The following is a 55055-nucleotide window of genomic DNA, read 5'->3' as shown; positions in this document are numbered from 1 at the left end:
TCTGGACGGCCTTCCTGGGTGTCCCTGTGGCGCTGGGGCTGCGGGGATGGCGACTGCGCGGGCTGACGGTGCGGGAGGAGCCGGAGCCGGGGCTGCCCGAGCCGTCTCCGCCGGAGGCACCGGGGCACGAGGCCCTGCCCGGGCGCTGGTGGCTCCCGCGCCGTGACCGCGAGGCGGCGGGGGCCGTGGCGGCGGGAGCGGGGGCTTCGCGTACGGAGGGGGTGACGGAGGGGGTGACGCAGGGGGTGACGGAGGCGCCGGAGGCGGCCGGCGGCCTGACGGAGCCGGGCAAGGGGCCGGACGCGGACGACGGGTCCGGCGCGGTCGACGGGTCCGGGGCGGGTGTGCGGGACGGGGGTACGGGCGAGGAGTTCGCCGCGGAGATCGAGGCTTTGCTGGAGGGGCCGGACCGGGCGAGGCCCCGGGGTGAGACGGACGACGGGGAGGGGCCGCCGGGGGCGGGGGCGCGCTGACGGGGGCAGGGCCTGCGGTTGGGGCAGGGGGGCGGGGGCGGTGGTCCGTTCTCGTGGCGCTCGCGCGGAGCGCCCGGAGCCTCCGGGGACGGGGCGGCGCTCCCGGCGGCCGCCGCCGCCCCGGCTCTCGGCCGCTGTTACTCGGCCAGGAGGGGGCGGAGTTCCTTCGGGAGGTGGCTCTCGCAGGCGTCGCGCGAGGTGTGGGTGGCCGCGTCGTCGACGCACGTGAAGTAGTCGCTGTAGACGAAGTGGAAGAGGAAGACGCTCGCCACGGCGGCGAGGCTCAGGGCCGAGGTCACGATGCCCGTGACCGCCGAGGGGACCTGCGGGCGGGTACGCGTGACGGGGCGGCCGTACGGCGTGGGGGGCGGGGCGGGTGCCGGATGCTTCGCCGCCTCCTCGCGCGCTCTCGTGGCCGCCTCCTCCGGGTCGTTGCCCTTCGCCACAGCCCGCAGCGCCGCCTCCGACTCCTGCGGCGTGCGGGCCCGGCCGCGCAGTGCCGAGATGCCCCAGTAGAGGCCGAGGGCGCCGAGGAGCAGGGCGAGGTAGGTCCAGCCGAGGAAGAGCCCCACGACGAGACCCCAGGTCCCGGCCATCAGCGCGTAACGGGCGTGCCGTTGCACCGGGTCGGTCGGGTCCCAGCGGGGGATACGGGGGAAGGGGCCGCCACCGGGGCCGCCGTTGCCGTCACTGTTGCCCGGGCCCTGTCCGGGGCCCTGCCACGGGCCGCCCTGGCCGGGACCCTGCTGAGGTCCCTGGCCCTGAGGCCCTTGCGGTCCCTGGCCCCACGGTCCCTGGCCCTGCGGTCCCTGCCCCTGCGGTCCCTGCTCCTGTGGGTCCTGGCCCTGCGGCGAGGTGCCCGGGTGGTTGCCCCAGCCGCCGCCGCGCCACGGCTCGGGCTGGCGGCCGCTCCACCGCGTGCCGCCGTTCTCGGGGGCGCGGGGGCGCCACGGCTGGTCGGGGCGGTCGGCGGGCGGCGGGGCGAAGGGGTTGTCCCGCTCGTCCTGCCCCTCGGGCCCGCCCTCGGCGCCACCCGGCTCCCGGTCACCCGTACGGGAGCCCGGCGTCGCGCCCGTACCGGAGCCCCCGTCCGTGCCCGTACCGGAGCCCCCGTCCGTGCCCGTACCGGGGCCCGTGCCTGACGTACTGGAGCCCGTGCCGGAGGCGTCCGTGCCCGGCCTCGTGCCGGAGGCGCCCGCGCCGGTCCCCTCGCCGGAGGAATCCCCCTCGCGCAGCGCGAACACGGGCGCCGTCGCGCCGGGCTCGGCGGGGCGGAAGGCCGTGGGGAGAACGCCGAGCGGGGCTCCGGCGGCGGCGCCGGCCGGGGCGAAGGGGCGGAGGCGGGGGCGGGCGGATCGGTCCGGCATCAGGAGGCGTCTTCCCCTTGCTGTGCGGCCGTCACGGGAGGGTGCGGGCGGCCTGGACTGACGAAAGGCGGCGGTGGGCGGGCGGCGGGCACCCGCGCGGACACCCTTGACGCTACCTGCCGGTCGCAAGCCCTTCCGGGCTGGGCCACCTCCCGGGACACCTCGGGGTCGTCCGAGTGCCCGTGCGGGGGCCGGTATCGTTGCTGACGGTCGGCGGCTTCGTAGAGTTCCCCGTATCGCGTGACGCGCCACCTTCGTGCGATGCCACAAAGCGGCGGACGCGTACGGCCCCGCCGGGGGTGAGTCGCGTCACACCGTGGTGACGTCCCGGTCCCCGCCGCCTGCCGCCCGCCCCGCGAAACACCGCGGTCCCGCGCCCCCGCGCCGTACCGCCCCCTTCCAGAAAGGGCCGCTCGTGGCCTCCGCACCACCTCCCGACCGCGCACCGCTCGACGACGCACCCGGCGTCAAGCGCCTCGTCGTCCTCGTCTCCGGCACCGGCAGCAACCTCCAGGCGCTCCTCGACACCATCGAGGAGCAGGGCCAGGAGCGCTACGGGGCGCGCGTCGTCGCCGTCGGCGCGGACCGCGAGGGCATCGCGGGCCTGGAGCGGGCCCGCGCCGCGGGGATTCCCACCTTCGTGTGCCGCGTCAAGGACCACCCCGACCGCGCCGCCTGGGACCTCGCGCTCGCCGAGGCGACCGCCGCGTACGCCCCGGACCTCGTGGTCTCGGCCGGGTTCATGAAGATCGTCGGCAAGGAGTTCCTGGACCGTTTCGGCGGGCGCTTCGTCAACACCCACCCCGCTCTGCTGCCCAGCTTCCCCGGCGCCCACGGCGTCAGGGACGCCCTCGCCTACGGCGCGAAGGTCACGGGCTGCACCGTCCACTTCGTCGACGACGGCGTCGACACCGGGCCGATCATCGCCCAGGGCGTGGTCGAGATCCGCGAGGACGACTCACCGGAGGGCGAGGCCGCCCTCCACGCACGTATCAAGGACGTCGAGCGCGCGCTGCTCGTCGATGTCGTGGGGCGCCTGGCCCGCCACGGCTACCGCATCGAGGGACGAAAGGTACTGGTTCCGTGACGACCTCCGAGTCCACGACCACCCCCACCGACACCGAGGGCCGCCGACCGCTGCGCCGCGCGCTCATCAGCGTCTACGACAAGACCGGGCTCGAAGACCTCGCGCGCGGCCTCCACGAGGCGGGCGTCCAGCTCGTCTCGACCGGCTCCACCGCGGGGAGGATCGCCGCCGCGGGCGTTCCCGTGACCAAGGTGGAGGAGCTGACCGGCTTCCCCGAGTGCCTCGACGGCCGTGTCAAGACCCTCCACCCCAAGGTCCACGCGGGCATCCTCGCCGACCTGCGGCTCGACACGCACCGCGCGCAGCTCGACGAGCTGGGCATCGAGCCCTTCGACGTCGTCGTCGTCAACCTCTACCCCTTCCGCGAGACCGTCGCCTCCGGCGCGACCCCGGACGAGTGCGTCGAGCAGATCGACATCGGCGGCCCTTCGATGGTCCGCGCCGCCGCCAAGAACCACCCCTCCGTCGCCATCGTGACGAGCCCCGCGCGGTACGGGGACGTGCTCGCCGCCGCGCGCGAGGGCGGCTTCGACCTGCGCACCCGCAAGCGCCTGGCCGCCGAGGCGTTCCAGCACACCGCCGCCTACGACGTCGCCGTCGCCTCTTGGTTCGCCGACGACTACGCGGCCGCCGACGACAGCGGCTTCCCCGACTTCACCGGCGCCACGTACACCCGCTCCCACGTGCTGCGCTACGGCGAGAACCCGCACCAGGGCGCCGCGCTGTACGTCGACGGCACGGGCGGGCTCGCGCAGGCCGAGCAGCTGCACGGCAAGGAGATGTCGTACAACAACTACACGGACACGGACGCCGCGCGCCGTGCCGCGTACGACCACAGCGAGCCGTGCGTCGCGATCATCAAGCACGCGAACCCCTGCGGTATCGCGATCGGCGCGGACGTCGCCGAAGCGCACCGCAAGGCGCACGCGTGCGACCCGCTCTCGGCCTTCGGCGGCGTCATCGCCGTCAACCGGCCCGTCTCGAAGGAGATGGCCGCGCAGGTCGCCGAGATCTTCACCGAGGTCATCGTCGCCCCCGCGTACGAGGACGGCGCGGTCGAACTCCTCGCCAAGAAGAAGAACATCCGCATCCTCGTCGCGCCCGGCGCCCCCGCCTCGCGCACCGAGACGAAGCAGATCGACGGCGGCGCGCTCGTCCAGGTCACCGACCGGCTCCAGGCCGAGGGCGACGACCCGGCCAACTGGACGCTCGCGACGGGCGAGGCGCTCGACGCGGCGGGTCTGCGCGAGCTGGAGTTCGCGTGGAAGGCGTGCCGGGCCGTCAAGTCCAACGCCATCCTGCTCGCCAAGGACGGCGCCTCGGTCGGCGTCGGCATGGGCCAGGTCAACCGCGTCGACTCCGCCAAGCTCGCCGTCGAGCGCGCGGGCGAGGAACGCGCGGCCGGTTCCTTCGCCGCGTCCGACGCCTTCTTCCCCTTCCCCGACGGCCTGGAGGTCCTCACGGCCGCCGGGGTCCGCGCGGTCGTGCAGCCGGGCGGTTCGGTACGGGACGAACTCGTCGTCGAGGCCGCGAAGAAGGCGGGCGTGACGATGTACTTCACGGGGACGCGGCACTTCTTCCACTGAGCCCGTTCCCCTGAGCGGGGACGTGCTGGAAGGCCCCCACCGGCGCGCGTGCGCGTGTCGGCGGGGGCCTTCGCCGTTGCGGTGGCCCGCCGCGAGTACGCGGCTCCGCGCGGCGGCCGCAGGCGGCCACAGTACGGGCGGCCCCTCAGTGCGGGCGGCCCCTCGGTACGGGCGGTCCCTCGGTACGGGCGGTCCTCAGTACGGGCGGCCGTCGAACCAGGCCGCCGCCTCGCGGCCCACCGTGAGGACGAAGGCGGCGAGGGCGAGGCACAGGCCCGTGCCGTACATCCACAGGAGCGCCGAGGACAGGGAGACGCTGAGCGCGGCCACGCCCGTCGTGTACAGGAGCGCCGACAGCCGGGTCCCCGGGCCGCCCCTGCCCCAGCGCGCGGCGGTCACGAGCCCCCAGCACGCGAATCCTGCGAACGGCAGGGCGGCCAGGGCGGAGACCCCTCCGAGGAACAGCAGGAGATCCCCCAGGTCGTCGGAGGCGGAGGAGGAACCCGTGCTCAGCCACAGCGCCAGAGCGAGCGTGTGCAGTGCGACGAGCGCCTGCGAGCCGCCGAGCGCGAAGAGCAGGACCTGGGCGGCGCGTACGCCGCTGGGCATGGGTCCCGGGTGCCGGGCGTTCGGGTACGGCGAGTAGACCCCGTACGCGGCGCCTCCCGGGGCGGGGGCGGCTCCCGCGTACGGTCCCGGGCCGCCGAACGCCGGTGGCACGGCCCCTCCCGGCGCGGGGGAGGGGCCGGGGATCGCCGGGGGCGGCTGCGAGGGCCGCCGCGGCACCCCCGCCTCGCGCATGTACGCCGGTACCCCGGGCACCGTGGGCAGGTCGGGCGGCGTGGATGCCGGGCCGCCGCCGCCCGGCTGGTGGGGACTCAAGGCGGGGTCTCCTCGCTGACGTCGGGGACGTCATGGTTCGCGCGAGCGGTGCCCTTTGTCCAATTTTGAGTGACCGCGGGTGACGCGTGCGTCAAGGAGGGAATCCCCCGCTACCCGTACGGGGGATTCCGCCCACGGAACCGCCGGGCGCGGTCAGTTGCTGCGGATCACGAGCGTGGAGCAGATCTTGTCGGCGAAGGTCTGCTTCTTGGCGTCCCACAGCGGCCACAGCCAGCCGATGTAGCAGGCGACGCCGTCGATGAAGTGCGCGATCCTGCGCACGAAGGCCATGCCGACGCCGAGGGGCTGTCCCGTGGTCTCCGAGACGAGGCGGATGCCGACGGCGCTCTTGCCGACCGTCTGCCCGGTCCTGCCCTCGCGGATGAGCTGCCAGATGCCTATCCCGGCGAAGACAAGGAAACCTATGATCGCGAGCACGGGAAGGTCCTGCGTGACGCCGACCAGCATGATGGCGTACGGCACGAGGAAGATCAGCCCGTCGATGAGGGTGCCGCCGACGCGGAGCCCCCAGTGCGCGTACGGCGGTTGACCCCCGTAGCCGGGGCCGCCCCCGTAGCCGTAGGGCTGGACGGGCGGCGCCTGCGGGTAGCCGTACGCCTGGCCCTGCGGGTACCCGTAACCGGGCTGGCCCGGCTGGGGACCGTGACCGGGCCCGCCCCCTCCGGGGTAGCCGTAGCCCGGCTGCGGGCCGCCGGGCGGCGGCCCGTAGGGGTTGTTCGGCTCGCCGTTGCTCATGGGTGTTCCTCCGTGATGGTGACGCTCGGGGACGGCGCGTTCCCGGCGAGGAGGAACTGAGCGCGTCGTGTTCCCCCTGCACCGTCCGCGCGTAGGGTGTCCATCCTTCGTGCGGGGGACGGACGGTGTCCAGGTGTTGACGAAGGGCGTTGCTCAAGTGAGACGCGCGAGGATGCCCTGGTCCGCGCGGTGGGCGGCGCCGTCGCGGCCCCCGCCGCCCGTACCGGTACCCGGATTCGTTCCCCGCCCCCCGCATCGGCGAAGATGTGCGGTATGAGCGCGCAGATTCTCGACGGCAAGGCCACCGCGGCACAGATCAAGTCCGAGCTGAAGGAGCGGGTCGCGGTGCTGCGCGAACGCGGCATCGTGCCGGGGCTCGGCACGCTCCTCGTCGGCGACGACCCGGGGAGCCAGAAGTACGTGGCGGGCAAGCACCGCGACTGCGCCCAGGTCGGCATCGCCTCGATCCAGCGCGAACTGCCCGCGAGCGCCACGCAGGAGGAGATCGAGGACGTCGTCCGCGAACTCAACGCCGACCCCGCCTGCACCGGTTACATCGTCCAGCTCCCGCTGCCCAGGGGCATCGACGAGAACCGCGTGCTCGAACTCATGGACCCGGACAAGGACGCCGACGGCCTCCACCCCATGAACCTCGGCCGCCTCGTCCTCAACGAGCCCGCCCCGCTGCCCTGCACCCCGTACGGCATCGTCCGCCTCCTGCGGCAGCACGGCGTCGAGATCAACGGAGCCGAGGTCGTCGTCGTGGGCCGCGGCGTCACGATCGGCCGCCCGATGCCGCTGCTGCTCACGCGCCGCTCCGAGAACGCCACCGTCACGCAGTGCCACACCGGCACCCGCGACCTCGCCGCTCACCTGCGCCGCGCCGACATCGTCGTGGCGGCCGCCGGGGTCCCGCACCTCATCAAGCCCGAGGACGTCAAGCCGGGCGCGGCCGTGCTCGACGTCGGCGTCTCGCGCGACGAGAACGGCAAGATCGTCGGGGACGTGCACCCCGGCGTCGCCGAGGTCGCGGGCTGGCTCTCGCCCAACCCGGGCGGCGTCGGCCCCATGACCCGCGCCCAGTTGCTCGTCAACGTCGTCGAGGCGGCCGAGCGCGCGGCCGTCTGAGCAGCCTCGCTCGCGCACGCGAGAGGCCGGAACGGCCCGTCCGGCGCGCACGCCCGGCCCGGATCGCACGGGCCGTCCGGCCCGGCTCGTACGGCCCGCCGGGCTCTCGTACGGTACGGGCGGGCTCGTACCGTACGGCCGGGCGGGCTCGTAACCGTACGGGCCGGGCGGGCCGCCGTACCGTGCCGTCCTCGCGCACTGCTGAACGCCCCCTGTACGTCCTTGAACGCCCCCCGTACGTCCTTGAACGCCGTCCCGCCGAATCCTGATCGCCGCCCCGCCGACGAAAGGCACCACCCGTGGCCGGAGAGCCGAACGAGAGCCGCACCCCCGCGTCCGCCACGGACCGCGCCGAGCACGGCGAGCCCGCGCGGCCGGAACCCGAGCGGGCGCCCGTGCGGGAGGCGCACGGCGCGACGGCCGTGACCGTGCCCGAGGTGCCGGAGGCGACGGGCGAGGCGGCGGGCGACGAGGAGACCCCCGTGGTGACCGAGGTGGTCAGCGCCCCCGGGCCCGACGGGCAGCCGATGCGGGCGACGCGCGAGGTCAGCGGCATCACGCGGGACACCGCGCGGCCCGAGGGCGGCGGGCGCGCCGCCCCCGCCGACGCCCCCGCGCCCGCACGTCAGTGGCCGATCCTCAGTGTCCTCGGGACGACGGGCCTCGGTCTGCTCGTCACAGGACTGGGCTTCTTCCGCGTCGGCACGCTGCTCGTGGGGCTCGCGCTGATGCTGGGCGCGGTGCTGCGCTGGACCGTGAGGTCGGTGGGGATGCTCGCGGTGCGGTCGCGCTTCACGGACATGCTCACGTACGGCATCCTCGGGCTGGTCGTCTTCTTCCTCGCGCTCATGGTGCAGCCGAAGCCGTGGCTCGTGATCCCCTTCCTCGACGAGATCCTGCACTTCACCGTCGACTGACGCGCCCTCGTGGGAACGGCGTGGCTCCTGGGATCACTTGTGTGCGAATGATGCCCGGAATATTGCGTTCACCGGCCTGTCCTGCAAATTCTTCCCCCTTCGCCCTTCGCGTCCTGTTCCTGCCTGATTGACTGGACGTGTCGGTGCCCGGCGTGCGACGGTGCGTCCTTCGGTTCCGAATGCTCCCGTGCGCCCCCTCTTCGGTGGAACTGTCGCTCTTGGCGGGGGCGTTCTGGTGGGTAGGCCAGGACGGGGCCCGGCAGGGCCGGTCCGGAGGGGTGGGACCGCCCTGCGGGCCGGGGGAGAGCAGGCACAGGGGGAAAGAGGGGGAGACGATGCCGCGTTGGAAGGCGCTGCCCGAAGGGCTCGATCCGCAGATCCGCGAGTTCACCGGGCAGTTGCGCCGGCTCGTGGACCGCGCCGGGCTCAGTGTCGCGGCGCTCGCGGACCGTACGGGCTACAGCAAGACATCCTGGGAACGTTATCTCGGCGGCAGGCTGCTCGCGCCGAAGGGCGCCGTCATCGCGCTCGCGGAGGTGACGGGGGCTCATCCGCAGCACCTGACGACGATGTGGGAGCTGGCCGAACGGGCGTGGAGCCGCGCCGAGTCGCGCCACGACCTGACGATGGAGGCCGTGCGCATCTCGCAGGCGCGCGCGGCGCTCGACGAGCAGCCCGCCCCGGCGCGCACCGCGACGGCCACGTACCCGCCGCGGGGGCCGGGCCGGGAGCGCCAGGAGCCGAGGCCGCCGATACGGGAGCGCGGCCCCGCGCGAGAGGGGGGCGCGCCGCCGGGGGACCGCCCGCCGGGGGAGCCCGCGGGCGCTCCCGTGCCGCGCGGACGGCGGCGCGCGACGATGTTCCTCGCCGGGGTGACGGGCGCGCTCGTCGTGCTCGGCGCGATCGTCTTCGTCCCGCGCCTGCTCGACGACAACGATACGAACCAGCGTGCCACGCCCAGGAGTTCGGCGTCGGTGCGGGCCGCCGAGCTGCCCGAAGGGGTGCGGTGCTCGGGGGCGGGGTGCGCGGGCAGGGACCCGGAGGCGATGGGGTGCAGCGGTGAACTGGCCCGCACGACGGACCGTGCCGCGGTCGGCACACGGCTCGTGGAGGTGCGGTACAGCGAGGTGTGCGGGGCCGCGTGGGCGCGGATCACGCAGGCGGGCCCGGGGGACACGGTGACGGCCCGCGCGGGCGGCCGTACGCAGCGGGTCACGGTGCGGGACTCGGGCGACGCCTACACGGGGATGCTCGCGGTGTCGAAGCCCGGTTCCGTCCGCGCCTGCGCGGAGGTCGGCGCGGGGGCGAAGGGGTGCACGCAGGGAGCGGGGGAGGGGTGAGCCCCGGGCGGAGGGGCGACCGCCCGGCGGGGCGGCCTCGGCGGCAGGGCGACCGCCCGACTCCGCCCGGCTCCGTGTGGCACCGCCCGACTCCGCCCGCTACGGCCAGGGTTCGCCCGCGCCGCCCGGCGCCGCCCGGCGGGCAGGCGGCTGTCGGCGGCCTCCTGCCCGCCGCCCGGAAAACTTTTCTCACCCCCGCACGCATACCCCGCCCCTCCCCGGGAACACGCGGTCATACCCCCCACGGGAGTCCCCCTCCCTGCGAAGGCCGCCGCAGCCCAGCGCTCGGCGGCCTTCGCCGTACCCGCCCGCCGCCGCCCACGCCCCCTGTGGGCCCCGCCACACCCGCCCTGCGGTCCCGCCCTCCACCGGCGCGATAGCCTGAGCGGCGGATCTCTCTTGACGCCAAGAGATCGATCATCCGGCGTCGGGGCCCAGATCCACCCCCTGGGGCAGGGAACCCCACCGCCAGTCGTCTGATGGAGATCGTCATGACCCGCACCCCCGTGAATGTCACCGTCACCGGCGCGGCCGGCCAGATCGGCTACGCGCTGCTCTTCCGCATCGCCTCCGGCCAGCTCCTGGGCCCGGACGTGCCGGTGAACCTGCGACTCCTGGAGATCACCCCGGCCCTCAAGGCCGCCGAGGGCACCGCGATGGAGCTGGACGACAGCGCGTTCCCGCTGCTCAAGGGCATCGAGATCAGCGATGACCCGAACGTCGCCTTCGACGGCGCCAACGTCGCCCTCCTCGTCGGCGCCCGCCCCCGCACCAAGGGCATGGAGCGCGGTGACCTCCTGGAGGCCAACGGCGGCATCTTCAAGCCGCAGGGCAAGGCGATCAACGACCACGCCGCCGACGACATCAAGGTCCTCGTCGTGGGCAACCCGGCGAACACCAACGCCCTCATCGCCCAGGCCGCCGCCCCTGACGTACCGGCCGAGCGCTTCACCGCGATGACCCGCCTCGACCACAACCGCGCGCTCACGCAGCTCGCGAAGAAGGCCGGGGTCACGGTCGACGCCATCAAGCGCCTGACCATCTGGGGCAACCACTCCGCGACGCAGTACCCCGACATCTTCCACGCGGAGATCAACGGCAAGAACGCCGCCGAGGTCGTCAACGACGAGAAGTGGCTGGCCGAGGACTTCATCCCGACCGTCGCCAAGCGCGGCGCCGCCATCATCGAGGCGCGCGGCGCCTCCTCCGCAGCCTCGGCCGCCAACGCCGCCATCGACCACGTCCACACGTGGGTCAACGGCACCGCCGAGGGCGACTGGGCCTCGATGGGCATCCCCTCGGACGGCTCCTACGGCGTCCCCGAGGGCCTCATCTCCTCCTTCCCCGTCACGGTCAAGGACGGCACGTACTCCATCGTCCAGGGCCTGGAGATCAACGACTTCTCCCGCGCCCGCATCGACGCCTCGGTCAAGGAGCTGGGCGAGGAGCGCGACGCGGTCCGCGCGCTCGGCCTCATCTGAGACGCTCGGTCCCCCTCGGCGGGACCTGTGCGAGCCGCTCGCGGCCGCTCTCGTAGGCGGGCCCGAACTCCCCTGGATCAGCAGGTGGGTTCGGGCCCGTTTTTTCCTGCGCCCGACGGGGGCGGGTGTCGTACAGTGTTGCCTCCTTCGCGCCCCGTGTCCGGGCGCACCCCTGTGCCCGCGCCTGTCGCGCCCGTACCGGAAGGCCCGAGGTGACCGAGCAGCCACCCCCGCAGCCCGAACCGATGCCCCAGCCGACGGGCCCCGCGACAGCGCCGCGGGCGCCGGCGACCGCGTCGTCACCCCCGTCGGCGCCCCCGCCCTTCCCCCCGCAGTCGGGCCCCCCGCCGCAGGAAGCCCTGGCCCCCCGCGCCCCCGTCCCGCCCGCCGTCAGCGAGGCGACCCGGCTCCTCTGCGTCGGCGTGCACCACGACCGCGCCTTTCGCGAGGCGGTTCTCGACGAGCTGTACGTGCACGAGGAGCGCTTTCCCGCGCCCTCCGTCGGCATCGACGCCGGCCGCGTCCTCTCGCACGCGGTCCGGGCCCGCAACCACGAGGTCGGGTGGGCGGGCGGCATCGTCGGCCTGTGGCTGCTCGGGCTCATCGTGAGCGGCGGGCTGCTGGCCCTGGCACTCCTCGGCAGCGTCGGTCTCGTCGTGGCCCGCTGGATCAGGGGCAGTGGCTCCGCGGACACCGGGGTGGGGCTCGTGCGCAGGGCCGTCGCCTTCTACGTGCGCTGGCTCTCGCGCCTCTACCTCGTGTACCTCTTCTTCGCCGTCGTCCTGGCCGCGCTCTTCCTCGGCGGCGGCACCTTCTCCGGAGGCTCGGGCTTCGGCCCCGGCCTCTCCGACCCGCTCGGCTTCGCGCGCCTGGCCGCCTTCCTCACCCTCCTCGTGCTCGCCGGCATCGTCGCCTGTGTCGCCCTGCGGCGCGGCCAGTTCGCGCGAGTCGTCAGCGAGGAACTCTCGCCCAGCCGCTTCCCGCACGCGCAGAGCGACCCCGCCGAGACCACTGCGGGCCCGCGCCTCTCGCACCTGCGCACGCGGCTGCGCGCCGAGCAGCACCAGCCACTCGTCATGTACGAGGAGGACTGGCCCTTCCGCGGCTTCGGCACCCCCTTCCACACGTGGTCGCTCGCCATCGAGCTGCGCCCGCGCGGCGAGGCGGCCCCCGTACCGCTCGACAACGGCGAGATCCTGCGCCGCATCGTCCCGCTCGTGGAGGCGCTGCGCGTGCCCTCGCCGCGCAAGGACCCCGCGGCGGCCGCCGCCGTCATCGACCGGCTGCGCGAACTGCGCCTCGACGAGTGCGTGTTCCTGCCCGCCGACGGACTGGAGTGGCGCAACGGGGCGCCGTACGCGCCGGACGCCTTCGCGGCACACCGCGCCGCCGCGCTCGAAGAGGGCGGCGAAGCGCGCCGCCACTTCCTGCGCATCCGCGTCGGCGGCTGGGACGAGGAACTCGTCGTGACCGTCTTCGTGCGGGTCCACACGCAGGGCGGCATGCTCATGGCCGAGTTCGCGCCGCACGTCCTCACGCCCGTGCGGCGCGGCTACCGGCTCGCCGAGCGCGAGGCGCGCCGCCACCGCGCCCTGTCCTGGCCCGGCCACATCGCCTGGGCGCTCGTGCACACGCCCTCGTCCTTCGGGGACTCGGTGCGGACGCTCGGCGGCTGGCTGTGGGGCGAACTGCGCCGTGCCTTCGCCGGATACGCGGGCGCCCCGGCCGAGGGGCCGTCGGCGGCGGTACGGGAACTCGGCACCGACGAGGACCTCTCGCTCTTCCAGGAAATGGACCTCGACCGCTACCTCAAGACGATCCAGGACCGCGTCGCCGGTGGCGTGCGGACGGCGCTGCGCGAAGCCGGCTGGGCCACGGACGAGTTCGACCAGAAGATCATCCACGTCGCGAACGGCGGGGTCTACATCGACTCCGCCAAGGACAGCGCCATCGGCATCGGCAACGACAACAAGATCAGCCACACGCCGGGTGGCAAGGGGGGCGGGAAGAAATGACAGGGACAGCGGACCAGGGCCGGGACAGGCCGGGCGTCCACATCGGCTCGGTCGAGGGCAGCGCCTTCGCGATCGGGGACGGGAACGAGGTCTCGTACGTACGGGGCGAGACCGCGCCCGCCGACGAGACGCAGGCCGCGCTCCTCGCCGCGGTCACCGCCCTGCGCGCGGACCTCGCACGCTTCACCCGGACCCCGGAGAACGCCGCCCTCGACACCGAACTCGCCGCCGTCGAGGGCGAGATCACCGCAGGGGGTGCCGCCTCGCGGGGCAGGCTCGGGCGCTTGCGCGACGCCGTCGACGTCGCGGGGCCGCTCGTCGGCGCGCTCGCGTCGGGGGCCGCGGTCGTCGAGTCGCTCGTCGCGCTCCTGGGGGGCTGAGATGACGTCCGGCATGCCGCGCTGGAACGCGTTCGCGCAGCGCTGGGAGCACGGCGGGTCCACCACCGTCTCCCCGCCGCCGGTCCCGGACGCGGCCCCGTACGTGGTCGCGCCCGCGGAAACGGCCGCTCCCGACCCGTACGGCACCGTGCTCCCGCCGGTCACCTGGGACCCCGGGCCGCCGCCGCAGCAGCCCTCCGGCCGCCCGCGGAACAAGCGCGCGCTCCTGCTCGCCGCCGCCGTCGTGGTCGCGGCCGGAGCGGTCGCGCTGACCTGGGTCCTCCTCGACACCGGCGACGAGGGACCCGCCGAGGCCCACAAGCCCGCCGGGGTCTCCGCGGCGCCCGACCCGACCCCGGGCGAGGAGGGCGACCTCTCCGCCCCCGACCCCTCGGCCGAGGAGCCCTCGGCCGAGGAGACCTCCGAGGAGACGCCGTCCGACGACCCCTCCGCGCTCCCCGAAGGCTTCGTCGCCACCGATGACCCCGCCGGGTACGGTCTCGCCGTGCCCGAGGACTGGGAGCGCAGCGAGAAGGACGGCAGCGTCTTCTACACCTCGCCCGATGAACTGAGCCTCCTTCAGCTCTTCGAGATCACCGACCACGGACTCAGCCCCGAGGACGCGGTCGCCCAGGCGTCGGAGGACCTGGGCCGCCGCACCGAGCAGTACGAACAGATCACGCTCGGGCCCACCAGGAGCGGCCCGGAGAACCCGAAGGGTGATGCGGCCGAACTCGTCTACTCCTACGAGAGCGACAAGGTCGGCGGCACCAGGCTCGGCATCGAGCGCGCCTTCACCGCCACCGACGGCAAGCGCTACGCCGTTCTCGCCGCCGCCCCCGACACCACGGAGACCAGCCAGCGCGAGGTCCTGGAGACAGCCCTCGCCCACTTCACCCCGCCGGGCGAGGACGACTGAGCGCTACCCGGCACCCGGCACCCAGGCGCGCGCGGTCGCGACGTACGCGGAGACCGGCCCCCCGCGAGCGGGCGCGGGGGCCCTTCCGGCTCCTCGCGGGCGCGGGCCCGGTCCAGGAGGTCCGCCTCCTTCCTCGCCCGCCGTCCCGCCGCCGCCAACTCCTCCGCTCCGGTGAGGAGTCCGGCACGGAACACGGCCTCCAGGGCTACCGCGCGCAGCCGGGGGCCTCCCGGCGCGGCCCGCCGTCCGGCTCCTCGTGCCGGCGCGCGAACCAGTGGCCGAGCTGCCCCTGCGGTGGCCGGCGAGCGCGCCCGCGAAGGAACTGAACGCGGTGACGCGCTCCTGCCGCAGGCGCTCCTCGCGGGCCACCGACCCGGCGCGCAGCGCGTTCCCGCGCGGGAGGGGGTGGGTGAGGGCGGCTCCGGGCGCCGTCCCGAAGACCGCCACGCCACTCGCCGCGAGAGGCTCCACCCACCCTGCGAACCACGCCGACCGGCGCGCACAGCCCCCGGGACGCGGGCCGGGCTTCCTGGCAAGGGTCCGCGCTTCCCGGGGGCGAGCCCGGGTCCTCCCGCCCGGCCGGAGGACCCGCCCAGGCCCGAACCCCGGTCCGCGCCCGAGCCCCGCCCGGGGCCGCCCCCTCTCCGTGAGGTTCAGCCCGCGTGGTCGCCCGGGGTGTAGTGGCCGGGGACGTTGCGGGAGGTCACGCTCAGGCGGTTCCAGGCGTTGATGACCGTGATCGCGCCGACCAGCTGGGCGAGTTCGCGTTCCTCGAAGACCGCCGCCGCCTTCTCCCAGACCTCGTCGGGCACGAAGCCGTCGGTGAGGACGGTGATCGCCTCGGTCAGCTCGATCGCGGCGATCTCGCGGGCCGTGTAGTAGTGCCGCGACTCCTCCCACGCGCTCAGCTGCACGATCCGTTCGACCGACTCGCCCGCGGCGAGCGCGTCCTTCGTGTGCATGTCGAGGCAGTACGCGCAGTGGTTGAGCTGCGAGGCGCGGATGCGGACCAGCTCGGTGAGCGGGGCCTCCAGGTCGCCGCGCGAGGCGGTGTCCAGGCGGATCATCGCGCGGTAGAACTCGGGCGCGAGCTTCGCGAAGTTCAGGCGGGGGGTGTGCTCGGGGAGCCGGGTGGTCGCCGCGGTGTTCTCGTTGTTCGTCATGCGTCCCACGGTAGGAGCCCGGCGGCCCAGGAGTATGGTCCATTCCCGTGGCGAACGAGTGGGCCAATACCGGCCTCGATCTGCACCTGGACACCGGCCCGGGCGCCCCGCGCGGCACCGTGCGGGCCCGGCTCATGGACGCGCTCCGCGAGGCCGTACGGAGCGGGCGCCTCGCGCCGGGGACCCGGCTGCCCTCCTCGCGCCAGCTCGCGGCCGATCTCGGCCTCGCGCGCAACACCGTCGCCGACGCCTACGCCGAGCTGACCGCCGAGGGCTGGCTCACCGCCCGGCAGGGCTCCGGCACCCGCGTGGCGGCCCGTACCTCGCCCGTACCCGAGAAGGTGTCCCGCCCGCCGCGTGCCGTCGAGCGCCCCCTGCACGACCTGCGCTCCGGCAGCCCCGACCTCACGGCCTTCCCGCGCGCCGCGTGGCTCAAGGCCGCCCGCCAGGCCGTCGAGCAGGCCCCCGCGAGCGCGTTCGGCTGGCCGGGCACGGGCCGCGAGGAGCTGCGGACCGCGCTCGCCGAGTACCTGCCGCGCGCTCGCGGCGTACGTGCCGCGCCGGACCGGATTCTCGTCACGGCCGGATTCACGCAGGGCCTGCGGCAGCTGCTCCTGCGGCTGCGCGAGCGCGGGGTCCGTACCGTCGCCGTCGAGTCGTACGGCCTGTGGGTGCACAGGGAGATCCTGCGCGAGGCCGGGATGCGGGTCGTCGTGCTCCCCTTCGACGGCGACGGCACCGTCCCCGTACCGCCCCCCGGCACCCACGCCGTCCTCCTCACGCCGAGCCACCAGTTCCCCACCGGGGGCGCGCTGCTGCCCGCGCGCAGGGCCGCGCTCGTGGACTGGGCGCGGGCGCACGACGGGCTGATCCTGGAGGACGACTACGACGGCGAGTTCCGTTACGACCGGCAGCCCGTGGGGGCCTTGCAGGGGCTCGACCCCGAGCGGGTCGTGCACCTCGGCACGACGAGCAAGTCCCTCGCGACCGGGCTGCGGCTCGGCTGGGCGGTGCTGCCCGCCGCGCTCGCGACCGGGCCCCTCGCGCCCGGCGGGGGCTGGGGCGGCACGACGTGGGGGCCCGGGGTCATGGACCAGCTGACCTTCGCGGCCTTCCTGCGCTCCGGCGCGTACGACCGGCACGTACGGGCCATGAGGCTGCGCTACCGGCGCCGCAGGGACGCGCTCGTCGCCGCGGTGACCGCCCGCGCCCCCGAGGTACGCGTCACCGGGATCGCGGCCGGGCTCCACGCGGTCCTGCGCCTCCCGCCCGGCAGCGAGCCCGTCGTCCTGCGCGCCGCCACCTGGGAACGCCTCGCTCTCACGGGCCTCGGCCAGTTCCGCCACCCCGACGCCGTCCTGCCCCCGGCCGACGGCCTGGTCGTCGGCTACGCGACCCCACCGGAGCACGGCTGGCCCTCGGCCCTGGAGGCACTGTTCAGAGTGCTGCCGTGACGGGGACCCGGGGCGTAGCCTTTCGCCTTCCCGAGGGTGGGGGGGAACTCCCCGCGTGCCCACCACCCTTGACGCGCTCGAAGTGGAGAACCGATCACCATGCCCCTCAGCCTCGACAAGATCCCCGCCCCGCTCGTCTCCCTCACCAAGAGCGCCGCCGTCAGCCTCGGCAAGCACGGCCTCAGCGGGCAGCGTGCCGCGGTCTACCTCGTCCTCGACCGCTCCCGCAGCATGTCCCGCTACTACCGAGACGGCAGTATGCAGCACCTCGCCGAGCAGACCCTCGCGCTCTCCGCGAACCTCGACGACGACGGCATCGTCCCCGTCGTCTTCTTCGACACCGAGGCCCGCCCCGCCACGGAGATCCGCCTCACCGACTACGCGGGGCGCATCGGCAGGCTGCACGCCTCGTACGGGCGGATGGGCACGACGAACTACGCCGACGCGATGAACGAGGTCATCGACCACTACCTCGGCACAGGAACCAGCGACCCGGCCTTCGTGATCTTCCAGACCGACGGGGGCCCGGACTCGAAGCGGGCCGCCGAACAGACCCTGTGCCGCGCGGCGAAGCTGCCCCTGTTCTGGCAGTTCGTCGGCTTCGGCCCGGACCGTTTCGACTTCCTCCGCAAGCTCGACGACCTCGCCGTGCCGGGAAAGCGGATCGTCGACAACGCGGGGTTCTTCCCCGCGGGCGCCGACCCGCGGGGGATACCGGACGACGTGCTGTACGGCGCCCTGCTGGAGGAGTTCCCGCAGTGGCTCGTGTCGGCGCGGCGGGCGGGCGTCCTGCGGTGAGCGCGGTGCGGTGCCGGGGCGGCGGGGCCGGGGCGGGGCCGGCCGCTCCCCGTCCGTCCGGCCCCTCCCCGTCCGTCCGGCCGCTCCCCGTCCGTCCGGCCCCGTACCGCCGCTCCTCAGCCCCTCACCCGCGCCAGCCCGTGTCCCCCGCGATCTCCGCGACCCGGTCCAGGCTCAGCGGTGGCGCGGACAGGGTCGCCGGGCCGTGCTCCGTGTCCCTCGCGTTGGCCGCTGTGACCACGACGCGGCTCGCGTCGGGGCGCAGCGCGTCGGCGGTGCGGACCACCAGGGCGCCCCTGCGGGTCTCGTAGCGCAGGAGGAGGGTGCCGTCCTTGAGGTTCTCCGCCGCGCAGGAGGTGACGCCCTCGGCGCGGGTGCGGAGCCTGGCGCAGGAGTAGAGGCGGGTCAGGGCGGCCTTGTCCGGGGCCACGAGCTTCTTCGCCGCTTCCGTCTTCCGCGCCCGGGCCCGCGCCTCCTCCTTGCTCAGCCGCGGCCCCCACCCCTTGTCCGCCGGTCCGGGCTCGCGCGCCTTCCTGGCCAGCTCCCGCTCCACGTCCTTCGTCCGCGCGCGCACGTCGCTGTACGCGAAGTCCCGCTGGAGGTTCACCGTGACCTCACCGCCCCCCACGAGCAAGCGGCCCCCCGCGTCCTTGTCCTGCTCCCAGCCCCCGGTACGCCCCCCGTCCGGCAGCAGTTTGCGCAGCCGCGCCACGACCTCGTCCCCGCTCGGCGCCGCCGCCTCGCGCACCGAGGCGACCGGCGCGAAGCGCGGCAGCGCGGCCGTACCCGCTCGCGCGAGCGAGCCGCCCGCCGCGCCACCGCCCCCACCGCCCCCCGTCAGCACCGTCCCCGCCGTCACCGCGGCGACCACCGCCAGGCCCCCCGTCGCGAGCAGCGTCCGCCGTCGCGCCCTCGACCGGCGTCCCCGCGCCAGGCCCCCGGCCACGAGTGGCTCCGTCGCGGGTACGGGCGCATCGGCCGCGTACCGCTCCAGAAGGCCGCCGATCCGCGCCCCGTACTCCTGTTCGTTCAACTCTCCTCCTCCGTAAGGCTGTTCACCGCTCACCGAGCACCTCGCGCTCGTCCGCGAGGGCCGTCCGCAGCTTCGCCAGTGCCCGCAGGCTGCGGACCCGGACGTTGCCCGCGCTGATCCGCAGCACCTTCGCCGTCTCGCCGACGTCCCTGTCCTCCCAGTACCGCAGGACCACGACCGCCCGTTCCTGCGGCGTGAGCCGCGCGAGGGCATCGGCGAGCGCGAGGCGCAGCGCAGGCTCCTCCGCAGGCGCCGCCCGCTCGGGCAGCTCGGCGACCGGCCGTTCGCGGGTCCTGCGCAGCCGCATGTGGGAGAGGTACGTACGGGTCAGGACGGCCCGCGCGTACGCCTCCGGGTGGTCCGCGCGGCTGACCCGCGCCCAGGAGACGTAGATCTTGCCGAGCGCGGTCTGCACCAGGTCCTCGGCCAGGTGGTGGTCGCCGCAGAGCAGCAGCGCCGTGCGGAAGAGGCGCGGGCTCACCGCCCGCAGGAACTCCTCGGCCTCCGCCTCACGGCGTGCGCGCACTCTCATCGGCCCCGTTCCTCCCCGTCTCTGCCTGTGCACTCCCTGGACGCCCCACCCCCCGCCCCGCGTTACACCCCGCCGAGAACCGATGCGCCGGGACGGTGGTGCGAAGCCGCCGCCGCTCCTAGGCTGTGCGGTGATTTCGGGGGACACGCGTACGGGTGCGGGGAAGGCGCGCGTACGCGACGGAACACACGGGGGAAACACCATGAGCACTGCCGACAGCACACCCGCGCCCGCGGAGGCCCTGCGCCCGCGCCGCCTGCGCTCCAGCACCGTCGTGCTCGGCGGCATGGGGCTGCTCGCCGTCGCCCTCTCGGCCTGCGGCTCGGACCCCGACCGCCGCTGCGTCGACCGCGACAGCTACACCATCGACGGCTACAAGGTCCTGGCCGACAAGAACTGCCGTACGACGAGCGGTGGTTCGGGCGCGAAGGGCAAGGCGGGCGAGAGGGGCGCCACGGCCGTCAGGCCCGCCTGGTACTACGGCGCGCAGACCCGCGAGGGCCGCGCCGACTACGGCACCTTCTCGCGGGACAGCGCGATCCAGCGCGGCGGCCTCGGCTGCGACGACGACAACAACGGCGGCGGGTACGGGGGCTGAGCGGGACCGGACGAGCAGCGGAGCGGACACGTACGCATCATGGAACGCCGCACCATCGAGCCCCGCCCGAACTGGCAGGAGACCGTCGAGGAACAGGGCCTGATCTACCCGCTGACCCGGTACCCCGACGGCGAGTTCCGCCCGTACTGGGACGAGAGCGCCTACTACGTCTTCACGCTCCCCGAGATCGAGGCCCTGGAGGAGACGGTCGAGGAACTGCACGAGCTGTGCCTGGCCGCCGCCGAGCACATCGTCGCCCACGACCGCTTCGCCGACCTCGGCCTCACCGACCCGCGCCAGACGGAGCTGATCGCCGAGTCCTGGCGCCGCCGCGCCGAACTCCCCTCCCTCTACGGCCGCTTCGACCTCCGCTACGACGGCGAAGGGCCCGCCAAGCTCCTGGAGTACAACGCGGACACGCCGACCTCGCTCGTCGAGGCGGCGAGCGCGCAGTGGTTCTGGATGGAGGAGCGCTTCCCCGGGGCCGACCAGTGGAACTCGCTCCACGAACGCCTCGTCGACGCCTGGCGCAGGCAGGCGAGGCTCCTGCCGCCCGGGCCCGTGCACTTCGCGCACTCGGTCTCGGACGTCCTCGGCGAAGACCTCATGACCGTCGCCTACCTGCGCGAGACCGCCGCGCAGGCCGGGCTCGACACCGAGGCCATCGCCGTCGAGGACATCGGCTGGGACCCGCTCTCGCGCCGCTTCGTGGACCTCGGACTCCGGTTCGTACGCAGCTGCTTCAAGCTCTACCCCTGGGAATGGCTCGCGCGGGACCGCTTCGGGCCGCACGTCCAGGAGACGCTGGACAACGGCGGCGGCACGGGCTCCACGCTGTGGATCGAGCCCGCGTGGAAGATGCTCCTGTCCAACAAGGCGCTCCTCGCGATCCTCTGGGAACTCTTCCCCGGCCACCCGAACCTGCTCCCCGCCCACCTCGACGGGCCGCGCGAACTCGCCACGACGAGCGGGTACGCGGCGAAGCCGCTCTTCGGCCGCGAGGGCGCGGGCGTCACGCTCCACGAGCCGGGCGAGCCGCCCCGTACCCGTGTCCGGGGCGAGGACCCGCTCTGCTACCAGGCCCTCGCCCCGCTCCCCGACTTCGGGGGCAACAAGGTCGTGCTCGGCGCGTGGGTCGTCGAGGACGAGGCCGCGGGACTCGGCATCCGCGAGTCATCGGGCCTCGTCACCGACGAGTACGCGCGCTTCCTGCCGCACGTGATCCTCTGACCTCCGTCAGTGGCAGTGCCCGTGGCGCCCCGTCGCCGTCACGGGCGCCGCCCCGGGACGCGTCCACTGCGGTACGGGGCGGCTCGCCCCGGTGAAGCCCGCGTTCCCTTCCGCGTCCGTGCGCCAGTACCAGCACGGCTCGCGGCCCTCGGGCCGGCCCTCCGGGTTCTCCTCCCACGCCTCGCCGCGCCCGTACGGCGTCCGGTCGAGCAGTGCGAACGAGCCGCTGAACGCCTCGTTCCCGCGCCCCGTCGTCGTGTACGTGAGGAACACGCGGTCCCCGTCGCGCAGGAACGCCGACAGGTTCCCCATGCCACCGCCGAGCGGCACGCCCGTGTCGTGCAGCGAGTACCACGGCTCCTCGTAGCCCATGAAGTCCACGTACGGGGCGACCTCGTCCCAGGCGCCGGAGGTCGTGAAGGCGAACGAGACGCCGCGCGCGTGCAGATAGGGCACGGCGGACCGCAGCTGCCAGGCCGCGATGGTGCACCCCTCGCACTGTCCCTGGTGCGGTGCCCCGTCGTGCCACATGTGCTGGTAGGTGAGGAGTTCGTTCCTGTCGCCGAAGAGGTCGACGAAGGGCACGGGCCCCTCGGCGCCGGCCACTTCCGCCTTCCCGTCGACCTCGGCCATCGGCAGCCGCCGCCGCGCGGCGGCGAGCGCGTCGCCCTCGCGCGTGTACGCCTTCTCGCGCACGAGCAGCGCGTCCCTGGCCTCCTGCCAGGTCGCCATGTCCACGAGGGGCGGCTGAGCGGGGGGAGTCGTCATGAGTGTCCTCCGTAAGGGGTTCCTGAGGGGTGGACCCGGGGAGCGCGCGGAACTCATCGGCGGTACGGGGACGAGGCGCCGCGTACCGCCGCGTACGCCCCGTACCCGTACCGCCCCGTACCCGTACCGCCCCGTACCCGTACCCGTACCGCCCCGTACCGCCGCGCCGGTCCTCAGCCGACCACGGCGGCGAGCTGGTCCAGGCCCCAGTCCAGGTCCTCCTCGCTGATCACGAGCGGCGGCGCGAGGCGGATCGTCGAGCCGTGCGTGTCCTTCACGAGGACCCGCCGTTCCATGAGCCTCTCGGACAGCTCCCTGCCCGTGCCGAAGGCCGGGTCGACGTCCACGCCCGCCCACAGGCCGCGCCCGCGCACCTCCCTGACCGCACCGCCGTCCGCGAGGAGTTCAGCGAGGCGCGCGTGCATCCGCTCCCCGAGCCGCGCGGCGCGCGCCTGGAACTCGCCGCTCTCCAGGAGCGCGATCACCTCGATCGCGACCGCGCAGGCCAGGGGGTTCCCGCCGAACGTCGAGCCGTGCTCGCCCGGCCCGAACACGCCGAGCACGTCCCAGTCCGCGACGACCGCCGAGACGGGCACGACCCCGCCGCCGAGCGCCTTGCCGAGGATGTACACGTCGGGGACCACGCCCTCGTGCTCGCACGCGAAGGTACGGCCCGTGCGGCCCAGGCCCGACTGGATCTCGTCCGCCAGGAACAGCACCCCGCGCTCGCGCGTCAGCTCCCGCACCGCGGGGAGGTAGCCCTCCGGCGGCACGAGGACGCCCGCCTCGCCCTGGATCGGCTCGATGAGCACGGCGACCGTGTTGTCCGTGATCGCCTCGCGCAGCGCGGTGAGGTCCCCGTAGGGGACGAGGTCGAAGCCGGGCGTGTACGGGCCGAAGTGGTGGCGGGCCTCGTGGTCGCTGGAGAAGCTCACGACCGTCGTGGTGCGGCCGTGGAAGTTGTTCCGCGCCACGACGATCTTCGCCGTGCCCTCGGGGACGCCCTTGACCTCGTACCCCCACTTGCGCGCCGTCTTCACCGCTGTCTCGACCGCCTCGGCGCCCGTGTTCATCGGCAGCACGGCCTCCTTGCCGCACAGCGCGGCGAGCCGCGTGCAGAACTCGCCGAAGCGGTCGTGGTGGAAGGCGCGGCTCGTGAGCGTCACCCGGTCGAGCTGTGCCTTCGCCGCGTCGATGAGGCGGGTGTTGCCGTGGCCGAAGTTGAGCGCCGAGTAACCGGCGAGCATGTCGAGGTAGCGGACGCCCTCGATGTCCGTCATCCACGCGCCCTCGGCGGAGGAGACGACGACGGGGAGGGGGTGGTAGTTGTGCGCGCCGTGTTCCTCGGCGGCGGCGATCTGCTGCGCGGTCTGCGTGGCCATGTGGTGCGGCTCCGTCCGTCCGGCGATACGGGTCTTCCCTCCTTATCGTCGCGGAGCCGCCCGGGACTTAGTCCCCTCGCGGGGCCCCGCCCCGGGCCCCGCTCCTCAGGCGCCGGAGGGGCGCACTCGCGGTTGCTCCCCGTCGACCCGGTATCCCGGCACCGACGGCCACCGCACCGTCATGACCACCGACTCCTCCTCGGCGACCCAGGAGTGGTCCACGCCCCTGCCCCACACCACGTAGTCGCCCTGCTCCTCCAGCAGCACGCTGCGGCCCGGGAGTTCGACCCTGAACCGGCCGCTGATGAGGACGAGCAGCGCTTCGCGCACCTCGCCCCGCACCCACTGCGCCCGCGTGTCGCCCGCCGGGTGCACGCCCCACTTGATCTCCACGGCCTCGCTGTGCCGGGGATCGCCCTCCGGCTTGAAATGGCCGAGGAGCCAGCCGCGGTCGAGCGCCGCGTCCTTGCCCGCCTTGCCCACGTAGACGTGCGCGTCGCGCACGGGGACGTTCTCATCGTTCATGGGCGGGGACGTTACCGGCGGCCGGGGCGGCGGCCCGCGCCCGCTCCCCCCAACCTGCTCCCGTTCCCCGTGCGGTACCTGAGACAATGGGCCGCATGGCCTCTGAACGTTCTCGTGTGCTCTCCGGAATCCAGCCCAGCGCGGGCTCGTTCCACCTCGGCAACTACCTGGGCGCGGTCCGCCAGTGGGTGGCCCTCCAGGAGTCGCACGACACGTACTACATGCTCGCCGACCTGCACGCGATCACGGTCGCGCAGGACCCCGAGGCGCTGCGTGCCAACACGCGGCTCTCGGCGGCGCAGCTCCTCGCCGCCGGGGTCGACCCCGAGCGCAGTGTGCTCTTCGCGCAGAGCCACGTCCCCGAGCACGCCGAGCTGGCCTGGGTCATGAACTGCCTCACGGGCTTCGGCGAGGCGTCCCGCATGACGCAGTTCAAGGACAAGGCGGCCAAGCAGGGCGCCGAGGGCACGACGGTCGGGCTCTTCACCTACCCCGTGCTCCAGGTCGCCGACATCCTCCTCTACCAGGCCCACCAGGTCCCCGTCGGCGAGGACCAGCGCCAGCACGTCGAGCTGACCCGCGACCTCGCCGAGCGCTTCAACGGGCGTTACGGCGAGACCTTCGTCGTCCCCGAGGCGTACATCCTCAAGGAGACCGCGAAGATCTACGACCTCCAGGAACCGACCGCGAAGATGAGCAAGTCGGCCGCCTCGCCCAAGGGACTCGTCAACCTCATGGACGAGCCCAAGGCGACCGCGAAGAAGATCAAGAGCGCCGTGACCGACACCGGCAGCGAGATCCGCTTCGACCGCGAGAACAAGCCCGGCGTCAGCAACCTCCTCGGCATCTACGCCAACCTCACCGGGCTCACGGTGCAGGCCCTGGAGGAGAAGTACGAGGGCAAGCTGTACGGCGCGCTCAAGACCGACCTCGCCGACGTCGTCGTGGACTTCGTCACGCCCTTCCGCGACCGCACGCGGGAATACCTCGACGACCCGGCCACGCTCGACAAGATCCTCGCCTCGGGTGCCGAGAAGGCCCGCGAGACGGCGGCGCCGACGCTCGCCGACGCCTACGACAAGGTCGGCTTCCTGCGCCCGGCGCGCTGAACTGCGCTTTCGGGAACTTTTCGGACCCGGACGGCATGTCGCCCCCCGGTCCCCGTCGCGGTACGGGGCCGGGGCGGCCTGCGGTACGGGGGCCCGGCGGCGTGCGCGGGGGACGCGCACGCGAGCGCCGGGGGAGCACGGCGTGCGGGCTCACGCGCGGAGCGCGTGCGGCGCACGGGCGGCGCGTGACACCAGGCACACACCGGGGGCCTTGGCCCTGCCGGGTGCGGGCGCGACACTTGCCGTACCGGACCGGGACCGTACAGACCGCGCACAGCGGACACACCGTGCACGCGGCGGGACCGCCCGGGGAGACTGACACGAGGAGATGGGAGTGGACGTGGGCTCGGTCACGCTCGGCGTTTCGATCGCGGTCCCGGAGCCTCATGGCAGCCGCCTCCAGCGACTGCGCGCGGATTTCGGGGACCCGGCCGCGCACGGTATCCCCACCCACATCACGCTGCTCCCGCCCACCGAGGCGCCCGCCGAGGCGCTGCCCGCGGTGGAGCGGCACCTCGCCGAGGTCGCGGCGAGCGGCAGGTCCTTCCCGCTGCGCCTCGAAGGCACGGGCACCTTCCGCCCGGTCTCGCCCGTCGTCTACGTGCGGCTCGTCGAGGGCGCGGACGCGTGCGCGTGGCTCCAGAAGCAGGTACGGGACGCCTCCGGGCCCGTCGCGCGCGAGCTGCAGTTCCCGTACCACCCGCACGTGACCGTCGCGCACGGCATCGCCGAGGAGGCGATGGACCGCGCGCAGACCGAGCTGGCCGATTACGCGGCGGCCTGGGACTGCACGGGCTTCAGCCTCTACGAGCAGGGCCACGACGGCGTGTGGCGCCGCCTGCGCACCTTCTCCTTCGGCGCGGGCGCGGTCCCGAGCCAGCCGCTCCGCCCGGACCAGGCCCCGCGCCCGATCGGCTGAGCGAGCGCCGCGGGGCCTTCGTCCTCGTCCCGTCCCCCGGATCAGAGGTCCCGTCCCCGGGTCGGGTGTCCCGTCCCCCGGTCAGACGGGCAGTCGCCGGAAGAGCGGGCGCGGGACGTGCCGCAGCCCGGCCATGACCGGGCGCAGCGCCGCGGGGACCCACACCGTCTCGCTGCCGCGTCGCAGCCCGCGCTCCACGGCCTCGGCGACCGCCTCCGGCGTCGTCGCGAAGGGGCCTTCGAGGCCGAGCACCCCGTTCGCGTACTCCTCCGGCACGAGCGCGTCCTGACGGCGGCTGCGCACGACCCCGGGCCGCACGACGAGGACGCGCACGCCCGTCCCGTACAGCGCGTCGCCGAGCCCCTGCGCGAAGGCGTCGAGCCCCGCCTTCGACGAACCGAAGATGAAGTCCCCGCGCCGCACGCGCTCGCCCGCGACCGAGGAGAGCACGACGAGTGCCCCGTGCCCCTGCGCCTGGAGCCCCATCCCGCACACGAGGCCCGCCGAGACGGCGCCCGTGTAGTTCGTCGCGGCGACGCGTGCCGCGGCGGCGGGGTCGGCCTCGTCGTTGAGCTGGTCGCCCGCGAGGCCGAAGGCGAGGAGTACGAGATCGACGGGCCCCTCGGCGAAGACCTTGCCGAGCACCTCGGCGTGCGAGGCGGGGTCGAGCGCGTCGAAGTCGACCGTGTGCGTCCTCGCGCCGAGGGCGCGCAGCTCGGCGGCCGCCGCGTCGAGCGCGGGGCCCGGGCGGCCGGCGAGCCACACGGTGCGGGTGCGGCGGCCGATCATGCGGCGCGCGGTGGCGAGCCCCAGCTCCGACGTGCCGCCGAGCAGCAGCAGTGAACGGGGCGGGCCGATCGGGTCCTGCATGGCGTACTCCTCGGGGTGGGGTGCGCGCACGGGGGTGTGCGGCGGGCGCGCGGTGACCGTATCGCCCAGCGCATCAGGAATACCCCCAAACCGACCGAAAACTCACCGTATCGGGCTACCGCACGGGTCCGCTCCCGCCCCGCCGGACTGTGCCGCCCCCCGCCGGGGCACATGGTGGCCAGACCCCCCGGTGACCTGGCCAGGTACGGGGTAGGCGGACAGCACGGCGCTCGGGAGGGGCGGACAACACCTATGGACTGGCTCACGAGACTGCCGGTGATCGGGGCGTGGTGGGCGCGGCTCATGCGCACCCACGCCTGGCGCTGCTACGAGCGGCTCGACGACGTGCGGTGGGCGCGGCTCGCGGCGGCGATGACCTTCACGAGCTTCCTCGCGCTCTTCCCGCTCCTCACCGTCGCGGTCGCTGTCGTCGCCGGTGCCTTCGGGCAGGACCGCGTCCACGACCTCGAATCCCGGGTCAAGGAGCAGGTCCCCGGCATCGCGGACCAGCTCGACCTGCAAGGACTCGTCCAGAACGCGGGCACGGTCGGGGTCGTGGCCGGTGCGGCGCTGCTCTTCACGGGCATCAACTGGGTCGGTTCGATGCGGGAGTCGCTGCGCGCGGTGTGGCGGCTGCCCGAGGACCCGGGGAACTTCTTCCTGGCCAAGGTGCGGGACACGGGCGTCCTGATCGGCCTCGGTGTCGCCGGGCTCGTCACCGTCATCGCCTCGGCGGCCTCCTCGACGGCGATCGGCTGGACGGCCCGCCAGCTCGGCATCGCGGAGCACGGCGCGGGCGGCGTCCTGCTGCGTGCCCTGTCCTTCGCCGTCGCCGTCGGCACCGACTTCCTGCTCCTGCTCTACGTCCTGAGCCTGCTGCCCCGCGTCCACCCCCGGCGCCGCCGCCTCGTCTTCGCCGCGCTGATCGGCGCGATCGGCTTCGAACTGCTGAAGCTGCTGATCGGCGGCTACATCTCGGGCGTCGCCTCGAAGAACATGTACGGCGTCTTCGGCGTCCCGATCGCCCTCCTGCTGTGGATCAACTTCACCGCGAAGCTGCTCCTGTACTGCGCGGCGTGGACGGCGGTCGAGGGACGCGCGGAGGTGGCCGAGAGCGAGCGCGCCGAGGAGGCCGAGGAAGCGGGTCTGACGGCGGCCGCGGAGCCGGGAGCCACGGCGGAAGCGGACGGCCGCCTCCGCAAGAGGGGGCGGCCGTCGGGGGCGTCGCGCGCGACGGGGGGAGCGGGGGGCTGAACGGGGCGCGGGGGTCTCAGGGGCGCGGGGGTCTCAGGGGCGCGGGGGCGCGCCCTGGTCCGTACCGGCCTCGTCGGGTCCCTCGGCGGGCCCCGTACCGCTGCCGCCGCTCAGCCCGGGGGCCGCGGGCAGGGGGCGTCGGCGGCGGACGACGAAGACGACGCCCGCGAGGACGACGAGGACGCCGCCGCTGACCGCGAGCGCGGTGCCGAGGCCGCCGGAGCCCGTGTCGGGTCCTGCCGCGCTCGCCGCGCCCCCGCTGCCCTTGCCCCCGGCCGCCCGCTCCGCGGCGGCGGCGTCCTTGCTCGCCTTGGCGCGCTCGGCTTCGACGCTGCGCGGCGGGACCAGCTCGCCGACGGGGGTGACCTTGCCGTCGGCGGCGAAGCCCCAGTCGAGCAGGCGCGCGGCCTCGCGGTAGACGGCCTGGGTCTCGTCGTACTCGGGGTGCATGACCGTCACGAGGAGCTTGCGGTCGCCGCGCTGCGCGTACGCCGTGTAGGTCGCGCCCGCGTTGGTCGTGTTGCCGTTCTTGACGCCCGCGATGCCCTTGTAGGGCTGGAGGTCGTAGGCGCCGGTGAGCAGGCGGTTGGTGTTCTGGATGCCGAAGTGCTCGCGCGGCTGCCGCTCGGGCCCGGCCTGCCCGTCCCCCGCCTGCTTCTTGTCCTTCTTCTTTTTCTTGGCGAACTCACCGGGGAACTGGGCCTCGGCCGTCGAGCAGTACTCGCGGAAGTCGGCGTTCTGGAGGCCGTCGCGGGCGAAGAGCGTGAGGTCGTACGCGCTCGACACCTGGCCCTTCGCGTCGTAGCCGTCGGGCGTGACGACGTGCGTGTCGTTCGCTTGCAGCTCGTGCGCCCGCGCCTGCATGTCCCTGACGGTCTGCGCGACACCGTTGTTCATCGAGGACAGGACGTGGACCGCGTCGTTGCCCGAGCGCAGGAAGACCCCCAGCCACAGGTCGTGCACCGAGTAGGGCAGGTCCTCCTTGATGCCGACGAGGCTGGAGCCCTCGCCGATCCCGTCGAGGTCCTTCAGCGTGACCTGGTGCACCTTGTCCTTGGCGAACTTCGGCAGCAGCGTGTCGGCGAAGAGCATCTTCAGGGTGCTCGCGGGGGCGAGCTTCCAGTGCGGGTTGTGCGCGGCGAGGATCTCGCCCGACTCGGCGTCGGCGACGAGCCAGGAGCGCGCGGTGAGCTTCTTCGGCAGCTTGGGCGCCCCCGTGCCCGGCGCGACCTGCGTGCCGGGCAGCGCGAGCCGCGCCCCGCCCGTCGTGGAGGTGTGGGCGGGAGGGCGGGGGCTCGCGGAGCCGTTGCCCGAGTCGGCCAGGGCGGGGCTCACGGCCACGGAGAGGGACAGGGCGGCGGCGGCAGCGCAGGCGGTCAGGGAGAGCACCGGTACGCGCTTTTTCGTAGCGGACACGTTCAGGAACGTACCTGTGCTGTCATCGGTGGCAACCGGGGAGGGGGCGGAGGGGGCTGCCGAACGGGGGAGGCGGAGCGCGGTGGCGCGTCGGCCGTTCGGGCGGCACGGCGCCGGGTCGGCGGCGCGGGGGCTTGCGCGGCGGGCGGGCGGCCGCCCGCCGCGCACCGGTTCCTCGGCCCGCACCGGTTCCTCGGCCCGTACCGGTTCCTCGGCCCGTACCGGTTCCTCGGCCCGTACCGGCTCAGCGGTCGCGTACCGCCCCGGACGCTCGCGCGTGATTCGTCCCGCATCGGCCGTCTTGTCCGCACCCCGGCGCAGGGCGCGGAGGGCCCGGCGCGATACTGGGCCCATGAAGCTCAGCCGCCCGGTCTCCTGGTTCCTGCTCGTGTTCGGGGTGTGGAGCTGGATCATCTGGATCACTTTCGCCAAGAACTTGTGGAAAGACGGCAGCGGTCTCGCCTTCGACGACGCCGGCGACCCCACCACCTATTTCTGGGTCCACCTGCTGCTGGCGGTCGTCTCCTTCCTTCTGGGGACGGTTGTAGGCGCCATCGGGTTCCGGGGACTGCGCGCGCTGCGGAAACGTGATCTTCCGGTGTGACCCTCCGCGCCGATACGGGAACCAGGCGGCGCCGACCGGCCGTTGACGCGGCATGGTGATCCTCTTCGGCGCGGCCCTGCTGCTCGTGCTCGCGCTCCTCGGCCTGGCCCACTGGTACCTGTGGCGCCGCCTCGTCCGCGACACGACGCGCGGCCCCGGCCCGGCCCGCACCGTGGGCACGGTCTTCTTCGTCGCGGCCCCCGTGCTCATGCTCGCCGCCTTCGCGGGCTCGCGCGGGCTCCCTTTCGGGGTGCTGCGCCTCGTGGCCTGGCCGGGGTACCTGTGGGCGGCGCTCGCGCTGTACCTGCTCATGGCGGTGGCGATCGGCGAGTTGCCGCGCCTTCTGCTCTTTCGGGTGATACGGGGGCGGTACGGCCGGGAGGGTGAGGCGGGCGCCGTACCGGAGGCCGTCCCGGCGGCCGTGGGGGAGCCGGGGCCCGTACCGGCGGCCGCGGGGGAGTCCGGGCCGGGGCGGGAGGAGCCCCCGCGGCCGGAGACCCCGCGGCCGGAGACCCCGCATCCGGAGCGTCCGCGTTCGGAGACCTCGCGTCCGCGTCCCGCCCTCGCCCCCTCCCGCCGTCTCTTCGTCTCGCGGATCGTCGGCGGCGCCGCGGGCGCGGCGGCGCTCGGCACGGTCGGCTACGGGGCGTACGGCGTACTGCGCGGCCCGCGCCTGAAACACGTCACGATCCCGCTCGCCAAGCTGCCGCGCTCCGCGCACGGCTTCCGGATCGCGGTCGTGAGCGACATCCACCTCGGCCCGATCCTGGGGCACGCGCACACGCGGCGGATCGTGGACACGATCAACGGCGCCCAGCCGGACGCCGTGGCGGTGGTCGGTGACCTCGTGGACGGCTCGGTGGCGCAGCTGGGGCACGCGGCGCAACCGCTGAGCGACCTGCGCGCGCGGCACGGCGCGTACTTCGTCACGGGGAACCACGAGTACTACTCGGGCGCGGACGAGTGGATCGACGAGGTGCGGGAGCTGGGCCTGCGCCCGCTGGAGAACGCGCGCGTGGAACTGCCGGGCTTCGACCTGGCGGGCGTCAACGACATCTCCGGCGAGGACCACCACGCGGCCCCCGACTACCGGAAGGCCCTCGGCGACCGCGACCCGGACCGCGCCTCCGTCCTCATGGCCCATCAGCCGGTGATGATCCACGAGGCGGTCAAGCACGGCGTGGACCTCCAGCTCTCCGGGCACACCCACGGCGGCCAGCTCTTCCCCGGCAACCTCCTCGCCCGCGCCGCCAACCCCACGGTCGCCGGACTCGACCACTACGGCGACACGACGCTCTACGTGACACGCGGGGCGGGGGCGTGGGGGCCACCGGTCCGCGTGGGGGCGCCGTCGGACATCACGGTGATGACGCTGGCGGCGGCGCGGGCGTGAGGCGGCGCGGGCGTGCGGCGGCGCGGGCGTGCGGCGGCGCGGGCATGAGGCGGCGCGAGCTGCCTGGCGGCCGCGCGGGCGTGCGGCCTTGACCCTGACACTGGCGGCAGGGTCGCAGAGTGCGGGCATGACGACACCGGAGAAGACCGCCCCCCGCCCCCGTACCGTCCTGGTCACCGGAGCCGGTACGGGTATCGGCCGCGCGACGGCCCGCGCCTTCGCGGCCGAGGGGGCCCGGGTGTGGGCGGTGGGCCGCGGCCCCGGGCCGCTCGCGGGGACGGCGGAGGGCACGGGCGGCGCGGTCGTGCCGCTCGCCGTGGACATCACGGCGCCGGACGGGCCCGCGCGGATCGCGGCGGCGGTGGCGGCGGAGACCCCGTACCTCGACGTCCTCGTCCACAACGCGGGCATCGTGCGCGCGGCGGCGCTCGCGGACCTCGACCCGGCGGCGGTCCGCGCGCAGACGGAGACGAACCTGCTCGCCCCGGCCTTCCTCACCCAGGCGCTCCTGCCGTCGTTGCGGGCGAGCGGCGCCGGCGTCGTCCTCAACGTGACGACGTCGGTGGACGGGCGCGCCTGGCCGGGGAGTTCGGTGTACGCGGCGACCAAGGCCGGCCTGGAGAGCCTGACGCGGAGCTGGGCGGTCGAACTGGCCCCGCTCGGTATCCGCGTGTGCGCGGTGGCGCCGGGCGCGGTCGGCACACCGATCGGCGAACACCAGGGGCTGAGTGCCGCGCGGCGGGCGGCGCTCCGGTCGTGGCAGCTCGCGCACACGCCGCTGGGGCGGCTCGGTCGCCCGGAGGAGATCGCGTGGGCGCTGACACGGCTCGCGGGGCACGACGCCGCGTTCGTGACGGGAGCGGTGTGGGCGGTGGACGGCGGGGCGGTGGTGGCGTGAGGGAGGAGCGCGGGATGCGGATCGGTGAGGTGGCCCGGCGGACGGGCGTGAGCGTGCGGGCCCTGCGGCACTACGAGCGGGCGGGACTGCTCACCTCACGGCGCGAGGCGAACGGGTACCGCGACTACGCGGACACGGCGCTCGTCCGCGTGCGCAACATCCGCCACCTCCTGGACGCGGGCCTGACCCTGGACGACGCCCGTGCCTTCCTGCCGTGCCTCGACGGCGACGTGCTCGCTGCGCCCCCCTCCCCCCGTCTCCTCGCGGTGGCGCGCGAGCGGCTGGCGGTCCTGGAGCGGCGGATCGAGCGCCAGGAACGGGTGAGGGACCGGCTGCGGGAGGCGCTGAGCGAAGCGGCCGGGGACTCGGGGCGTGCGGGGAAGGACGGAGGCTCTCGGGAGGCCGGGTGGGTGCGGGGCGGCGGGAGCGGCTGAGCGCGCGCACGGCCGTGACGGCCCCCGGGGGCTTCCCGGGGGCCGTCAGGCGTCATGGTGTGGCGCAAGGTGTCACTGGACGATGTTCAGGAGGCGGTTCGGGCTGCCCGAGCCGGGGCTGGTGACGACGCCCGTCGACGCGCCGGCGACGAGGGCCGAGGAGACCTGGGCCGGGGTGGCCGAGGTGTGGCCCGCGAGGTAGACGGCGGCCGCGCCCGCGACGTGCGGGGTCGCCATCGAGGTGCCGCTGATGGTGTTGGTGGTCGTGTCGCCCGTGCCCCACGCCGAGGTGATCGACGAACCGGGCGCGAACAGGTCCACGACGGTGCCGTAGTTGGAGTAGCTGGCCTTCGCGTCGGTGTTCGTCGTCGCGCCGACCGTGATCGCCTCGCTGACGCGCGCCGGGGACTTCGTCGAGGCGTTCGTCGACTCGTTGCCCGCCGCGACGGCGTACGTCACGCCGGAGGCGATGGAGCGGCGCACGGCCGCGTCGATCGTCGAGTCGGCGCCGCCGCCGAGGCTCATGTTGGCGACGGCGGGCTTGACGGCGTTGGCCGTCACCCAGTCGATCCCCGCGACGACCTGCGCCGTGGTGCCCGAGCCCGCGTTGTTGAGCACGCGGACGCCCACGACCTTCGCCTTCTTCGCGACGCCGAACGACGTCCCGGCGATCGTCGCTGCCACGTGCGTGCCGTGCCCGTTGCCGTCCTGCGCCGTGTTGTCCTTGTCGACCGCGTCGTAGCCGTAGGAGGCCCGGCCGCCGAAGTCCTGGTGCGTGATGCGGACGCCCGTGTCGATGACGTACGCCGTCACGCCCTGCCCCGCCGAGTCCGGGTAGGTGTAACTACCGTTCAGCGGAAGGGACTTCTGGTCGATGCGGTCCAGGCCCCAGGACGGCGGGTTGGACTGCGTGGCTTCGGCGGTGAACACGCGGTCCTGCGTGACCTTCGCGACCGCGGGGTCCGCCGCGAGTCTCTTCGCCGCGCTCTCGTCGAGGTGCAGCGCGTAGCCGTTGAGCGCGGCCGAGTACGTACGGTCGATGGTGGCCCCGTACTTCTTCGCGAGCGCCTTGCCGGCCGCCGAACCTGCCTTCGGCGCACCGGCGTTGAGCGTCACGACGTAGCTGCCGGAGACCGAGCCGGCCACTCCGGCGTTCTCGATCACGCCTTCGGGGGCCGCCGAGGCGGGCAGCGCGACGACGGTGCTGAGCGCGAGCGCGGCGACGGCCGCCGCACTCAGCCCGGCCAGGGTGCGGCGGGTGGTGCGGGGGCGGCGATCTGTCTGAGGTGCCATCGGAAGGGTTCTCCTCGTGGATGGTGGTGTGGGGGTGCGGCGCGCACGCGGGCGAGTTGTGTTGTGCGCATGACAAGCCCGCGTCGGGGTGGCCCGGTACGTGCCGTGCCGGGCCCCGCCGAACGGAATACTCCCGACCGCCACCACCTCCGCACAAGGCCGTCCCGCCGTGCTTGGCCGGATGTCATGCGACAGTCATTCGGTAGCAACACAGCTTCACAGCACGGGAGTTGAGGGATACGGGCCGACTCGTCACGGCTGCGCCGATGAACTTTGCCCGCGGGTCCGGTCACCCCTTCCGTACGGCACACCCGCGCGAAAGGACGCACGTCATGAGCACCGCACCCGTCCCGCCCGCCAAGGGCCCCGCCTCCTACTTCCCCGCCATCGAGCGCACCTACGGCCGCCCCGTCGCCGAGTGGCTCGGCCTCGTCCGCGCCTCGCCCCTCACCCGGCACGGCGAACTCGTCACCTGGCTCAAGACCGCTCACGGGATGGGGCAGGGGCACGCGAACGTGATGGTGGCGTACGTGCGCAGGGAGAAGGGCGAGGCGTGAGGGGCTGCGCGCCCGCCCGCTCGCTCGCCCGGCCCGCGCCTCGCGGAGTGCGGTGGCCCCCCGGCCCGCGCCTCGCGGAGTGCGGTGGCCCGCCCGGCACGCGTCTCGCGGGGCGCGATCGCCCGTCTGCGCCCGCGCTCCCGTCCCCGCCTCCCCGAAGCGGTCACACACCCGCGCCCCGGCCTTCACCGTTACCGTCGGTAAAGTCCATCTCGCCCTTCTACTGTTGCGGCGCTGACCTGCGCGAACGCGGGCCGCACGGGAGAGAGTGGGAGAGCGTGGAGCCGGGTTTCATGACTGTCGACTACGGGACACAGGCCGCCGCGCCCGCCGAACCGGACGCGCGGCCCAACAGGCTCGCCCTCGCCGGGCTCGTCTTCGGCCTGCTCGGCCTGCTCCCGCTGCCCGTCCTCGGCCCCGTGCTCGCGCTGTGCTTCGGCGTCGCGGGCGGGCGCAAGGCGGACCGGGGCGAGGCCGGAGGGCGCGGGATGGCGACGGCGGCGATCGTGCTCGGGATCGTCGGCTGCGTCTGCGCGGTGCTCGGGATCGTCGTGGGCTTCATCCAGCTCACGGGGCCAGGGGCGCGGTGAGGCGCGCGCCCGTCACGTGAGCGAGGGGGCCCGTACGGGTGCGGGCTCCCCGCCGAAGCCCGGGACACGCAGCCCCCGTACCTCCGGCACGAGCGCCGTGCCCAGACAGGCAGCGGCGACCACGACCGCCGCGCCCGCGAGCGGCACGCGCGGTCCCCACCACCCGGCGAGCAGGGGGCCGAGCACGTAGCCGAGCGGCATCGCGCCCAGCGACAGCAGCCAGTCGTAGGACGTGACGCGGGCCAGCACCTCGCGCGGGACGACCCGTTGGAGCACCGTCTCCCACACCGGGTTGGTGAAGCCCAGGCTCACCATCGAGAGGCCGTACGCGGCGATGATCCACGCAGTGGGGGCGCCCGTGGCGAAGAGGGCGAGCGGGGCCCCGTAGGAGGCGCACGCGAGGTTGACGACCAGGACGGGGCGGCCCGGGCGCACGCGGTGGGCGAGGAGCGCACCGCACAGCAGGCCGGCCGTCCCGGCCTGGGCCACCGCGAGCCACGTGCCCTCGCCGCCGAGGTCGCGGACGGCGAGCACGGGCCCGAGGACGGCGAGGAGCGCGGCCGCGCCGTTCCACAGCCCGTGGGCGATGAGGCTCGACCAGTACCACCGCCGCGCCCGGACCTCCCGCCAGCCCGCCGACAAGTCCCGCAGCAGACCCTCGCGTTCGGCGGTGGCCTGCGGACGCCCGACGCCGCGCACGAAGAGCAGGAGCACGGCGCTGAGCGCGAAGCCGAGCCCGTCGACGAAGAAGGCCCAGGGGACGCCCGCGAGGGCGAGGAGGGCGGCCGCGAGCCCGGGGCCGCCCAGCTGGGCCAGCGAACGGACGATCCCCATCAGGGAGTTGGCCGCGTGCAGGTCCTCGGTGCGCACGACGGCGACGAGGAGGGGCGATTGCGCGGGGCTCGCGAAGGCGGAGGACACCCCGCGCAGTGCCCCGCAGGCGGCGATCACGCCCAAGTGCGGGGTGGCGCCGAGGAGTTCGAAGCCGGTGACGAGCTGGGTCAGGCAGCGGACGAGGTCCGCGCAGACGGTGAGCGTGCGCGGGTCGAGCCGGTCGCCGAGTACGCCGCCGAGGGGGAGGGCGAGTAACTGCGGGACCATCGTGCAGCCCAGGACGAGCGCGAGTGCGGAGGGGGCGGCGTCGATGCGCAGGACGGCGATCGCGAGCGCGGTCGGGACGACGGCGTCGCCGAGCAGCGAGAGCGCGCTCCCGGCGAAGCGGTAGCGGAAGGCGGGGTTGCGCAGGAGGAGGTGCCACATGCGCGGGTACGATACTTCGGCGCCGAATAATTCGCTACCGAAATACCTGAACCCGTGGTCCGGCCCCACGCGCGTAGGCTGCTCCGACATGGACGCAACGCCGCCGCCTCCAGGGCCCCGTGACCTCGTGGACGCGCACGTCGAGCGCTGGACACCGCTCTATCCCGCACTCGACCCGGACATCGAGGGCGCCGTCGTGCGTATGCAGAAACTCGTGGGGCACCTGGCGCGGGTCAAGGCGCGGGGGCTGGCGGCGCACGACCTGGCCCCGCACGAGTTCGACACGCTCTTCGCGCTCGTCGGGGCGGGCGGCGGCGCGAGCCCCTCCGCGCTCGCCTCGGGGCTGGACCTCGCGCCCGCCTCGGTCACGGGCCGTATCGACGGCCTGGAGCAGCGCGGTTACGTGCGCCGGGTGCCCTCGGCCACCGACCGCCGCAGGACCCTCGTCCACCTCACGGACGAGGGCCGGGCGGTGTGGCAGGGCGCCATCGAGGTGATGGGCGGCGAGGAGGAGCGGCTGCTGCACGCGCTCGACGCGGACGAACGGCGGCTGCTGAGCGACCTGTTGCGGAAGGTGACGCTGCGGGCGTACGGGCCCGAGGACCCGTCACCCGCCCCGCCCCCGCCTCACACGCTCAGCGACCGCGCGTAGTTCACCTGCTGCATGACCTGGGGGAAGCTCCAGGGACCGAGCGCGGGGAGCATCGTGGAGTGGTGGTGGCCCGCGCTCGTCACTGTCACCTGGATGAAGCCGCTCGTCGTGCGCTCCTTCATGAGGAGGAAGAGCAGGCCGAGGCCGCAGAACAGGACGCCGAAGATGATCGCGAGGATGATGCCGGCCTGGCTGATCTTCTCCTCGGTGCGGGACAAGTCGGCCACGTTCCACACCGAGCCCTTGAGCGGCATCGTCCCCGCGGGCGTCGCGATCTCCGTCTGCGTGACCAGGATGTCGCCGATCGCGATGAGCGGCGCGGGCCCGCCGAAGTAGGGGGCGCCTCCCGGCGCCGGGGGCTGCTGCGGGTAGCCGTACGAGGGCGGAGGCCCCCACTGCGGCGCGCCACCCGGCCCCTTCGCGTACGGGCTGCTGTCCTCGGGCCCGGGCGGCGGTGTGCTCATACGTGTCCCCCATATGGGTGAGTCGGTGAGCAGCATGGTGACACACGACGGGGCCGCCACCCCCGGCAAGGGGGGCGACGGCCCCGTACGACGAACGTCCGCGGGAACTCAGTAGCGGCGCGTGATGAGCGCCCGCTTGACCTCCTGGATCGCCTTCGTCACCTCGATGCCGCGCGGGCAGGCATCGGTGCAGTTGAAGGTGGTGCGGCAACGCCACACGCCGTCACGGTCGTTGAGGATTTCGAGCCGCTGGCTGCCGGCCTCGTCGCGCGAGTCGAAGATGAAGCGGTGCGCGTTGACGATCGCCGCGGGGCCGAAGTACTGGCCGTCGTTCCAGAACACCGGGCACGAGGAGGTGCACGCGGCGCACAGGATGCACTTGGTGGTGTCGTCGAAGCGCTCGCGGTCCTCCGCGGACTGGAGCCGCTCGCGGGTCGGCTCGTTGCCCGTCGTGACGAGGAACGGCATGACGTCGCGGTACGCCTGGAAGAACGGCTCCATGTCCACCACGAGGTCCTTGAGGACCGTGAGGCCCTTGATGGGCTCGACCGTGATGGGCTTGGCGGGGTTCAGGTCCTTGATGAGCGTCTTGCACGCGAGGCGGTTCTTGCCGTTGATCCGCATCGCGTCCGAGCCGCAGATCCCGTGCGCGCAGGACCGGCGGAACGTCAGGGTGCCGTCCTGCTCCCACTTGATCTTGTGGAGGGCGTCGAGCACGCGCTCCTTGGGGTCCATCGGGAGCTGGAAGTCCTGCCAGACGACATCGGCGGAGACCTCCGGGTTGAACCGGCGGACCCGCACGGTGACCGTGATGAGGTGGTCCGAGGCGGCACCGGCCGCCTCCACCTTGTCCATGATCGCGGTAGTCATCAGTACTTACGCTCCATCGGCTGGTAGCGGGTCTGCACGACCGGCTTGTAGTCGAGGCGGATCGCCTCGGTGCCGTCGGCGGAGACCTCGCGGTACGCCATCGTGTGACGCATGAAGTTGACGTCGTCGCGGGTGGGGAAGTCCTCGCGGTAGTGACCGCCGCGCGACTCCTTGCGGGCGAGCGCGGAGGTCGCCATGACCTCGGCGAGGTCGAGCAGGTTGCCCAGCTCGATCGCTTCGAGGAGGTCGGTGTTGAAGCGGCGGCCCTTGTCCTGGATCGCCACGTTCTTGTAGCGGGCGCGCAGTTCGGCGATCTTCTCGACCGCCGTCTTGATCGTCTGCTCGGTGCGGAACACCATCACGTTGGCGTCCATGCACTCCTGCAACTCGTTGCGCAGTACGCCGACCTTCTCGGTGCCCGTCGAGTTCCGCAGCCGCTCGACCTGTGCGACGACCTGCGACTCCGGGTCCTCGGGAAGCGGCGCGAAGTCGTTGGCGTGCGCGTACTCGGCCGCGGCGATGCCCGCACGGCGCCCGAAGACGTTGATGTCGAGCAGCGAGTTGGTGCCGAGCCTGTTGGCGCCGTGCACCGACACGCAGGCGACCTCGCCCGCCGCGTACAGCCCGGGCACGACCGTCGTGTTGTCGGCGAGCACCTCGCCCTGCACGTTGGTCGGGATACCGCCCATCGCGTAGTGGGCGGTCGGCTGGATCGGGATCGGGTCCGTGTACGGCTCGATGCCGAGGTACGTACGCGCGAACTCGGTGATGTCGGGGAGCTTCGCGTCCAGCTGCTCGGGCGGCAGGTGGGTCAGGTCCAGGTACACGTGGTCGCCGTCGGGGCCGCAGCCGCGGCCCTCGCGGATCTCGGTGTAGATCGAGCGCGAGACGACGTCGCGCGAGGCGAGGTCCTTCATGACGGGCGCGTACTTCTCCATGAAGCGCTCGCCGTCCTTGTTGCGCAGGATGCCGCCCTCGCCGCGCGCGCCCTCGGTGAGCAGGATGCCCATGCGCCAGATGCCCGTCGGGTGGAACTGGAAGAACTCCATGTCCTCCAGCGGAAGGCCGCGCCGCCACACGGCGGCCTGCCCGTCACCCGTCAGGGTGTGCGCGTTCGACGTCACCTTGAAGAACTTGCCGGTCCCGCCGGAGGCGTAGATGACCGACTTCGCCTGGAAGACGTGGATCTCGCCGGTGGCCAGCTCGTACGCCACGACACCGGCCGAGCGCTTGACGCCGTCGACCTCGGTGAGGAGCTGGTCGAGCACGTAGAACTCGTTGAAGAACTCCACGCCCTCCTTGACGCAGTTCTGGTACAGCGTCTGGAGGATCATGTGACCGGTGCGGTCCGCCGCGTAGCAGGAGCGGCGCACGGGCGCCTCGCCGTGGTTGCGGGTGTGCCCGCCGAAGCGGCGCTGGTCGATCGTGCCGTCCGGGGTGCGGTTGAACGGCAGGCCCATCTTCTCCAGGTCGAGGACCGAGTCGATGGCCTCCTTCGCGAGGATCTCGGCGGCGTCCTGGTCGACCAGGTAGTCACCGCCCTTGATCGTGTCGAAGGTGTGCCACTCCCAGTTGTCCTCCTCGACGTTGGCGAGGGCCGCGGCCATGCCGCCCTGCGCCGCGCCGGTGTGGGAGCGGGTGGGGTAGAGCTTGGTCAGCACGGCGGTACGGCTGCGCTTGGTCGCCTCGATGGCGGCGCGCATGCCCGCGCCACCGGCGCCGACGATGACGGTGTCGTACTTGTGGATCTTCAGCTTCATGATTCTCGTGGCCCCGGCTCTAACGGATGTTCGGGTCGAAGGTGAAGATCACCAGCGTGCCCAGCAGGACGGTGAAGATGGTCGCCGCCCACAGCAGGCCCTTGAGCCACATGCGGGTCGCGGGGCGCTCGGCGTAGTCGTTGATGACGGTGCGCAGGCCGTTGCCGCCGTGCAGCATCGCGAGCCACAGCATGAGCAGGTCCCAGCCCTGCCAGAACGGCGAGGCCCAGCGGCCCGCGACGAACGCGAAGCCGATCTTCTGCACCCCGCCGTCCAGGAAGAGCTGGATGAGCAGGTGCCCGAGGACGAGGACGACCAGGACGACGCCCGACAGGCGCATGAACAGCCAGGCGGCCAGTTCGAAGTTGCGCTGCGGGTTCTTCTTCGTCTTCTTGGTGCGCTGCCGGGGCGGCTCGATGACCGGCGCCGGATTGTCGACGTCGTAGAGCGAGGCGCCCTCGACGGGGCCGATCGCGGAGGAGGTCTCGGTGGACATCGCGTCAGCTCCCGAACAGTTGACGTGCGGCGTGGCCGAGGACGGAGTAGAGCGAGCCGAGCATCAGCACGACCCACACCACGAGGACCGTCCACAGCATCTTCTTCTGGTGACGGGGGCCCTTCGACCAGAAGTCGACGGCGATGATGCGCAGGCCGTTGAGCGCGTGGAAGAGGATCGCGGCGACGAGGCCGTACTCCAGCAGCGCGACGACCGGATTCTTGTAGGTGGCAACGACGTCGTCGTACGCCTCGGGGGAGACACGCACGAGCGCGGTGTCCAGGACGTGTACGAACAGGAAGAAGAAAATGAGGACGCCGGTGACTCGATGAGCCACCCAGGACCACATTCCTTCCCGGCCGCGGTACAGCGTTCCAGCCGGCACGGAAGAACCCTCCGGGGAAAGGATTGGGAGCCTGCCGCGATCCATTCCTGTCGACGGTCGGCCCGGCCGGGTACGGTCCACCGGCCCCGGCCATCGTAGTCACGGGCGGGGGTCCGCCCCGCACGGGGGCGTGCGGTGTGATCAAACTGGCACGTACGGGCGAAGGACTCGCCCGAAAGGGTGTGTTCGGCCGCCCCACCTGGGGCCCGGCAGGCGTCCGATCAGGGCCGATGCCTGCCGGTATGCGGCGCGGTGACGCCCGTTCGGCTCCCTCGGAGCGCCTGTGGACGCGCTGTGCCGCGCGTGTCGGACACGGCCGTACGGGGCAGACGCGGCCCCGGGGCGGGGCACGGGCGGGGCGGGGCACGGGCGGGGCGGGGCACGGGCGGGGGGCGGCCCGGGCACGTACCGGCCTTCCTTGGGCCCCGATTCGTCAGGAGGCCGCTCACACGTCATCCGAACGAGCGGCGGGGCGCGTGGAGTGACACCGTGTCGGCGACGGCGGGAAGGGATGCCCCACGGCGGCGAGCGCCCGGCAGCCCCGCCCGCACGCGCATCACCCGTACCCGAACAGCGAGGACGTGACCCGTGGCCGAGCACCGCCGCCAGGACCCCCACGACCCGGGCGGACGGCGCCGCCGTGCGGCGTGGGCATCGATCTCGGCGCTCGTCGTCGCCGCGGCCGTCGTGCTCGGCCTCACGGTGTGGCCGGGCGGCGACCACGGCGGGGACGGGGGCGGCCCGGGCACGGCGAGCAGCGCCGACGCGCTCACCGACTCGCCGACGCCCGCCGCCTCGTACCCCGTGGCGAAGCCCCCGCGCACGATCCCCTCCGTACGCGATTTCCAGGCCGCGCGCGGTCCCGGCTGGAAGCCCGCGAAGTCCGCGCGTGTCCTCGCGGGGGACGAGGGGCTCGCCGATGAGGCGAAGCTTCTCGCGGGCGAACTCGGCATGAGGTACGGGGGCGAAGCGGAGCCGAGGCGCGGGGACGTGTGGCTCGGGCTCGACGAGAAGGCGAAGGGCGGCGACGAGGCGTACACGCTGCGCGTCGCGGGCGGCCAGGCGCGGATCACTTCGGCGGGCCAGGACGGGGTGTGGTGGGGCACCCGTACGCTCAAGCAGTCCGTGCGCGCGGACGGCACGGCGCCCGAGGGCACCGTCAGCGACCGGCCGGCCAAGCCGCAGCGCGGGTTCATGCTCGACGTCTCCCGCAAGTGGTACGACGAGGACTGGATCAAGGCGCGGATCGCGGAACTCGCCGACCTCAAGTACAACCAGTTCGGCCTGCACTTCTCCGACGACCAGGCCTTCCGCGTCGAGTCCTCCTCGCACCCCGAGATCGTCTCGGCGCAGCACCTGACGAAGGCGCAGGTCCGCTCGATCGTCGCGTACGCGGCGGCGCGGCACGTCACCGTCGTCCCCGAGATCGACTCGCCCGGCCACCTCGGCACGGTCATCAAGGCGCACCCCGGGCTCCAGCTGCGGGACGCCGCGGGCAAGACCGTCGAGGGCGCGGTCGACATCGGGAACCCGGAGGCGGCCCGGATCGTCGACGACCTGCTCAAGGAGTACGCGAGCCTCTTCCCCGGGCGGTGGTGGCACCTCGGCGCCGACGAGTACCAGGCGCTCGTCCGCTCCGACCCGGAGGCGTCCTTCCCCCAGCTGGCCGCGCTCGCCCGGAAGAAGTACGGGGAGAAGGGCCGGGTGCGGGACCTCGCCCAGGCGTGGCTGAACGACCGCGCGAAGACCGTGCGCGAGGCCCGCGAAGGGCGCGTCGCGCGGGCCTGGAACGACGGTTTCCTCGCGGAGGGCCAGGTGGTGGCCGACCGCACGGTGGAGGTCGCCTACTGGACGGGCAAGGAACTCGGCGCGCGCCCGCCCGCCGCGTACCTCGCCGAGGGCCGCCCGGTCCTCAACTACAACGACGAGTTCCTGTACTACGTCCTCGGCGAGCCCAACACCTTCACGTACCCGACGGGGCAGCGCATCTACGAGAGCTGGACCCCGCGCGTCCTGCGCGGCACGAGCCCCGTCCCCGCCTCCTACGACCACCTCATCGAGGGCGGCGGCTTCGCGGTGTGGGGCGACTTCCCGAACGCGCAGACGCAGGACCAGGTCGCGACGGGCATCCGCATGCCGCTGCGCGCCCTGGCCGAGAAACTGTGGCCGCGGGCGGAGAAACCGGCGAGGAGCTGGGCGGACTTTCAGACGGTGTCACGGGCGATCGGCTGAGCGAGCCGGTACCCGTCGAGGAGCCGCACGAAGGCGAACGGCCGAGGTCGCCACCCCCCACAGGAGAGACCCCGGCCGTCGCACGGCACGGGCCGCTTGAGGGCCCGTACTTCCTACTGCGTCATCGTCTCCCGAGACGTCACACCCGGACGGTCACGTGTCGGTAACGCTTCGTGGTGCGCGGGGCGGGGGTGAAGGTCCGGCTCGGCCTGAAAGGGTGGAGTACTGGCCAAGTGACCGGTAGCGTGCTGATTCGCGCCGGACCGGACACGGGCCCGGTGGTGACGCGAGTGGGGGCAGGCTGAGGGGTGCTGGGGGACGACGCGGAGCTGACCGCCGCGGTACTCGCGGCTCAGCGGGGGGACGAGGCCGCTTTCCGCACGGTGTACCGCGAGGTGCAGCCGCGGCTGCTCGGCTACATCAGGACCCTCGTCGGCGAGGCCGATGCCGAGGACGTCGCCTCGGAGTCCTGGCTCCAGATAGCGCGTGACCTGGCCAGGTTCGAGGGCGACGCGGACCGCTTCAGGGGCTGGACCGCGCGGATAGCGCGCAATCGCGCGCTCGACCACATCCGGATGCGCGGCCGCCGCCCCGCCGTCGGCGGCGACGAGTCCGAACTCACCGTGCGCGCGGGGGACTCCGACACGGCGGGCGAGGCCATCGAGGCACTCGCCACCGGCGAGACGCTCGCGCTCATCGCGCGCCTCCCGCAGGACCAGGCCGAGGCCGTCGTCCTGCGCGTCGTCGTGGGCCTCGACGCGAAGAGCGCGGCGGCGACCCTCGGCAAACGTCCGGGCGCGGTACGCACGGCGGCCCACCGCGGACTGAAGAAACTGGCCGAACTCCTGGGCGGCCGCGAGGCGGACGGGGTGGACGGGGTGGACGGGAGGGCCGGGAGCATCGGCGGCGGAACGGGCATCGCCGACGCGGGCGAGGGCCCGGGCACGGCCGGTTCCACGGCCGGACGGGGGCCGGGCGGCTCCGGCGGACCCGCGGGCCCGGGGGGCGCGGGAGGAACGGGGGGCACGAGCGGTCCCGGCGGGGCAGGGGTCCCCGGGGGCGTGCGCGGCGCGGGCGGCAGGCTGCCCAGCGGCCCGCGCGGCACGACGGGCGCGGTGCGCGACAGCGTGCACGGCGGTACGGGCCGCCCGCCCGGCGAGGACACGCACGGACCCGGCGGGACATGTCCGTACGGCGACCCGGCCGCGTACGGCGACCCGGCCTCGTACGGGGACGCCGTCCCGTACGAGGACGAGCACGCCCACGGCCGCCCGCACCCCGCCGCCGGGCACCCCGCACCCGGCGGGCACCCCGCCCCCGGGCAGCCCGCCCGGCGCACCGCCGTGCCCGCGCAGCGGCGGGGCGAGGGCCAGGGCGCGCGGCAGTCGGTGCCCGCGGGGGCGGCGTCCTGCCCGGGCGCCCTGCGGAAGGAGACGTGATGGCCGAGGAGTCAGGCGGCGCCCGCGCGAGCGCCGCGCCGCGCCGCGGCGGTCCCGCGCCCGCCGCGCGTGTCCCGCGCGCCCTCGCCCGTTCGGCGCGGGCCGCGCTGCTCGCCGAGCGCCCGTACGAGACACTCGCCCCGCGCGCCCGCACCGAGGCCCTGCGCATCGAGACGGCGCTCGGCACCCTGACCCGCCCCGAGGGGCGGCCGGAGCCCTCGGCCGAACTCCTCGCGGCCTTCCGCGCGGGAGCGGCGCGCGACGCGCGTCGCACCGACACCGGGGCGACCGCCGCCACGGCGCGGGTGCGCGGGGGGCGGCGGGCCAGGCTGCTCGCCGCGGGGGTGCTGAGCCTCGGGATGGTCGGCGGGGTCGCCGTCGCGGGCGGCACCGGCGCGCTCACCTCCTTCCCCGGCCGCCCGAGCTTCCCCAAGACGGTCCAGCCGCGCGATCCCGGCACCGCCCCCGCGGGACCCGCCACGCCCCCGGGCCTCGTTCCCGGCGCCACCTCGCTCCCCGACCCGGCCGGGGAGCTGCTCGCCCCGGGCCCCCGGAGCCCCGAGTCGCCCGCGAGCCCCTCGCCGAGCCCTACGCGGCCGGGCCCCCGCGCCTCGTCCGGCACGGCGACCGCCTGCCGCGCGCATGCGCGCGGGCACGTCGAGCGGGCGGTGGAACGGCGGCTCGTGGCGCTCGCGGGCGGCACCGAGCGGGTCGACGCCTACTGCGAGGCGCTCCTGCGCGGCGGGATGCCCGGCCCTGGGCCCACGCTGTCGGCTCCCGCCCCCGCGACCCCCTCGCTCACCCTCCCGGACCTCCCCACCACGTACCCGACCTTCGGCTTCGAGGAGCCCTCGGGCAGCCCGAGCCCGACGCCCTCTTCCCCGGGCTCTTCCCCGGAGGAGCCGGGCGGCGACTCGCCGACGCGGGGCCCGCACGAGACGAGCCCGTCCCCGCCGGTGGACGACCCGCCACCCTCAGGGGAACTCCCCGCCCCCTCGGACTCGCCGGACCCCTCGGCGCCCCCCGCCGAGGACGTCCCCGACCTCCCCTGAGCGGCCGCGCGGGGGCGCGCGCGAACGGGGTGTGACACTTTTCGCGCCCTCGGCGCAGAGGTAAGTGAGCCGACTGGTCATCGGCTGTCGCACGAGCCGGGGTTCCCCCCGTACCACCGGCTCGTTGCCACCGGCGCGGGCGGGACACGTTCCCCCGGTCCCGTCCGCGCCTCGGCACCTACCGAGCGGACGCTCAGTACACGATCACCTTGTCGCCCGTGCGCACCGTGTCGAAGAGCGCGGCGACCTTCGCCTCGTCCCGTACGTTGACGCAGCCGTGCGAGGCGCCCGCGTAGCCGCGCGCGGCGAAGTCGGGGGAGTAGTGCACGGCCTGGCCGCCGCTGAAGAAGAGCGCGTACGGCATGGGCGTGTGGTAGATCGTCGAGACGTGGTCGCGGGACTTCCAGTAGACCGTGAAGGTGCCGTCGCGGGTCGGCGTGTAGGCGGAGCCGAAGCGGACGTCCATGACGGAGACGACGCGCCCGTTCACCATCCACGCGAGGGTGCGGCTCTTCTTGCTGACGCACAGCGCGCGGCCCGTGAGGCAGCGCGGATCGGGCTTGCTCGGCGGCAGCGTCGTCTCCGGGTACAGCTCGGCCTTCGTCGGCGCCGGCCCGGCGGCCCCGAGCCGCGCCCACGTCGCCGCGTCGAGGACTCCGCTCGCCCCGAGCCCCCGGTCCCGCTGGAACGCGGCGACGGCCTGCGCGGTGACGTCCCCGAAGTACCCCGTCGGCTGCTGCCGGAAGAACCCGAGCGCCCACAACCGGGCTTGCAGCACACGGACTTCGCCGGTGCGCTGGCCCTTGCGGGGGAGGGCGGGGGCTGGTGGCGCCGTGGTACGGGCGGGGGCGCTGGTGCGCGGGGCAGGCGGCGGCGGGCTGCTGGTACGGAGCGGAGCGGGGCGGGCGGGAGCCGGGGCGGGACTCGTACGGGCCGGAGGCGGACTCGTACGGGCCGGGGCGGTCGAGCCGACGGAGCCGGGCGCCTTCGCGTCGGACACGCCGGGCGCGGCCACCCCGTCGACCCTGCACCCCGCGAGCACGAGCACCCCGCACACACCTGCCACCACAGCCGGTCCGCGTCGCATCCGCATCCCCTCCTCGTCCGGACGCCTTGTCAATTCCCCGGTCAAGAGGGGACGAACCGCCGCGCGGGAAGGAGGGCGCGAGCCACCACCGGGCGAAGGGGCCCGCCCCCGTGAGGAACGTCCGGCTGACGTTGAGCGGCTTCCGACCCGCTGGAGCGAGGACTGCCCGGTCACCGTGTGGAGATTCTCCGGGGGAGGCTCACCGCGACACCGCCGCCGGACGGTACGCACGCCCTGTCGTTGCGTGGGCCGGTCGAGGCGTTCGCCGGGGCCGGGGCAGGGAAGGCCGGGCCGAGATACGTCCAGGGCCTCGGCCTCTGGCTTCCTGCCCGCTCCGACGACCACGGCCGGGGGCGGCGCCGGCCCTGGGCGTCCGGCTGCCGAAAAGGGACTGTCCGGGCTCGTACGGGCGTGCGACACTGCCGCCATGTTCGGCGTCATCGACCTCCCCACGTACCTCGCGGGCGTGGCTCTCATCGTTCTGCTGCCCGGTCCCAATTCGCTCTACGTGCTCTCGGTGGGGGCGCGGCGGGGGATTCGCACCGGGTACAAGGCCGCCGCCGGGGTGTTCCTCGGGGACACGGTGCTCATGACGCTCTCGGCGGCGGGCGTCGCCTCGCTGCTCCAGGCGAACGAGGTCCTGTTCTCGGTCGTCAAGTACGCCGGTGCCGGTTATCTGACCTGGCTCGCCTACGGGATGATCCGCTCCGCGCTCGCGCTGTGGCGCACGCGAAGGGAGCGGGCCGCCGAGGCGGCGGGCGAGCAGGCGCCGGCCGAGCGCGAACGGCCCTTCCGCCGGGCCTTCGTGATCAGCCTCTTCAACCCGAAGGCGATCCTCTTCTTCATCGCCTTCTTCGTGCAGTTCGTCGACCCCGCGTACGCCCACCCGGCGCTCTCCTTCGTCGTGCTCGGCTTCTTCGCCCAGCTCGCCAGCGCCCTCTACCTCAGCGTCCTCATCTTCGCGGGCACCCGCCTCGCCGCCGCCTTCACCCGCCGCCGTCGCCTCCGCGCCACGGCGACCTCGGCGGCGGGAGCGCTGTTCCTGGGCTTCGCGGTGAAGCTCTCGCTGAGCGGCGTGTAGCGGGAGTACGGGGCGGGGGCGGACGCCTCGTCTCGCGCGCTCAGCCCGCGGTGCCCGCCGTCCCCTCGGCCACGTGCGCCGCCGCCCCCAGGTGGCGCTCCAGCCAGGCCACCGCTCCCGCAGGGTCCAGGCCCTCGCCCGTGCCCGTCCAGGCCACGTAGCCGTCGGGGCGGATGAGGAAGAGACCTCGGCCGTAGGGGGCGTACGGGCCGACGGCGTGGGCGCGGACGTGCTCAGGGAGGCCGCTGGGGAGGGGAAGGGCGACCTCGTCGGGGGTGCGGCCCAGGCCCACGGCGAGGTAGGTCCAGTGCGGGCCGCGGAAGACGTCGAAGAGGCGCTCGCTCGGGGGGCCGCTGGGGCAGCCGTCCGGTGCCCGGTCGCCCGCGCGGAGCGGGGCGTCCGCCTCCAGTGTGTGCTCGCTCAGCGTCGAGTGCCGGTAGTTGAGGCTCAGTTGGCGGGTCTCCCCGCCCCTGCGGGTCTCGCCCCTGTGGACGCGGGTCGAGAGGTCGAGCATTCCGGCGGCGACCGCCCGGCGCTCCTCCTCGTACGTGGCGAGCAGTGCCTCCGGCGCGCCCGCGAGCACCGCGCCGAGCTTCCAGCCGAGGTTGTACGCGTCCTGGATGCTCGTGTTGAGGCCCTGGCCGCCCGCCGGTGAGTGGACGTGCGCCGCGTCCCCCGCGAGGAGGACGCGGCCCTCCTGGAAGCGGTCGGCGAGCGCCGCGCGCGCGGTGAAGGCCGATGCCCATGCGACGCCGGTGACCTGCGCGGGGGTGAGGTGCGTGCGCGCGGCGACCGTCGCCCGTACCGCCTCGGGGTCCGTGTCGACCGTCGTCCCCTCGGGGAAGGCCGTCATGAACTGGAAGTCCTCCGTCCCCGCGAGCGGGCACAGCGCGGCGTAGCCGCCGTCCGCGCCGGGGAAGACGTGCCAGTGGGTACGGGGCAGCGCGTCCCGGGTGAGCCGCACGTCGGCCACGAGCATCGGTTTCGGGTCCACCGTCCCGCCCGTCATGCCGATCCCGAGCAGCCGCCGCACCGCGCCGCGCGCCCCGTCGGCGCCGACGGCGTACCGGGCCCGTACGGTCCCCGCGCGCCCGGCGAAGCGCAGGTTCACCCCCTCGGCGTCCTGCTCCAGCCCGGTCAGCTCGTGCCCGTACGCGACCTCGCCGCCCAGCTCCAGGAGCCGCTCGCGAAGGAGCCTGGCCGTGCGCCACTGCGGCAGCATGAGCGAGCCGCCGTAGGGCTCGGTCGCGGTCGCCTCCGCCTCATCGATCATGCGGAACTCCTCGCCCGGGGTGCCGTCGTGCCAGGGCAGGTTGGGCGGGTACGGGCCGCCCGCCGCCAGGAAGCGGCTCGCCAGGCCGAGGTCGTCGAGCACTTCGAGGGTGCGGGACTGGATGCCCTTGCCGCGCGAACCGGCGAAGAGGTCGCCGCCGCGCTCGGCGAGCAGGACCCGTACGCCGCGGCGCACGAGGTCGATGGCGAGGGTCAGCCCGGTGGGGCCCGCGCCGATCACGGCGACGTCGACGACGGGGGTGGGGGTGTCCTGGGTCCGCATGATCACTCCTTAACGATGTTAAGTGCTGCTGTGCGCAAGGATGCGCTTAACGGTGTTAAGGAGTCAAGCGGGCGCACGTCCCCGCGGTCTACATTGGGGGCGTGGCCAGCAAGAATCAGACGCCCCGGCTCGGCCGGGCCCAGGTCGTGGACACCGCGCTGCGACTGCTCAACGAGGTCGGTCTCGACCGGCTCAGCCTGCGGCTCATCGCGACGGAACTGGAGGTCAAGGCGCCCGCGCTCTACTGGCACTTCCGTGACAAGCGCGAGCTGCTCGACGAGATGGCCACCGAGATGTACCGGCGGATGACGGCGGCGGGCGACGTGCCGCCCGGCCTCGCGCCCGGCGACTGGCGCGGGCGGCTCACCGCGAGCGCGCGCGGACTGCGCGCGGGACTGCTGTCGTGGCGCGACGGGGCCCGCGTCTTCTCGGGGACGCGGTTCACCGGCGACGAGCACGGCGCGGGCATGGAGGCCCAGCTCACCGTCCTGACGGCCGCCGGTTTCACCCTCGCGCAGGCGGCGACGACGGCCACGGCGCTCTTCACGTACGTCCTCGGCTTCGTCACCGAGGAACAGGGCATGATCGACTACGCGGACGACCCGCGCCCCGCCTTCGACCTCGCCGAACGCGAACGCCGCCTCGCCGCGACCCCCCTCGCCGCCGAGGCGGGCCCCTTCGTCTTCGGCGACTACGACGCGCGCTTCACGGAGGGCGTCGCACTGCTGGTGACGGGGGCGGGGGCGCGGTACGGGGTGGAGTGAGGGGGCCGGGGTCCTCTGCCGCGGGTCCCGGGTCCCCTCCGGGTGCGGGTTCTGCCGCGGGTCCGGGCTCCCCTCCGGGTGCGGGCTCTCCTCCGGGTGCGGGCTCTCCTCCGGGTGCGGGGCGCGGCATGCGTACGGGGGCCGCGCCGCCTCAGCGCCCCGTGCGCGCCTCCGCCACGCCGCGCGCCACCGCCCTGCGCAGCCTCGGCGTCAACGGCCGTTCCACGTACCGGTGCAGGAGCCAGGCGAGGAGCAGCATCGTGCCGATCGTCGCGGGGAACGTGATCGCCGCGGGGATGCCGAGCGAGACGTGCAGGGCGTGCACGACGACCCAGCCCAGGTGCTCGTGGACGAGGTAGAAGGGGTACGTGAGCGCCCCTGCCACCGTCAGCCAGCGCCAGTTGACGCGGTCGAGCCAGCCCACGGCGATCGCGGCGACGGCCGCGAAGCCGAGCGTCACGATCGCGATGATCACGACGGTGGAGCGGTACGAGAAGGCATGGGCCCCGTCCGGGTGCCACAGGTCTCCGACCGCGTAGTGCTGGCCGAGGAGCAGCCCGAGCAGCGCGAACCCCCAGCCGAGCACGTCGCGGCGGTCGCGGTGCACGAGGTAGAGGCCGATGCCGCCGACGAAGAACGGCGCGTAGCCCGGCATGAGGACCTGGTCGAGCAGCGCCGAGTCGGCCGCGTCGCCGAGGGCGGCGGCGAGCGTCCACAGCGCGCAGAAGAGGACGACCCTGCGCCGCGTGACCCCGGGCAGCACGACGCACACGGCGAAGAGCGCGTAGAAGCGGACCTCCGCCCACAGCGTCCAGCACACGCCGAGCACGCGGGGCGCGCCCAGCGGCATCTGGAGCAGCGTCAGGTTGAGCAGCGTGTCGCTCGGCGAGAGCGCGTGCCACAGGACCCACGGCAGCGCGAACACGCCGCTGACCAGGAGGATCGCCACCCAGTACGCGGGCATGAGGCGGGCCACGCGCGAGGCGAAGAAGTCCGTGAGGCCGCGGCCCCAGCCACTCATGCAGATCACGAAGCCGCTGATGACGAAGAAGATCTGCACGCCGAGCGGCCCGTAGGCGAACCACTCGTGCAGGCGCGGGAACTGCGCGGCGGGCGAGGCGCCCCAGGCCCGCGTGATGTCGCCTCCCCTGCCGCCGTAGTGGTAGCAGGCGACCATGAGCGCGGCCAGGAGGCGCAGGCCGTCGAGCGCGCGGAGGCGGGGGCGGCGGGGCGCGGGCGTGAGGGGCGCCGTCGCGGGGGCCGCGGCCTCGGCCGGGAGTGCGCGGCGGAGCGGGGCCGCGGGGACGGGGTCTGCGGGTGCGGACATGCGCGCCTTCCTCGGAACGGACGTCGGAGCGGACGGACGAATGGACGGACGAGCGGACGGGCGAGTGGGCCGCGGGCGGGCGAGCGGGCGGGGCAGCGGGGGCGGGTCGGTACGGCCGGGTTCACGGCGACCGGAAAGGGAGTGCCGCCGTTCCCGGTCGGGGGAGGTACGGCGGCTCCCGCAGCGTAGGGAGTGCGCGGGGGTGCCGTACGCCCCCAGCGGGCCCGTTCGCCGAGTCTTCGGCGAGAGTTCACCGGGACCGCCGCGGCTCGGCGTGTCCCGTGGGTACGGGATTCGCCGCCTCTTCGCTGCCCGTTCACCCGCGCGTGGCGGCGCTTTCCCCCGCGCGCCGAAGACTGCCGCACGCCCCTCGTCCACCACCACGCGCCCCGTACGGCGGGGAGCGCGGCCGTTCCCGGGGCGCACCGCACACCCGCACCACCGAACCGCCAGGAGAGCCATGCCGAGAAGCCGAGCCCTCAGCCCGCAGGAGGAGCGGGGTGCCGTCGAGGAGCCGCCGCCCGCCCTGGAGGAGTGCCTGCGGGCCTGTGCCACGCACAGCGGAAAGCTCGTCGCGGGTCTCGACCGCAGGCGCGGCGAACTCGCCGAGGCACTGAGGGCCTTGCTCGCCCTGCACGCCTCGCGCGCGCTCGCCACCACGAGCCAGCGCACCGAACGCGGCGCGGTCTCCGCGCTGTTGCGCCGCGCCCAGGCCACCGCGACCGGCGCGCCCGCCGCCCCGGGACCGCTCACGCTCGACAACGCGCTGCTCGACGCGCTCCTCGCCGTCGGCGGCAAGGCCCTGGACTGCGGCTACGAGGATGAGCGGGCCCTCGCGGACGTCGTCTCGCGCTGCCTGATCGCGCTGCGGAAGGGCTCGCGCGCCGCGTGGCGGCTGCGCGGGCGCGTACTGGAGGCGCAGGGCGCCTTCGACGAGGCGGCCGACGCCTACGGCGAGTACCTGGCCAGGACCGAGGAGGACGGCTTCGGGGTACGGGCCCGCGTCGCGGGACTCCGGCTCGCCGCTGAGCGCGAACGCGACCTCGCGGGGCTCCTCGCGGCGGCCCGCCCGGGCGCCGAGGCGTTTCGCGCGGAGCCGCTCACGGAGACCTGGTTCGACGGCCTGGAGCACGTCGCACGGGGGGAGACCGACGCCGCGCAGGACCGGTTCGCGGGGGCGCTGCTCGGTCTCGCCGACCGGGGCGAGTGGCGTGAGTTCCAGGACGCCCTGGGCCGCGCGCTCGACGTGAGCCTCCACGACCTCGACGGCCGCGTCACCTCGCCAGGTCCCGACGCGCCCGCCGCGGGGAGCGCGGACGACGACCCCCGCGCCGGGCTCAACGCCCTCCTCGCGCACTACGCCGACCTCGCCCGCTCGCGGCAGCGCGGCCCCGTCGAGGACCCCACCTTCGGTGGCGTGCGCTGGCTCTCGCTCGGCGAGTTCCGCAACAGGATCGCCGGGAAGTCCATCTGCCTCGTGGCCAACTCGGGGCGCGTGGGCTCGGGTTCGTTCGGCGCGGAGATCGACGCCTACGACCTCGTGGTGCGCTTCAACTCGTACCGCATCGACCCGCGGGCCACCGGGGCGCGCACCGACATCCACGTCACGATCCACAAGCACGCCTTCAACTGGGACCAGCACGTCGACACGCGGCTCGTCTTCGGCGGCGACGTGGGCGCCTGGCGCTCCTCACTGCGCAACCGGCTCGTGCCCGGCGCCCAGACGCACCTCGGCGACGACTCGTTGAGGTGGCCGCTGCGCGAGATCGGCAAGGTGGGGCCCGAGGAGTGGCCCGCGATCCCGACCACGGGCTTCAACACGCTCTTCCTCCTCGACTTCCTCGACGTGAACCCCGTCATCGACCTCATCGGCTTCGACTTCTACGAGAGCGGCGCCTACCGCACGAGCGAGGCCATGCGGATGCCCGTGACCTCGGTGCACGAGTACGCCGACGAGAAGACGTGGGTGCTCGACCGCGCGACGAAGGCGGACGAGCACCGGATCAGCCTGCGCTGAGCCCGGCACCGGTAACCCCCCTAGCTTTTCCCGGACTTGAGGACACCACCCCGCCATGCCCCGTATCACAGCCGACGCAGCCCCGCCCGCCGTCGCCACCCCCGCAGCGCCCGTGCGCGAGGCCGCGGGCGACGACGTGCGCGACCTCACGGGCAAGCGCCGTGTCGCCTTCGCGAGCTTCGTCGACGAGAACTACCTTCCCGGCTTCCTCGCCCTGCTGCGCTCCCTCGCCCTGAGCAACCCCGAGGTCTGCGAGGACTTCCTGGTCCTCCACGACGGCCTGCGCCCCGCCTCGCTCGCGCGCATCCGCGCCCTGCACCCGCGTATCGTCCCGCGCCGCGTCGACGCCGCCCGCTACGACGCCTACGCCAAGGGCGACCAGAACAACTACCTCGTCCGCAAGGCGTACTTCCTCCTCGACGTCTTCCGCGTCCGCGACTACGACACGATCATCACGCTCGACACCGACATGGTCGTCCTCGGGGACCTCTCCGAACTCCTGCGGCTGCGCGAAGGACTCGCCGCCGTACCGCAGTTCTTCTTCGGTACGCACAAGCTCAACAGCGGACTCCTCGTCATTCAGCGGGAGTTCCTCTCGGACGCCTTCTGCGAGCGCATCGATGAGACGGGCCTCTCGGGCACCTACGAACTCGACAAGCACGACCAGGGCATCCTGAACGCCGTGCTCGACGGGGACTTCGTGCGCCTGCCCGCGCGCTACAACTTCGTCAAGCGGCGCCTCTCGGGCGACAAGCCGGTGCCCGAGGACGCCGCCGTGCTGCACTTCACCGGGCGCCACAAGCCGTGGCAGGGCGGCGAGAACGGCTACGCCGAGGCCGAGGCCCGCTGGCGTGAATTCCACCTGACCGAGGCGGAGTTCCAGGACGCCTACCTCGCACTCCCCGGCGCCAAGCACCCCGACCTGCTCGTGCACCTCGGCACCCCGTACGTGCACCGCACGGGCGACGTCGAAGCCGCCCGCAGGATCGCCACCGCGCACATCGGCGCGGGGCACTTCGAGGAGGCCGTCGAGATCCTGCGCGCGGTCCGTGTTCCCGTGCACGAGGCGTGGCCGCACGAGGTGCTCGGGCACGCGCTGCTCAGCGTCTCGCGCTATGCCGAGGCCACCAGCCACCTGCTCCTGGCGGCCACCTCGCCGAACCGCGCCCCTACCGCCTACAGCCGCCTCGCGCAGATCGCCTGGGTCCACCACCGCGACGAGGAGGCCCACGCGTACGCGGAGAAGGGCCTCTCCGTCGACCCCACGCACCGCGCCTCGCGCATCTGGCACCAGCGCACCCGCCACGCGGCCCCCGGCGCCGTGGCACCGCAGCGCTCCGAAGGCGTCGCGCAGGATCAACTGGCCCATGTGGCCTTCTACATGGAGGGCCAGGGCAACGCGGGGGACAAGGTCCTGCCGGAGTCCGTGCGCCTCGCGATCGACCCCGACACCTCCGGGCGCC

At 74.1% G+C, this 55055-nt stretch carries 51 protein-coding genes and 1 pseudogene (2 of these 52 running past the window's edge); 31 read left to right on the top strand and 21 right to left on the bottom strand.

The genetic code is table 11. The features are described from left to right. A protein-coding gene (locus tag ACQYWQ_RS10950) for a cell division protein PerM (RefSeq protein ID WP_431039145.1) crosses the window boundary here: on the top strand, positions 1-473 show its final stretch. Its footprint begins 1255 nt before the window's first position; only the last 473 of its 1728 coding nucleotides appear in the window; its start codon lies beyond the left edge, outside the window; the stop codon is at positions 471-473. Positions 474-610: 137 nt separating this feature from the next. On the opposite strand, the gene ACQYWQ_RS10945 is transcribed toward ACQYWQ_RS10950, so the two are convergent. Continuing rightward, entirely contained in the window at positions 611-1840 is a 1230-nt protein-coding gene (locus ACQYWQ_RS10945; RefSeq protein ID WP_431034129.1) for a hypothetical protein, read from the bottom strand. A 415-nt stretch (positions 1841-2255) separates the two neighbouring features. Between ACQYWQ_RS10945 and purN the strand changes: the two genes are divergently transcribed. Together purN and purH are read left to right on the top strand one after the other, a co-directional pair. Further along, the gene (gene purN / locus ACQYWQ_RS10940) at positions 2256-2927 is read left to right on the top strand and encodes a phosphoribosylglycinamide formyltransferase (protein WP_431034128.1); all 672 of its coding nucleotides are present in this window, start codon (positions 2256-2258) and stop codon (positions 2925-2927) included. Then, positions 2924-4513: a bifunctional phosphoribosylaminoimidazolecarboxamide formyltransferase/IMP cyclohydrolase gene (gene purH / locus ACQYWQ_RS10935; protein WP_431034127.1), complete on the top strand. Its 1590-nt coding sequence runs from the start codon at positions 2924-2926 to the stop codon at positions 4511-4513. The genes purN and purH overlap by 4 nt, the downstream gene beginning before the upstream one ends. Before the next feature lie 195 nt (positions 4514-4708). Here the strand turns inward: purH and ACQYWQ_RS10930 are convergent, their stop codons facing one another. Together ACQYWQ_RS10930 and ACQYWQ_RS10925 are read right to left on the bottom strand one after the other, a co-directional pair. After that, positions 4709-5395, bottom strand: a complete 687-nt coding sequence (locus tag ACQYWQ_RS10930) for a hypothetical protein (protein ID WP_431034125.1) — start codon at positions 5393-5395, stop codon at positions 4709-4711. Between the two features lie 153 nt (positions 5396-5548). Then, positions 5549-6151 carry an RDD family protein gene (locus tag ACQYWQ_RS10925; RefSeq protein ID WP_431034124.1) on the bottom strand — a complete coding sequence of 201 codons (603 nt, stop codon included), beginning with the start codon at positions 6149-6151 and terminating at the stop codon, positions 5549-5551. 273 nt (positions 6152-6424) lie between these two features. Here ACQYWQ_RS10925 and ACQYWQ_RS10920 point away from each other — a divergent pair, with 273 nt between their 5' ends. The 7 genes from ACQYWQ_RS10920 (at position 6425) to ACQYWQ_RS10890 (ending at position 14331) form a co-directional block, all read left to right on the top strand. Then, positions 6425-7279, top strand: coding sequence for a bifunctional methylenetetrahydrofolate dehydrogenase/methenyltetrahydrofolate cyclohydrolase (locus ACQYWQ_RS10920; RefSeq protein WP_431034123.1), 855 nt, complete (start codon positions 6425-6427; stop codon positions 7277-7279). Between the two features lie 299 nt (positions 7280-7578). Beyond that, positions 7579-8196, top strand: a complete 618-nt coding sequence (locus ACQYWQ_RS10915) for a DUF3017 domain-containing protein (protein ID WP_431034121.1) — start codon at positions 7579-7581, stop codon at positions 8194-8196. A gap of 335 nt (positions 8197-8531) precedes the next feature. Then, on the top strand, positions 8532-9536 hold the full coding sequence (locus ACQYWQ_RS10910) for a DUF2690 domain-containing protein (protein WP_431034120.1): 1005 nt from the start codon (positions 8532-8534) through the stop codon (positions 9534-9536). A 491-nt stretch (positions 9537-10027) separates the two neighbouring features. Next, positions 10028-11017, top strand: coding sequence for a malate dehydrogenase (locus ACQYWQ_RS10905; protein WP_431034118.1), 990 nt, complete (start codon positions 10028-10030; stop codon positions 11015-11017). A gap of 245 nt (positions 11018-11262) precedes the next feature. Next, on the top strand, positions 11263-13032 hold the full coding sequence (locus ACQYWQ_RS10900) for a hypothetical protein (protein WP_431039144.1): 1770 nt from the start codon (positions 11263-11265) through the stop codon (positions 13030-13032). Further along, a complete protein-coding gene (locus tag ACQYWQ_RS10895; RefSeq protein WP_431034117.1) occupies positions 13029-13412 on the top strand; it encodes a hypothetical protein in 384 nt (127 codons plus the stop codon). Before ACQYWQ_RS10900 ends, ACQYWQ_RS10895 begins: the two co-directional genes overlap by 4 nt. Before the next feature lies 1 nt (position 13413). Next, complete coding sequence (locus tag ACQYWQ_RS10890) at positions 13414-14331, top strand: hypothetical protein (protein WP_431034115.1); 918 nt, start codon at positions 13414-13416, stop codon at positions 14329-14331. A 653-nt stretch (positions 14332-14984) separates the two neighbouring features. Here the strand turns inward: ACQYWQ_RS10890 and ACQYWQ_RS10885 are convergent. Beyond that, positions 14985-15494 (bottom strand): carboxymuconolactone decarboxylase family protein, encoded by a 510-nt coding sequence (locus tag ACQYWQ_RS10885; protein WP_431034114.1) that lies wholly within the window; start codon positions 15492-15494, stop codon positions 14985-14987. A gap of 47 nt (positions 15495-15541) precedes the next feature. Between ACQYWQ_RS10885 and ACQYWQ_RS10880 the strand changes: the two genes are divergently transcribed. Both ACQYWQ_RS10880 and ACQYWQ_RS10875 read left to right on the top strand, forming a co-directional pair. After that, positions 15542-16948 carry a PLP-dependent aminotransferase family protein gene (locus ACQYWQ_RS10880; protein WP_431034112.1) on the top strand — a complete coding sequence of 469 codons (1407 nt, stop codon included), beginning with the start codon at positions 15542-15544 and terminating at the stop codon, positions 16946-16948. A gap of 99 nt (positions 16949-17047) precedes the next feature. Then, complete coding sequence (locus ACQYWQ_RS10875; protein ID WP_431034111.1) at positions 17048-17746, top strand: VWA domain-containing protein; 699 nt, start codon at positions 17048-17050, stop codon at positions 17744-17746. Between the two features lie 124 nt (positions 17747-17870). Here the strand turns inward: ACQYWQ_RS10875 and ACQYWQ_RS10870 are convergent, their stop codons facing one another. Together ACQYWQ_RS10870 and ACQYWQ_RS10865 are read right to left on the bottom strand one after the other, a co-directional pair. After that, on the bottom strand, positions 17871-18779 hold the full coding sequence (locus ACQYWQ_RS10870) for a hypothetical protein (RefSeq protein WP_431034110.1): 909 nt from the start codon (positions 18777-18779) through the stop codon (positions 17871-17873). Positions 18780-18801: 22 nt separating this feature from the next. After that, complete coding sequence (locus ACQYWQ_RS10865) at positions 18802-19311, bottom strand: SigE family RNA polymerase sigma factor (RefSeq protein WP_431034108.1); 510 nt, start codon at positions 19309-19311, stop codon at positions 18802-18804. A 202-nt stretch (positions 19312-19513) separates the two neighbouring features. Here ACQYWQ_RS10865 and ACQYWQ_RS10860 point away from each other — a divergent pair, with 202 nt between their 5' ends. After that, positions 19514-19909 (top strand): hypothetical protein, encoded by a 396-nt coding sequence (locus ACQYWQ_RS10860; RefSeq protein WP_431034106.1) that lies wholly within the window; start codon positions 19514-19516, stop codon positions 19907-19909. Between the two features lie 39 nt (positions 19910-19948). Continuing rightward, positions 19949-21139 (top strand): glutathionylspermidine synthase family protein, encoded by a 1191-nt coding sequence (locus ACQYWQ_RS10855; RefSeq protein WP_431034104.1) that lies wholly within the window; start codon positions 19949-19951, stop codon positions 21137-21139. A gap of 6 nt (positions 21140-21145) precedes the next feature. On the opposite strand, the gene ACQYWQ_RS10850 is transcribed toward ACQYWQ_RS10855, so the two are convergent. From ACQYWQ_RS10850 to ACQYWQ_RS10840, 3 genes are all read right to left on the bottom strand, one after another. Next, complete coding sequence (locus ACQYWQ_RS10850) at positions 21146-21907, bottom strand: DUF899 family protein (RefSeq protein ID WP_431034103.1); 762 nt, start codon at positions 21905-21907, stop codon at positions 21146-21148. Between the two features lie 173 nt (positions 21908-22080). Further along, entirely contained in the window at positions 22081-23289 is a 1209-nt protein-coding gene (gene rocD / locus ACQYWQ_RS10845) for an ornithine--oxo-acid transaminase (RefSeq protein WP_431034102.1), read from the bottom strand. A 105-nt stretch (positions 23290-23394) separates the two neighbouring features. Then, positions 23395-23814, bottom strand: coding sequence for a signal peptidase I (locus ACQYWQ_RS10840; RefSeq protein ID WP_431034101.1), 420 nt, complete (start codon positions 23812-23814; stop codon positions 23395-23397). Between the two features lie 95 nt (positions 23815-23909). Here ACQYWQ_RS10840 and trpS point away from each other — a divergent pair, with 95 nt between their 5' ends. Then, on the top strand, positions 23910-24923 hold the full coding sequence (trpS, locus tag ACQYWQ_RS10835; protein ID WP_431034099.1) for a tryptophan--tRNA ligase: 1014 nt from the start codon (positions 23910-23912) through the stop codon (positions 24921-24923). A gap of 334 nt (positions 24924-25257) precedes the next feature. Then, positions 25258-25842: a 2'-5' RNA ligase family protein gene (locus ACQYWQ_RS10830; RefSeq protein WP_431034097.1), complete on the top strand. Its 585-nt coding sequence runs from the start codon at positions 25258-25260 to the stop codon at positions 25840-25842. A gap of 81 nt (positions 25843-25923) precedes the next feature. Here the strand turns inward: ACQYWQ_RS10830 and ACQYWQ_RS10825 are convergent, their stop codons facing one another. After that, positions 25924-26712 carry a decaprenylphospho-beta-D-erythro-pentofuranosid-2-ulose 2-reductase gene (locus tag ACQYWQ_RS10825; protein WP_431034095.1) on the bottom strand — a complete coding sequence of 263 codons (789 nt, stop codon included), beginning with the start codon at positions 26710-26712 and terminating at the stop codon, positions 25924-25926. A gap of 252 nt (positions 26713-26964) precedes the next feature. On the opposite strand from ACQYWQ_RS10825, the gene ACQYWQ_RS10820 reads away from it, so the two are divergent. Then, positions 26965-27966 carry a YihY/virulence factor BrkB family protein gene (locus ACQYWQ_RS10820; RefSeq protein WP_431034094.1) on the top strand — a complete coding sequence of 334 codons (1002 nt, stop codon included), beginning with the start codon at positions 26965-26967 and terminating at the stop codon, positions 27964-27966. Between the two features lie 33 nt (positions 27967-27999). Here ACQYWQ_RS10820 and ACQYWQ_RS10815 read toward each other — a convergent pair whose 3' ends face one another. Beyond that, entirely contained in the window at positions 28000-29355 is a 1356-nt protein-coding gene (locus ACQYWQ_RS10815; RefSeq protein ID WP_431039143.1) for a D-alanyl-D-alanine carboxypeptidase family protein, read from the bottom strand. A 379-nt stretch (positions 29356-29734) separates the two neighbouring features. Between ACQYWQ_RS10815 and ACQYWQ_RS10810 the strand changes: the two genes are divergently transcribed. The 4 genes from ACQYWQ_RS10810 to ACQYWQ_RS10795 all read left to right on the top strand — a co-directional run bounded on the left by ACQYWQ_RS10810 (position 29735) and on the right by ACQYWQ_RS10795 (position 32711). Further along, entirely contained in the window at positions 29735-29986 is a 252-nt protein-coding gene (locus ACQYWQ_RS10810) for an SCO4848 family membrane protein (protein ID WP_431034093.1), read from the top strand. 52 nt (positions 29987-30038) lie between these two features. Beyond that, positions 30039-31379, top strand: coding sequence for a metallophosphoesterase (locus ACQYWQ_RS10805; protein ID WP_431034092.1), 1341 nt, complete (start codon positions 30039-30041; stop codon positions 31377-31379). A gap of 127 nt (positions 31380-31506) precedes the next feature. Continuing rightward, positions 31507-32277 (top strand): SDR family NAD(P)-dependent oxidoreductase, encoded by a 771-nt coding sequence (locus ACQYWQ_RS10800; protein WP_431034090.1) that lies wholly within the window; start codon positions 31507-31509, stop codon positions 32275-32277. Positions 32278-32291: 14 nt separating this feature from the next. Then, positions 32292-32711 carry a MerR family transcriptional regulator gene (locus tag ACQYWQ_RS10795; protein ID WP_431034089.1) on the top strand — a complete coding sequence of 140 codons (420 nt, stop codon included), beginning with the start codon at positions 32292-32294 and terminating at the stop codon, positions 32709-32711. A gap of 72 nt (positions 32712-32783) precedes the next feature. Here ACQYWQ_RS10795 and ACQYWQ_RS10790 read toward each other — a convergent pair whose 3' ends face one another. Continuing rightward, positions 32784-34004 (bottom strand): S8 family peptidase, encoded by a 1221-nt coding sequence (locus tag ACQYWQ_RS10790; RefSeq protein ID WP_431034087.1) that lies wholly within the window; start codon positions 34002-34004, stop codon positions 32784-32786. A 332-nt stretch (positions 34005-34336) separates the two neighbouring features. Here ACQYWQ_RS10790 and ACQYWQ_RS10785 point away from each other — a divergent pair, with 332 nt between their 5' ends. After that, positions 34337-34561 (top strand): DUF4287 domain-containing protein, encoded by a 225-nt coding sequence (locus ACQYWQ_RS10785; protein ID WP_431034086.1) that lies wholly within the window; start codon positions 34337-34339, stop codon positions 34559-34561. Positions 34562-34854: 293 nt separating this feature from the next. Beyond that, a complete protein-coding gene (locus ACQYWQ_RS10780) occupies positions 34855-35151 on the top strand; it encodes a DUF4190 domain-containing protein (protein WP_431034085.1) in 297 nt (98 codons plus the stop codon). A gap of 12 nt (positions 35152-35163) precedes the next feature. Here the strand turns inward: ACQYWQ_RS10780 and ACQYWQ_RS10775 are convergent, their stop codons facing one another. Then, positions 35164-36411: an MFS transporter gene (locus tag ACQYWQ_RS10775; protein WP_431034084.1), complete on the bottom strand. Its 1248-nt coding sequence runs from the start codon at positions 36409-36411 to the stop codon at positions 35164-35166. An 88-nt stretch (positions 36412-36499) separates the two neighbouring features. Between ACQYWQ_RS10775 and ACQYWQ_RS10770 the strand changes: the two genes are divergently transcribed. Continuing rightward, positions 36500-37063 (top strand): MarR family winged helix-turn-helix transcriptional regulator, encoded by a 564-nt coding sequence (locus tag ACQYWQ_RS10770; protein ID WP_431034083.1) that lies wholly within the window; start codon positions 36500-36502, stop codon positions 37061-37063. Here the strand turns inward: ACQYWQ_RS10770 and ACQYWQ_RS10765 are convergent. The 5 genes from ACQYWQ_RS10765 to sdhC all read right to left on the bottom strand — a co-directional run bounded on the left by ACQYWQ_RS10765 (position 37039) and on the right by sdhC (position 41038). Beyond that, the gene (locus tag ACQYWQ_RS10765; protein ID WP_431034082.1) at positions 37039-37527 is read right to left on the bottom strand and encodes a hypothetical protein; all 489 of its coding nucleotides are present in this window, start codon (positions 37525-37527) and stop codon (positions 37039-37041) included. The genes ACQYWQ_RS10770 and ACQYWQ_RS10765 overlap by 25 nt on opposite strands. 108 nt (positions 37528-37635) lie before the next feature. Continuing rightward, entirely contained in the window at positions 37636-38397 is a 762-nt protein-coding gene (locus ACQYWQ_RS10760) for a succinate dehydrogenase iron-sulfur subunit (protein WP_431034080.1), read from the bottom strand. Further along, positions 38397-40151 (bottom strand): succinate dehydrogenase flavoprotein subunit, encoded by a 1755-nt coding sequence (sdhA, locus tag ACQYWQ_RS10755; RefSeq protein WP_431039142.1) that lies wholly within the window; start codon positions 40149-40151, stop codon positions 38397-38399. Before sdhA ends, ACQYWQ_RS10760 begins: the two co-directional genes overlap by 1 nt. Positions 40152-40176: 25 nt before the next feature. Continuing rightward, the gene (locus tag ACQYWQ_RS10750) at positions 40177-40653 is read right to left on the bottom strand and encodes a succinate dehydrogenase hydrophobic membrane anchor subunit (RefSeq protein ID WP_431034078.1); all 477 of its coding nucleotides are present in this window, start codon (positions 40651-40653) and stop codon (positions 40177-40179) included. 4 nt (positions 40654-40657) lie between these two features. Beyond that, a complete protein-coding gene (gene sdhC / locus ACQYWQ_RS10745) occupies positions 40658-41038 on the bottom strand; it encodes a succinate dehydrogenase, cytochrome b556 subunit (RefSeq protein WP_431034077.1) in 381 nt (126 codons plus the stop codon). Between the two features lie 588 nt (positions 41039-41626). Between sdhC and ACQYWQ_RS10740 the strand changes: the two genes are divergently transcribed. From ACQYWQ_RS10740 to ACQYWQ_RS10730, 3 genes and pseudogenes are all read left to right on the top strand, one after another. Beyond that, positions 41627-43270 (top strand): beta-N-acetylhexosaminidase, encoded by a 1644-nt coding sequence (locus ACQYWQ_RS10740; protein ID WP_431034076.1) that lies wholly within the window; start codon positions 41627-41629, stop codon positions 43268-43270. 308 nt (positions 43271-43578) lie between these two features. Further along, a pseudogene (locus ACQYWQ_RS10735) lies at positions 43579-44334 on the top strand (RNA polymerase sigma factor); the annotation flags it as partial. A 374-nt stretch (positions 44335-44708) separates the two neighbouring features. Then, positions 44709-45761 (top strand): hypothetical protein, encoded by a 1053-nt coding sequence (locus ACQYWQ_RS10730; protein WP_431034074.1) that lies wholly within the window; start codon positions 44709-44711, stop codon positions 45759-45761. A gap of 193 nt (positions 45762-45954) precedes the next feature. Here ACQYWQ_RS10730 and ACQYWQ_RS10725 read toward each other — a convergent pair whose 3' ends face one another. Further along, positions 45955-46848, bottom strand: coding sequence for a peptidoglycan-binding protein (locus ACQYWQ_RS10725; RefSeq protein ID WP_431034072.1), 894 nt, complete (start codon positions 46846-46848; stop codon positions 45955-45957). Between the two features lie 427 nt (positions 46849-47275). Between ACQYWQ_RS10725 and leuE the strand changes: the two genes are divergently transcribed. Next, positions 47276-47929, top strand: coding sequence for a leucine efflux protein LeuE (gene leuE, locus ACQYWQ_RS10720; protein WP_431034071.1), 654 nt, complete (start codon positions 47276-47278; stop codon positions 47927-47929). Between the two features lie 40 nt (positions 47930-47969). Here leuE and ACQYWQ_RS10715 read toward each other — a convergent pair whose 3' ends face one another. Then, on the bottom strand, positions 47970-49484 hold the full coding sequence (locus ACQYWQ_RS10715; RefSeq protein WP_431034070.1) for an FAD-dependent monooxygenase: 1515 nt from the start codon (positions 49482-49484) through the stop codon (positions 47970-47972). A 101-nt stretch (positions 49485-49585) separates the two neighbouring features. On the opposite strand from ACQYWQ_RS10715, the gene ACQYWQ_RS10710 reads away from it, so the two are divergent. Then, positions 49586-50248, top strand: coding sequence for a TetR/AcrR family transcriptional regulator C-terminal domain-containing protein (locus ACQYWQ_RS10710; RefSeq protein WP_431034069.1), 663 nt, complete (start codon positions 49586-49588; stop codon positions 50246-50248). 151 nt (positions 50249-50399) lie between these two features. Here ACQYWQ_RS10710 and ACQYWQ_RS10705 read toward each other — a convergent pair whose 3' ends face one another. Next, complete coding sequence (locus ACQYWQ_RS10705; RefSeq protein ID WP_431034067.1) at positions 50400-51575, bottom strand: acyltransferase family protein; 1176 nt, start codon at positions 51573-51575, stop codon at positions 50400-50402. A gap of 460 nt (positions 51576-52035) precedes the next feature. Here ACQYWQ_RS10705 and ACQYWQ_RS10700 point away from each other — a divergent pair, with 460 nt between their 5' ends. Then, positions 52036-53592, top strand: coding sequence for a hypothetical protein (locus tag ACQYWQ_RS10700; protein WP_431034065.1), 1557 nt, complete (start codon positions 52036-52038; stop codon positions 53590-53592). A gap of 55 nt (positions 53593-53647) precedes the next feature. Next, positions 53648-55055, top strand: partial view of a glycosyltransferase gene (locus tag ACQYWQ_RS10695; protein ID WP_431034064.1) — the 5' portion only. 968 nt of this gene lie beyond the right edge of the window; the window shows 1408 of its 2376 coding nt (coding positions 1-1408); its start codon is at positions 53648-53650; its stop codon lies beyond the right edge, outside the window.

Source organism: Streptomyces sp. P6-2-1 (assembly GCF_050613165.1).
Classification (GTDB): Bacteria; Actinomycetota; Actinomycetes; order Streptomycetales; family Streptomycetaceae; genus Streptomyces.
This window is presented reverse-complemented; position numbering and strand designations above follow the sequence as displayed.

Excerpts from the sequence above, each read along its gene's own strand:
- ACQYWQ_RS10945 (WP_431034129.1), bottom strand. The coding sequence starts at position 1,840 with ATGCCGGACCGATCCGCCCGCCCCCGCCTCCGCCCCTTCGCCCCGGCC.
- ACQYWQ_RS10925 (WP_431034124.1), bottom strand. The coding sequence starts at position 6,151 with ATGAGCAACGGCGAGCCGAACAACCCCTACGGGCCGCCGCCCGGCGGC.
- ACQYWQ_RS10920 (WP_431034123.1), top strand. The coding sequence starts at position 6,425 with ATGAGCGCGCAGATTCTCGACGGCAAGGCCACCGCGGCACAGATCAAG.
- ACQYWQ_RS10910 (WP_431034120.1), top strand. The coding sequence starts at position 8,532 with ATGCCGCGTTGGAAGGCGCTGCCCGAAGGGCTCGATCCGCAGATCCGC.
- ACQYWQ_RS10905 (WP_431034118.1), top strand. The coding sequence starts at position 10,028 with ATGACCCGCACCCCCGTGAATGTCACCGTCACCGGCGCGGCCGGCCAG.
- ACQYWQ_RS10900 (WP_431039144.1), top strand. The coding sequence starts at position 11,263 with ATGCCCCAGCCGACGGGCCCCGCGACAGCGCCGCGGGCGCCGGCGACC.
- ACQYWQ_RS10895 (WP_431034117.1), top strand. The coding sequence starts at position 13,029 with ATGACAGGGACAGCGGACCAGGGCCGGGACAGGCCGGGCGTCCACATC.
- ACQYWQ_RS10890 (WP_431034115.1), top strand. The coding sequence starts at position 13,414 with ATGACGTCCGGCATGCCGCGCTGGAACGCGTTCGCGCAGCGCTGGGAG.
- ACQYWQ_RS10885 (WP_431034114.1), bottom strand. The coding sequence starts at position 15,494 with ATGACGAACAACGAGAACACCGCGGCGACCACCCGGCTCCCCGAGCAC.
- ACQYWQ_RS10875 (WP_431034111.1), top strand. The coding sequence starts at position 17,048 with ATGCCCCTCAGCCTCGACAAGATCCCCGCCCCGCTCGTCTCCCTCACC.
- ACQYWQ_RS10865 (WP_431034108.1), bottom strand. The coding sequence starts at position 19,311 with ATGAGAGTGCGCGCACGCCGTGAGGCGGAGGCCGAGGAGTTCCTGCGG.
- ACQYWQ_RS10860 (WP_431034106.1), top strand. The coding sequence starts at position 19,514 with ATGAGCACTGCCGACAGCACACCCGCGCCCGCGGAGGCCCTGCGCCCG.
- ACQYWQ_RS10855 (WP_431034104.1), top strand. The coding sequence starts at position 19,949 with ATGGAACGCCGCACCATCGAGCCCCGCCCGAACTGGCAGGAGACCGTC.
- ACQYWQ_RS10850 (WP_431034103.1), bottom strand. The coding sequence starts at position 21,907 with ATGACGACTCCCCCCGCTCAGCCGCCCCTCGTGGACATGGCGACCTGG.
- rocD (WP_431034102.1), bottom strand. The coding sequence starts at position 23,289 with ATGGCCACGCAGACCGCGCAGCAGATCGCCGCCGCCGAGGAACACGGC.
- ACQYWQ_RS10840 (WP_431034101.1), bottom strand. The coding sequence starts at position 23,814 with ATGAACGATGAGAACGTCCCCGTGCGCGACGCGCACGTCTACGTGGGC.
- trpS (WP_431034099.1), top strand. The coding sequence starts at position 23,910 with ATGGCCTCTGAACGTTCTCGTGTGCTCTCCGGAATCCAGCCCAGCGCG.
- ACQYWQ_RS10825 (WP_431034095.1), bottom strand. The coding sequence starts at position 26,712 with ATGCAGGACCCGATCGGCCCGCCCCGTTCACTGCTGCTGCTCGGCGGC.
- ACQYWQ_RS10820 (WP_431034094.1), top strand. The coding sequence starts at position 26,965 with ATGGACTGGCTCACGAGACTGCCGGTGATCGGGGCGTGGTGGGCGCGG.
- ACQYWQ_RS10810 (WP_431034093.1), top strand. The coding sequence starts at position 29,735 with ATGAAGCTCAGCCGCCCGGTCTCCTGGTTCCTGCTCGTGTTCGGGGTG.
- ACQYWQ_RS10805 (WP_431034092.1), top strand. The coding sequence starts at position 30,039 with ATGGTGATCCTCTTCGGCGCGGCCCTGCTGCTCGTGCTCGCGCTCCTC.
- ACQYWQ_RS10800 (WP_431034090.1), top strand. The coding sequence starts at position 31,507 with ATGACGACACCGGAGAAGACCGCCCCCCGCCCCCGTACCGTCCTGGTC.
- ACQYWQ_RS10795 (WP_431034089.1), top strand. The coding sequence starts at position 32,292 with ATGCGGATCGGTGAGGTGGCCCGGCGGACGGGCGTGAGCGTGCGGGCC.
- ACQYWQ_RS10790 (WP_431034087.1), bottom strand. The coding sequence starts at position 34,004 with ATGGCACCTCAGACAGATCGCCGCCCCCGCACCACCCGCCGCACCCTG.
- ACQYWQ_RS10785 (WP_431034086.1), top strand. The coding sequence starts at position 34,337 with ATGAGCACCGCACCCGTCCCGCCCGCCAAGGGCCCCGCCTCCTACTTC.
- ACQYWQ_RS10780 (WP_431034085.1), top strand. The coding sequence starts at position 34,855 with ATGACTGTCGACTACGGGACACAGGCCGCCGCGCCCGCCGAACCGGAC.
- ACQYWQ_RS10775 (WP_431034084.1), bottom strand. The coding sequence starts at position 36,411 with ATGTGGCACCTCCTCCTGCGCAACCCCGCCTTCCGCTACCGCTTCGCC.
- ACQYWQ_RS10770 (WP_431034083.1), top strand. The coding sequence starts at position 36,500 with ATGGACGCAACGCCGCCGCCTCCAGGGCCCCGTGACCTCGTGGACGCG.
- ACQYWQ_RS10765 (WP_431034082.1), bottom strand. The coding sequence starts at position 37,527 with ATGAGCACACCGCCGCCCGGGCCCGAGGACAGCAGCCCGTACGCGAAG.
- ACQYWQ_RS10760 (WP_431034080.1), bottom strand. The coding sequence starts at position 38,397 with ATGACTACCGCGATCATGGACAAGGTGGAGGCGGCCGGTGCCGCCTCG.
- ACQYWQ_RS10750 (WP_431034078.1), bottom strand. The coding sequence starts at position 40,653 with ATGTCCACCGAGACCTCCTCCGCGATCGGCCCCGTCGAGGGCGCCTCG.
- ACQYWQ_RS10730 (WP_431034074.1), top strand. The coding sequence starts at position 44,709 with ATGGCCGAGGAGTCAGGCGGCGCCCGCGCGAGCGCCGCGCCGCGCCGC.
- ACQYWQ_RS10725 (WP_431034072.1), bottom strand. The coding sequence starts at position 46,848 with ATGCGACGCGGACCGGCTGTGGTGGCAGGTGTGTGCGGGGTGCTCGTG.
- leuE (WP_431034071.1), top strand. The coding sequence starts at position 47,276 with ATGTTCGGCGTCATCGACCTCCCCACGTACCTCGCGGGCGTGGCTCTC.
- ACQYWQ_RS10715 (WP_431034070.1), bottom strand. The coding sequence starts at position 49,484 with ATGCGGACCCAGGACACCCCCACCCCCGTCGTCGACGTCGCCGTGATC.
- ACQYWQ_RS10705 (WP_431034067.1), bottom strand. The coding sequence starts at position 51,575 with ATGTCCGCACCCGCAGACCCCGTCCCCGCGGCCCCGCTCCGCCGCGCA.
- ACQYWQ_RS10700 (WP_431034065.1), top strand. The coding sequence starts at position 52,036 with ATGCCGAGAAGCCGAGCCCTCAGCCCGCAGGAGGAGCGGGGTGCCGTC.